The sequence below is a fragment of the Stenotrophomonas sp. GZD-301 genome (genome assembly GCF_049310345.1).
Lineage (GTDB): Bacteria > Pseudomonadota > Gammaproteobacteria > Xanthomonadales > Xanthomonadaceae > Stenotrophomonas.
In genome coordinates this window covers 1-56,345 of record NZ_JBMOWY010000023.1, presented here as the reverse complement: position 1 = coordinate 56,345, position 56,345 = coordinate 1, and the positions used below count along the sequence as shown (strand labels likewise).

At 66.1% G+C, this 56,345-nt stretch carries 53 protein-coding genes, 2 tRNA genes and 2 pseudogenes; 26 read left to right on the top strand and 31 right to left on the bottom strand.

Annotation, left to right across the window (positions count from 1 at the left end):
- Window positions 1-51 precede the first annotated feature (51 nt).
- Window positions 52-1,293, top strand: a complete 1,242-nt coding sequence (locus ACO6VK_RS06290; protein WP_422506049.1) for an alpha/beta fold hydrolase — start codon at window positions 52-54, stop codon at window positions 1,291-1,293.
- A 150-nt stretch (window positions 1,294-1,443) separates the two neighbouring features.
- Here ACO6VK_RS06290 and ACO6VK_RS06285 read toward each other — a convergent pair whose 3' ends face one another.
- On the bottom strand, window positions 1,444-2,025 hold the full coding sequence (locus ACO6VK_RS06285) for a TetR family transcriptional regulator (RefSeq protein WP_422506048.1): 582 nt from the start codon (window positions 2,023-2,025) through the stop codon (window positions 1,444-1,446).
- A 170-nt stretch (window positions 2,026-2,195) separates the two neighbouring features.
- Between ACO6VK_RS06285 and ACO6VK_RS06280 the strand changes: the two genes are divergently transcribed.
- The 3 genes from ACO6VK_RS06280 (at window position 2,196) to ACO6VK_RS06270 (ending at window position 5,233) form a co-directional block, all read left to right on the top strand.
- Window positions 2,196-3,293: an alkene reductase gene (locus ACO6VK_RS06280; RefSeq protein WP_422506047.1), complete on the top strand. Its 1,098-nt coding sequence runs from the start codon at window positions 2,196-2,198 to the stop codon at window positions 3,291-3,293.
- A 67-nt stretch (window positions 3,294-3,360) separates the two neighbouring features.
- Window positions 3,361-4,149 (top strand): SDR family NAD(P)-dependent oxidoreductase, encoded by a 789-nt coding sequence (locus tag ACO6VK_RS06275; RefSeq protein WP_422506046.1) that lies wholly within the window; start codon window positions 3,361-3,363, stop codon window positions 4,147-4,149.
- 76 nt (window positions 4,150-4,225) lie between these two features.
- Complete coding sequence (locus tag ACO6VK_RS06270) at window positions 4,226-5,233, top strand: NADP-dependent oxidoreductase (RefSeq protein ID WP_422506045.1); 1,008 nt, start codon at window positions 4,226-4,228, stop codon at window positions 5,231-5,233.
- Window positions 5,234-5,480: 247 nt separating this feature from the next.
- Here ACO6VK_RS06270 and ACO6VK_RS06265 read toward each other — a convergent pair whose 3' ends face one another.
- Window positions 5,481-6,542 (bottom strand): alkene reductase, encoded by a 1,062-nt coding sequence (locus ACO6VK_RS06265; protein ID WP_422506044.1) that lies wholly within the window; start codon window positions 6,540-6,542, stop codon window positions 5,481-5,483.
- 117 nt (window positions 6,543-6,659) lie between these two features.
- Here ACO6VK_RS06265 and ACO6VK_RS06260 point away from each other — a divergent pair, with 117 nt between their 5' ends.
- The 6 genes and pseudogenes from ACO6VK_RS06260 to ACO6VK_RS06235 all read left to right on the top strand — a co-directional run.
- Window positions 6,660-7,559: a LysR substrate-binding domain-containing protein gene (locus tag ACO6VK_RS06260; protein WP_422506043.1), complete on the top strand. Its 900-nt coding sequence runs from the start codon at window positions 6,660-6,662 to the stop codon at window positions 7,557-7,559.
- A 314-nt stretch (window positions 7,560-7,873) separates the two neighbouring features.
- Window positions 7,874-8,626 (top strand): pirin family protein, encoded by a 753-nt coding sequence (locus ACO6VK_RS06255; RefSeq protein ID WP_422506042.1) that lies wholly within the window; start codon window positions 7,874-7,876, stop codon window positions 8,624-8,626.
- 21 nt (window positions 8,627-8,647) lie between these two features.
- Window positions 8,648-9,253, top strand: a complete 606-nt coding sequence (locus tag ACO6VK_RS06250; protein ID WP_422506041.1) for an isochorismatase family protein — start codon at window positions 8,648-8,650, stop codon at window positions 9,251-9,253.
- A gap of 87 nt (window positions 9,254-9,340) precedes the next feature.
- On the top strand, window positions 9,341-10,462 hold the full coding sequence (locus tag ACO6VK_RS06245) for an FAD-dependent monooxygenase (protein ID WP_422506040.1): 1,122 nt from the start codon (window positions 9,341-9,343) through the stop codon (window positions 10,460-10,462).
- A 123-nt stretch (window positions 10,463-10,585) separates the two neighbouring features.
- Window positions 10,586-11,578, top strand: a complete 993-nt coding sequence (locus ACO6VK_RS06240; protein WP_422506039.1) for a GlxA family transcriptional regulator — start codon at window positions 10,586-10,588, stop codon at window positions 11,576-11,578.
- Window positions 11,579-11,704: 126 nt separating this feature from the next.
- Window positions 11,705-12,727 (top strand): annotated as a pseudogene (locus ACO6VK_RS06235) (M23 family metallopeptidase); the annotation flags it as partial.
- Between the two features lie 335 nt (window positions 12,728-13,062).
- Here ACO6VK_RS06235 and ACO6VK_RS06230 read toward each other — a convergent pair.
- Together ACO6VK_RS06230 and ACO6VK_RS06225 are read right to left on the bottom strand one after the other, a co-directional pair.
- The gene (locus ACO6VK_RS06230; RefSeq protein ID WP_422506038.1) at window positions 13,063-14,055 is read right to left on the bottom strand and encodes an aldo/keto reductase; all 993 of its coding nucleotides are present in this window, start codon (window positions 14,053-14,055) and stop codon (window positions 13,063-13,065) included.
- Window positions 14,056-14,068: 13 nt separating this feature from the next.
- Window positions 14,069-14,662, bottom strand: a complete 594-nt coding sequence (locus ACO6VK_RS06225; protein ID WP_422506037.1) for a flavodoxin — start codon at window positions 14,660-14,662, stop codon at window positions 14,069-14,071.
- Between the two features lie 74 nt (window positions 14,663-14,736).
- Between ACO6VK_RS06225 and ACO6VK_RS06220 the strand changes: the two genes are divergently transcribed.
- Window positions 14,737-15,630, top strand: coding sequence for a LysR family transcriptional regulator (locus tag ACO6VK_RS06220; protein WP_422506036.1), 894 nt, complete (start codon window positions 14,737-14,739; stop codon window positions 15,628-15,630).
- Window positions 15,631-15,633: 3 nt separating this feature from the next.
- Here the strand turns inward: ACO6VK_RS06220 and ACO6VK_RS06215 are convergent, their stop codons facing one another.
- From ACO6VK_RS06215 to ACO6VK_RS06175, 9 genes and pseudogenes are all read right to left on the bottom strand, one after another.
- Window positions 15,634-16,644 (bottom strand): aldo/keto reductase, encoded by a 1,011-nt coding sequence (locus tag ACO6VK_RS06215; RefSeq protein WP_422506055.1) that lies wholly within the window; start codon window positions 16,642-16,644, stop codon window positions 15,634-15,636.
- A 155-nt stretch (window positions 16,645-16,799) separates the two neighbouring features.
- A complete protein-coding gene (locus tag ACO6VK_RS06210) occupies window positions 16,800-17,489 on the bottom strand; it encodes a carboxymuconolactone decarboxylase family protein (protein WP_422506054.1) in 690 nt (229 codons plus the stop codon).
- Window positions 17,466-17,954, bottom strand: a pseudogene (locus tag ACO6VK_RS06205) ((R)-mandelonitrile lyase); the annotation flags it as partial. The gene ACO6VK_RS06210 and the pseudogene ACO6VK_RS06205, both read right to left, overlap by 24 nt.
- Complete coding sequence (locus tag ACO6VK_RS06200; RefSeq protein WP_422506035.1) at window positions 17,951-19,009, bottom strand: alpha/beta hydrolase; 1,059 nt, start codon at window positions 19,007-19,009, stop codon at window positions 17,951-17,953. The pseudogene ACO6VK_RS06205 and the gene ACO6VK_RS06200, both read right to left, overlap by 4 nt.
- 178 nt (window positions 19,010-19,187) lie before the next feature.
- A complete protein-coding gene (locus tag ACO6VK_RS06195; RefSeq protein WP_422506034.1) occupies window positions 19,188-19,517 on the bottom strand; it encodes a hypothetical protein in 330 nt (109 codons plus the stop codon).
- A gap of 14 nt (window positions 19,518-19,531) precedes the next feature.
- Window positions 19,532-20,800 carry a hypothetical protein gene (locus ACO6VK_RS06190; RefSeq protein WP_422506033.1) on the bottom strand — a complete coding sequence of 423 codons (1,269 nt, stop codon included), beginning with the start codon at window positions 20,798-20,800 and terminating at the stop codon, window positions 19,532-19,534.
- A 181-nt stretch (window positions 20,801-20,981) separates the two neighbouring features.
- A complete protein-coding gene (locus tag ACO6VK_RS06185) occupies window positions 20,982-21,623 on the bottom strand; it encodes a hypothetical protein (protein ID WP_422506032.1) in 642 nt (213 codons plus the stop codon).
- 131 nt (window positions 21,624-21,754) lie between these two features.
- The gene (locus ACO6VK_RS06180) at window positions 21,755-22,165 is read right to left on the bottom strand and encodes a hypothetical protein (protein WP_422506031.1); all 411 of its coding nucleotides are present in this window, start codon (window positions 22,163-22,165) and stop codon (window positions 21,755-21,757) included.
- A gap of 13 nt (window positions 22,166-22,178) precedes the next feature.
- On the bottom strand, window positions 22,179-22,568 hold the full coding sequence (locus tag ACO6VK_RS06175) for a hypothetical protein (RefSeq protein WP_422506030.1): 390 nt from the start codon (window positions 22,566-22,568) through the stop codon (window positions 22,179-22,181).
- A 637-nt stretch (window positions 22,569-23,205) separates the two neighbouring features.
- On the opposite strand from ACO6VK_RS06175, the gene ACO6VK_RS06170 reads away from it, so the two are divergent.
- On the top strand, window positions 23,206-24,915 hold the full coding sequence (locus ACO6VK_RS06170) for a hypothetical protein (protein ID WP_422506029.1): 1,710 nt from the start codon (window positions 23,206-23,208) through the stop codon (window positions 24,913-24,915).
- 39 nt (window positions 24,916-24,954) lie between these two features.
- On the opposite strand, the gene ACO6VK_RS06165 is transcribed toward ACO6VK_RS06170, so the two are convergent.
- Window positions 24,955-25,635 (bottom strand): hypothetical protein, encoded by a 681-nt coding sequence (locus tag ACO6VK_RS06165; RefSeq protein ID WP_422506028.1) that lies wholly within the window; start codon window positions 25,633-25,635, stop codon window positions 24,955-24,957.
- Between the two features lie 155 nt (window positions 25,636-25,790).
- Window positions 25,791-26,060 carry a hypothetical protein gene (locus tag ACO6VK_RS06160; protein WP_422506027.1) on the bottom strand — a complete coding sequence of 90 codons (270 nt, stop codon included), beginning with the start codon at window positions 26,058-26,060 and terminating at the stop codon, window positions 25,791-25,793.
- 288 nt (window positions 26,061-26,348) lie between these two features.
- On the opposite strand from ACO6VK_RS06160, the gene ACO6VK_RS06155 reads away from it, so the two are divergent.
- Both ACO6VK_RS06155 and ACO6VK_RS06150 read left to right on the top strand, forming a co-directional pair.
- Window positions 26,349-26,753: a hypothetical protein gene (locus ACO6VK_RS06155; RefSeq protein ID WP_422506026.1), complete on the top strand. Its 405-nt coding sequence runs from the start codon at window positions 26,349-26,351 to the stop codon at window positions 26,751-26,753.
- 15 nt (window positions 26,754-26,768) lie between these two features.
- Entirely contained in the window at window positions 26,769-27,125 is a 357-nt protein-coding gene (locus tag ACO6VK_RS06150; RefSeq protein ID WP_422506025.1) for a hypothetical protein, read from the top strand.
- A gap of 59 nt (window positions 27,126-27,184) precedes the next feature.
- Here ACO6VK_RS06150 and ACO6VK_RS06145 read toward each other — a convergent pair whose 3' ends face one another.
- The 3 genes from ACO6VK_RS06145 to cydD all read right to left on the bottom strand — a co-directional run bounded on the left by ACO6VK_RS06145 (window position 27,185) and on the right by cydD (window position 31,483).
- Entirely contained in the window at window positions 27,185-27,364 is a 180-nt protein-coding gene (locus tag ACO6VK_RS06145) for a hypothetical protein (RefSeq protein ID WP_422506056.1), read from the bottom strand.
- 724 nt (window positions 27,365-28,088) lie between these two features.
- A complete protein-coding gene (cydC, locus tag ACO6VK_RS06140) occupies window positions 28,089-29,759 on the bottom strand; it encodes a thiol reductant ABC exporter subunit CydC (protein ID WP_422506024.1) in 1,671 nt (556 codons plus the stop codon).
- Entirely contained in the window at window positions 29,756-31,483 is a 1,728-nt protein-coding gene (gene cydD, locus ACO6VK_RS06135; protein ID WP_422506023.1) for a thiol reductant ABC exporter subunit CydD, read from the bottom strand. The genes cydC and cydD overlap by 4 nt, the downstream gene beginning before the upstream one ends.
- 231 nt (window positions 31,484-31,714) lie before the next feature.
- Between cydD and ACO6VK_RS06130 the strand changes: the two genes are divergently transcribed.
- From ACO6VK_RS06130 to ACO6VK_RS06105, 6 genes are all read left to right on the top strand, one after another.
- A complete protein-coding gene (locus tag ACO6VK_RS06130) occupies window positions 31,715-33,304 on the top strand; it encodes a cytochrome ubiquinol oxidase subunit I (protein WP_422506022.1) in 1,590 nt (529 codons plus the stop codon).
- A 15-nt stretch (window positions 33,305-33,319) separates the two neighbouring features.
- Window positions 33,320-34,474 carry a cytochrome d ubiquinol oxidase subunit II gene (gene cydB, locus ACO6VK_RS06125; protein WP_422506021.1) on the top strand — a complete coding sequence of 385 codons (1,155 nt, stop codon included), beginning with the start codon at window positions 33,320-33,322 and terminating at the stop codon, window positions 34,472-34,474.
- A gap of 30 nt (window positions 34,475-34,504) precedes the next feature.
- Window positions 34,505-34,618, top strand: coding sequence for a cytochrome bd-I oxidase subunit CydX (cydX, locus tag ACO6VK_RS06120; RefSeq protein WP_019182852.1), 114 nt, complete (start codon window positions 34,505-34,507; stop codon window positions 34,616-34,618).
- Window positions 34,619-34,666: 48 nt separating this feature from the next.
- A tRNA-Pro gene (locus tag ACO6VK_RS06115) sits at window positions 34,667-34,743 on the top strand.
- Window positions 34,744-34,879: 136 nt separating this feature from the next.
- Window positions 34,880-34,956 (top strand) — tRNA-Pro (locus ACO6VK_RS06110).
- Between the two features lie 343 nt (window positions 34,957-35,299).
- Window positions 35,300-36,511 carry a CynX/NimT family MFS transporter gene (locus ACO6VK_RS06105; protein ID WP_411851541.1) on the top strand — a complete coding sequence of 404 codons (1,212 nt, stop codon included), beginning with the start codon at window positions 35,300-35,302 and terminating at the stop codon, window positions 36,509-36,511.
- A 24-nt stretch (window positions 36,512-36,535) separates the two neighbouring features.
- On the opposite strand, the gene ACO6VK_RS06100 is transcribed toward ACO6VK_RS06105, so the two are convergent.
- From ACO6VK_RS06100 to ACO6VK_RS06045, 12 genes are all read right to left on the bottom strand, one after another.
- Window positions 36,536-37,783: a glutamate-5-semialdehyde dehydrogenase gene (locus ACO6VK_RS06100; protein WP_422506020.1), complete on the bottom strand. Its 1,248-nt coding sequence runs from the start codon at window positions 37,781-37,783 to the stop codon at window positions 36,536-36,538.
- Window positions 37,784-37,806: 23 nt separating this feature from the next.
- Complete coding sequence (gene proB, locus ACO6VK_RS06095; protein ID WP_422506019.1) at window positions 37,807-38,958, bottom strand: glutamate 5-kinase; 1,152 nt, start codon at window positions 38,956-38,958, stop codon at window positions 37,807-37,809.
- Window positions 38,959-38,971: 13 nt separating this feature from the next.
- Window positions 38,972-39,232, bottom strand: a complete 261-nt coding sequence (locus ACO6VK_RS06090; protein ID WP_422506018.1) for a YciI family protein — start codon at window positions 39,230-39,232, stop codon at window positions 38,972-38,974.
- A 45-nt stretch (window positions 39,233-39,277) separates the two neighbouring features.
- Window positions 39,278-40,573, bottom strand: a complete 1,296-nt coding sequence (gene argH / locus ACO6VK_RS06085) for an argininosuccinate lyase (protein WP_422506017.1) — start codon at window positions 40,571-40,573, stop codon at window positions 39,278-39,280.
- Between the two features lie 12 nt (window positions 40,574-40,585).
- Complete coding sequence (gene argC / locus ACO6VK_RS06080) at window positions 40,586-41,542, bottom strand: N-acetyl-gamma-glutamyl-phosphate reductase (protein ID WP_422506016.1); 957 nt, start codon at window positions 41,540-41,542, stop codon at window positions 40,586-40,588.
- Complete coding sequence (locus ACO6VK_RS06075) at window positions 41,539-42,138, bottom strand: GNAT family N-acetyltransferase (protein WP_422506015.1); 600 nt, start codon at window positions 42,136-42,138, stop codon at window positions 41,539-41,541. Before ACO6VK_RS06075 ends, argC begins: the two co-directional genes overlap by 4 nt.
- A 4-nt stretch (window positions 42,139-42,142) precedes the next feature.
- Window positions 42,143-43,468: an acetylglutamate kinase gene (locus ACO6VK_RS06070; RefSeq protein ID WP_422506014.1), complete on the bottom strand. Its 1,326-nt coding sequence runs from the start codon at window positions 43,466-43,468 to the stop codon at window positions 42,143-42,145.
- Between the two features lie 73 nt (window positions 43,469-43,541).
- Complete coding sequence (locus ACO6VK_RS06065) at window positions 43,542-44,630, bottom strand: acetylornithine deacetylase (RefSeq protein WP_422506013.1); 1,089 nt, start codon at window positions 44,628-44,630, stop codon at window positions 43,542-43,544.
- A 6-nt stretch (window positions 44,631-44,636) separates the two neighbouring features.
- Window positions 44,637-45,086, bottom strand: coding sequence for a GNAT family N-acetyltransferase (locus ACO6VK_RS06060; protein ID WP_422506012.1), 450 nt, complete (start codon window positions 45,084-45,086; stop codon window positions 44,637-44,639).
- Between the two features lie 63 nt (window positions 45,087-45,149).
- Window positions 45,150-46,343: an argininosuccinate synthase gene (locus tag ACO6VK_RS06055; RefSeq protein ID WP_422506011.1), complete on the bottom strand. Its 1,194-nt coding sequence runs from the start codon at window positions 46,341-46,343 to the stop codon at window positions 45,150-45,152.
- 121 nt (window positions 46,344-46,464) lie between these two features.
- A complete protein-coding gene (locus ACO6VK_RS06050; RefSeq protein WP_422506010.1) occupies window positions 46,465-47,475 on the bottom strand; it encodes an N-acetylornithine carbamoyltransferase in 1,011 nt (336 codons plus the stop codon).
- Between the two features lie 319 nt (window positions 47,476-47,794).
- Entirely contained in the window at window positions 47,795-48,352 is a 558-nt protein-coding gene (locus tag ACO6VK_RS06045) for a hypothetical protein (protein ID WP_422506009.1), read from the bottom strand.
- 222 nt (window positions 48,353-48,574) lie between these two features.
- Between ACO6VK_RS06045 and cysS the strand changes: the two genes are divergently transcribed.
- The 3 genes from cysS (at window position 48,575) to ACO6VK_RS06030 (ending at window position 51,808) form a co-directional block, all read left to right on the top strand.
- Window positions 48,575-49,990 (top strand): cysteine--tRNA ligase, encoded by a 1,416-nt coding sequence (cysS, locus tag ACO6VK_RS06040; protein WP_422506008.1) that lies wholly within the window; start codon window positions 48,575-48,577, stop codon window positions 49,988-49,990.
- Between the two features lie 118 nt (window positions 49,991-50,108).
- A complete protein-coding gene (locus tag ACO6VK_RS06035) occupies window positions 50,109-50,558 on the top strand; it encodes a SufE family protein (RefSeq protein ID WP_422506007.1) in 450 nt (149 codons plus the stop codon).
- The gene (locus tag ACO6VK_RS06030) at window positions 50,555-51,808 is read left to right on the top strand and encodes an MFS transporter (RefSeq protein WP_422506006.1); all 1,254 of its coding nucleotides are present in this window, start codon (window positions 50,555-50,557) and stop codon (window positions 51,806-51,808) included. The genes ACO6VK_RS06035 and ACO6VK_RS06030 overlap by 4 nt, the downstream gene beginning before the upstream one ends.
- 405 nt (window positions 51,809-52,213) lie before the next feature.
- On the opposite strand, the gene dksA is transcribed toward ACO6VK_RS06030, so the two are convergent.
- Window positions 52,214-53,464, bottom strand: a complete 1,251-nt coding sequence (gene dksA / locus ACO6VK_RS06025) for an RNA polymerase-binding protein DksA (RefSeq protein ID WP_422506005.1) — start codon at window positions 53,462-53,464, stop codon at window positions 52,214-52,216.
- A gap of 272 nt (window positions 53,465-53,736) precedes the next feature.
- Here dksA and yidD point away from each other — a divergent pair, with 272 nt between their 5' ends.
- Genes yidD through ACO6VK_RS06010 form a run of 3 tightly spaced genes read left to right on the top strand, consistent with a single transcriptional unit; the run spans window position 53,737 to window position 56,184 of the window.
- Window positions 53,737-53,991 (top strand): membrane protein insertion efficiency factor YidD, encoded by a 255-nt coding sequence (yidD, locus tag ACO6VK_RS06020; RefSeq protein WP_411851558.1) that lies wholly within the window; start codon window positions 53,737-53,739, stop codon window positions 53,989-53,991.
- A gap of 1 nt (window position 53,992) precedes the next feature.
- The gene (locus ACO6VK_RS06015) at window positions 53,993-55,339 is read left to right on the top strand and encodes a dihydroorotase (RefSeq protein WP_422506004.1); all 1,347 of its coding nucleotides are present in this window, start codon (window positions 53,993-53,995) and stop codon (window positions 55,337-55,339) included.
- The gene (locus ACO6VK_RS06010; RefSeq protein ID WP_422506003.1) at window positions 55,339-56,184 is read left to right on the top strand and encodes a M23 family metallopeptidase; all 846 of its coding nucleotides are present in this window, start codon (window positions 55,339-55,341) and stop codon (window positions 56,182-56,184) included. Before ACO6VK_RS06015 ends, ACO6VK_RS06010 begins: the two co-directional genes overlap by 1 nt.
- Window positions 56,185-56,345 lie beyond the last annotated feature (161 nt).

The window sequence follows — 56,345 nt, the reverse complement described above, 5'->3', positions numbered from 1 at the left end:
TGCAGTGACGCCGATTCTTCACCCGCGCTGAGTGGCTCGCTGTGCACTACCGTGGACGTACCGCTGCGCCATGCCGATCCCTCCGGCGAGTCCCTGTCCTTGTTCATCCGTCGCATCCCCGCGAGTGCTGCCGTAGCCAGGCGCGGCGAGGTCTGGCTGCTGTCTGGCGGTCCTGGCGAGTCAGGGGCATCGCTGTATCCCATGATCCGAACCTATCAACGTGCGTTTCCGGGATTCGATCTCGTGATTCCCGATCACCGCGGCACGGGGCGGTCATCGCGCATCTGCCCCGTACAGGAAGCACCCGACAGTGCGGATGGCACCGGACTCGCAGGAGCGGAATGGGGCCCGTGCATCGGCGCGATGTATGCCAATCTCCCACGCACGTCGGCGTTTTCCGTCACCGAGGCCGCGCAGGACCTCGGCCTTCTGATGGCGCATGCCGACAAGCGCGGCACAGTTCTCCTGTACGGCGTCTCGTACGGCACCCAGCTGGCGCTACGTGCACTCCAGGTCAGCGATCTTCCGTTGGACGGCCTTGTCCTCGATGGCCTGGTGCCGCCTGAAACCACGGAAACATGGGATCTCAGCCGGCGCACCGCACTGGTCGACATGGTCGGGCAGCAAAGCATGGATGAAGGCACGCTCGAGCGTTATCGAGCGCTCCTGATGGACAATCAGGCGACCTGGCAGCAGGACGTTCCCGGCGGCGATCTGCGCCGGTTCTTTGGTGCATTGCTGAGCTTCCCAGCGCTGCGCGATCGCATCCCAGAGATCGTGCAGCACCTGTCCGATGGCGATACCCGTCCGCTGGTCGCGACGGCAGAAGACTGGAAAGTGGCGCTGGCGCAGCTCGGGCAGAGTGGGATCAATCAACCGGCATTGCCATTGGTCATGCTCATCGCCGCGTCGGAGAACAACGCACGCCCGGACCTCACCCTTTCCACGGTGAATGATGAAGCGAAGAACGCGCTCTTCGTCAGTCCCATTCCTGGCCTGCTCGCAGGCGGACATGTACCGCGCTACCCACGTGACAAGTGGTTCGGCAGGAGTCCGGACGCACTTCCCCGGACGCTGGTACTGCATGGAACGCTTGACCCGAATACCGCCTACGCCGGTGCAAAGGAACACGCCGCCACGCTCAGCACGTCAGGGCACATCACGTTCAGCACGGTCAACCGCGGTGCGCACCTGCTGGCGCTGGTGGCACCCCACTGCTTTGTTACGGCTGTCGGCAGCTTTGTTGACGGTCATGCCGTGGCCGACCACTGTACGGAGCCAGCGCCGGAGTGATTGTGCCGGCCCGGGGCGGACACCATCTGTTACCAACGAAACGCAGCCTGGTCACAGCAGTGAACCCGCCCCATCACTGCCTGCGTACGTCCGCGTCCGGCCACAAGCAGCCACGCGCCTGACTGGACGCCACCGACGGTTGAGCACGCGTCAGCCGTTGGGCACACCTGACAGCCGCGCCAGCACGTCTGCCCGGCACACATCCAGGATCTCGTCCGCCAGCGGCGAGTCGTCCGGGCAGGACCTGGACAACACCATCGCGCCAACTGCCTGGGCCATCAAGGCGATACGCCGCGCACGCGCCTGTTCGGACGTGGCGCCGTCGGCCTGACCTTCCGTGCAGGGACATACGGCCAGCTGCGCCTCGATACCTGCTGCGAAGGCTGCCTTGACCGGATCCGGCTGACGCGCCGCGTCGGTGGCCAGCGCTGACATGGTGCAGCCCTGGCCTGGCGCGTCACGATGCTGCCTGGACAGGTAGTAGCTCATGAAGCTCGCCCGGTCCATGTCGGCCGCGGCATCCGCCGATTTCGCCAGACCGCAGCTCGCCGCCTCGGCCATCAAGTCGGCCTTGGACCGGAAGTGCTTGTAGAAGCCGCCGTGGGTAAAGCCCGCGGCCGCCATCAGGTCTGCCACACCCACACCGTCGTAGCCCCGCTCCCTGAAGAGCGTGGAAGCGGTGTCGACGATGTGCGCCCGGTTGGCCTGCGCCTGTGCCTTGGTGACCTTCATGACGGCGTGTCTCTTGACGCTCTGCTTCGATGGGTTCGTACTTTAGCACGCATAGATGACCATCATCATCAAAACGTTGACATTTAAGATTACGGTCATCATCATTGCAGCACAGCCGAGCGGCGCCACTGCCCGCGCGCCCCCTCAACGATCACTACTCCGCCCCCACCATGACGACCTCGACGCTCTTTCAGCCCTACCCCCTTGGCCCCCTGACCCTGGCCAACCGCATCGTGATGGCACCGCTGACGCGCAACCGCGCCGCGGCCGGTCTGGTGCCCAATCCGCTGGCCGCCACCTACTACGCCCAGCGCGCCTCGGCCGGCCTGATCATCACCGAGGCTACCCAGATCTCGGCGCAGGCCCAGGGCTACCAGGACACGCCAGGGCTTTACACGAAGGACCAGATCGATGGCTGGCGCACGGTCACCGATGCCGTGCACGCACGCGGCGGACGCATCTTCGTGCAGCTGTGGCACGTGGGCCGCATTTCGCACGTGGATCTGCAGCCCGGCAACGCCGCGCCGGTATCCGCCTCGGCCATCCGGGCGCAGACCAAGACCTTCGTCCACAACGCTTTTGTGGATGTGTCCGAGCCGCGTGCATTGGAGATCGACGAGCTGCCGGCCATCGTCAACGACTTCCGCCGAGCTGCCGCCAATGCGATTGCCGCCGGGTTCGACGGTGTCGAAATCCACGGTGCCAACGGCTACCTGCTCGAACAGTTCATCAAGGATGGCGCCAACCAGCGCACCGACGCCTACGGCGGCTCGATCGAAAACCGAGCGCGCCTGCTGCTGGAGGTCACTGCGGCCGTGGCCGCCGAGATCGGCGCCGATCGCACCGGCGTGCGCATCTCGCCGGTCTCCCCGGCCAACGCCATCGCAACCATCAGCGATCCGCAGCCGCAGTACGACTACATCGTCGATCAGCTCAGCGCGCTGGGCATCGTCTACCTGCATGTGGTCGAAGGTGCGACGGGCGGCCCACGCGATGTCGCTCCGTTCGACTTTGACGGCCTGCGCCGCCGTTTCACCGGCACCTACCTGGCCAACAACGGCTATGACCTGGAGCTGGCCAACGCGCATCTCTCCGGAGGCAAGGCCGACCTGTTCGCCTTTGGCCGTGCCTTCATCAGCAATCCGGATCTGGTCGAACGCCTGAGGACCGGCGCGCCATTGAACGCCCTGAACCCGGCCACGTTGTATGGCGGCGGCGCGGAAGGCTACACCGACTACCCCGTCCTGACCGACACGCTGCCGCAGTAACGCCGTCGCGATCGCCATCGCCATCGCGCTGCCCTCCGATTACCCACTGCATTTCAAGAGACATACCATGAGCCTGCTTCCTGCTGTCCTCATCACCGGCGCCTCCAGCGGCATCGGTAGCGTATACGCCGAACGTTTTGCTCGCCGCGGTCACGATCTGGTGCTCGTCGCGCGCGACAAGGCGCGGCTGGACGCACTGGCCGAGCGCCTGCGCCACGAGACCGGCGTTGCCATCGACGTACTTCCGGCCGACCTCACCCAGCGCAGTGACCTGGCCACCATTGAAACCCGCCTGCGTGACGATGCCCGCATCGGCATCCTGATCAACAACGCCGGCATTGCCCAATCCGGCGGCTTTACCGAGCAATCGGCCGACAGCATCGAACAGCTGGTCACGCTGAACACCATTGCCCTGACCCGCCTGGCCGCTGCGGTTGCACCGCGCCTGGCCAACGCCGGCGAAGGCGCGATCATCAACATCGGTTCGGTGGTTGGGCTGGCGCCGGAATTCGGGATGTCCGTCTACGGTGCGTCCAAAGCCTTCGTGCTGTTCCTGTCGCAGGGACTGAGCCTGGAGCTGACGCCCAGGGGCGTCTATGTGCAGGCTGTGTTGCCCGCCGCTACGCGTACCGAGATCTGGGAGCGTGCCGGCATCGACATCAACACGTTGACGGAAGTGATGGATGTCGGCGAGCTGGTCGATGCCGCCCTGGTCGGCTTCGATCGTCGCGAGACCGTCACCATTCCACCGCTGCATGTGGCCGAACGCTGGAACACGCTGGACGCCTCCCGCCAGGGCCTTCTCTCGGACATCCGGCAGGCGCAGGCGGCGGAACGCTATCGCCCCGCCGAGTGAAGCCCAGGCCCCACAGGTACGCCACGACCCCTGCCCCGCAGCCCGACGGCATTCCTCAACCAGAGACACACCGCCCATGAAAGCCTTCCTCATCGACCGCTATGGCAAGAAGGTGACTGGCCGCATCGGTGACGCCCCGCAGCCTACGCTGCGGGATGACGATGTCCTCATCCGCGTGCACGCGGCCAGCGTCAATGCGCTGGACACCAAGATCCGCACCGGCGAGTTCAAGCTGATCCTGCCCTATCGCCTGCCGCTGGTGCTGGGCAACGACCTGGCCGGCACGGTGGTGAAGGTCGGCGCCGGGGTGCACCACTTCAAGCCGGGCGATGAGGTGTACGCGCGTCCCGATGATGATCGCATCGGCACCTTCGCCGAGTTCATCGCGGTCAACGCATCCTCTGTTGCCCTCAAGCCCGGCAACCTGACCATGATGGAGGCCGCCTCGCTGCCGCTGGTCGCGCTGACCGCATGGCAGGCGCTGGTCGAATCGGCCCAGCTCAAACCCGGTCAGAAGGTCTTCATCCAGGCCGGCTCCGGGGGCGTCGGGACCGTAGCGATCCAGCTGGCCAAATATCTGGGCTCCTTCGTTGCCACCACCACCAGTACGGCCAATGTCGGGTGGGTGAAGGCATTGGGCGCAGATGTCGTCATCGATTACAAACAGCAGGATTTCGCGACGGAACTGCGTGACTACGACGTGGTGCTCAACAGCCTGGGCAAGAATGAACTGACCCGTTCGCTGCAGATCCTCAAGCCGGGCGGGCATCTCATCTCCATCTCCGGGCCGCCCACTCCCGCCTTTGCGGCCGCGCGCAGGCTTGCCTGGCCGCTGAAGCAGGTGCTGCGCCTGCTCAGCCGTGGCATCCGCAGCAAGGCCAAGCAGAAGGGAGTGACGTACACGTTCGTGTTCATGCAGGCCAGCGGACAGCAGTTGGCCGAGATCACCTCGCTGGTGGAGTCCGGGGCCATCCGCCCGGTTATCGACCGGGTCTTCCCTTTCCAGGAGATCCCAGGCGCGCTGGCCCATGTGGAGAGCGGGCGGGCCAAGGGCAAGGTGGTGGTGGAGATACTGGAGCGTTGATGCCTTCGCTTGATCGCCCTGATTGACACCCGTGATCACCTGCGCCAGCCGCGCGTCGGCTACGGGCCAGAAGCGGACACAGTAACGACAGCCGACTACAGTTGCTCCCTGCTGAGCGAGCAGACGCTGTGCCACCGCCCCTGCCCACCGCTGGTTCCGGTGATGAGAACACGCTTGCCTTCAAGGCGGCCTGGATGGTTGCTTTGCATGATGCACCCAGCATGGCGCTGGATCGAATCAAAGCCAGTCAAGCTGTTTCCAGTGCGGGGTAGTCGACGAGTCCGGCGGCGCCACCAGAGTAGAACGTGCTCTTGTCCGGCGCGTTGAGCGGCGCGTCAGCGAGCAGGCGAGCCGGCAGATCCGGGTTTGCGATGAAGCTGCTTCCAAACACCGCAGCGTCTGCCCGACCCTCCTGCAACACACTTTCCGCGGTCGCCTTGTCCAGCCCGCTGCCGAGCAGATATGCACCGGTGAAGCGCGGGCGCAGCAGAGCGTGGTAGTCCGTGACGCTGCCGAACAACGCTACGTGCAGGTACGCCAACTTGAGCGGCTTCAACACGTCGACCAGATAGCTGTAGGTTTCAACCGGGTCTGCGTCGCTGATGTCGTTGAAGTTCATCTCGGGCGAGATCTTCAGACCCACACGATCAGAGCCTGCTTCTTCGGCCATCGCCTGCAGCACCTCGAGTACGAACCGTGCGCGATTGGCCAGACTACCGCCGTACTCGTCCGTGCGCTGGTTGGTGGACGAAGAAAGGAACTGTTCCGGCAGGTACCCGCTGGCGCCGTGCAGTTCGACGCCATCGAATCCGGCTTCCAGCGCCCGCCGGGTGGCAAGGCGGTAGCTTTCAATGACTTCTTTCACCTCGGCAGTGCTCAGTTCATGGGGCACCACAAAATCTCTCTGGCCTTCCTGGGTCCAGGTCTGGCCGCTGGCTTTGATGGCCGACGGAGCCACCGGCTGTGCGCCTTCAGGGAGGAGCAGCGGGTGGGAAACACGGCCGGTATGCATGATCTGCATGAAGATGCGACCGCCCCGTACGTGCACGGCGGATGTCACGCGTTTCCACGCGGCGACCTGCGCAGCGGTTTCGATACCGGGGGTACGGACGTAGCCCTTACCCAACGCGGAGGGAAAGACGCCTTCACTGATGATGAGGCCCGCGCTGGCACGCTGCTCGTAATAGGTGGCCACCACGTCTTCGGGTACGCCGGCATCATTCGCCCGAGAACGAGTCATGGGGGCCATGACCATGCGGTTGGGAAGGGTGTAGCGACCCACTTGGACTTCGGTAAACAAGGCGCTCATGTGCAATTCCTGGCCGCGGAGCGGCACGCATCTGGGAGAAGGTCACCATCCTGAAGAATTCCGCTCACGGGATAAAGCTGGTAATCTGGAAAATATTGCTCCATAGGTGACGCAATCATGGAACTGTTGAACGACATGGCGCTGTTTGTCGAGGTCGTAAAGGTGATGAGCTTTCGCCGCGCGGCGGAGATCACGGGCATCCCCAACTCAACCATTTCGCGCCGGATCAGTGGACTGGAAAAGGCGATTGGCCTGCGGCTGATGCACCGGACCACGCGCAAGCTGGAACTGACTGAAGCCGGCCATCTGTACTACGAGCGTTGCAAACACATCGTCGAAGAGGCAAGGCTGGCGCACGAGCAGCTTGGCAACATGCTTGCCCAACCCGCTGGAGTCCTGCGTGTGTCGATGCCGGTAGACTTCGCAGCGATGTACCTGGCTGAGCACATCGCAGATTTTGCCCGCGCCTATCCCGGCATCAGCTTTGAGTTTGACTTGACGCCGCGCCGGGTCGATCTGTTCACCGAACCGTTCGACGTGGCCATTCGCATCGGAGAGTCGGAGAACTCGAGCCTCATAGCGCGCGCGATCGCCAGCTTCTCGGCGGAACTGTACGCCGCACCCGGGTATTTGTCCGAAGCAGGCGAACCCAAGCATCCCCAGGATCTGACCGCGCACCAGTGCTTCCATATGCAGCGCGATGGTGAGTGGACGCTTCAAAATGGCAAGGAGAAGCGGAAAGTACCGGTTGGGGGCCGCTTCACCGTCAACAGCATCGGCATGATGCGTCGACTGGGTGGACTGGGGTTGGGGATCATCCTGATGCCTCCCAAAGCGGTCGAAGAGGATGTGGCATCGGGCAGGTTGCAACGTGTTCTGCCGAACTGGAAAGGCGTCCCGCTTACGGCATACGCAATGACCGAGACACGACTGCTGCCCGCGAAAACCCAGCGATTCATCGAGTTCCTTCGTGACCGGCTTTCCGCCACAACGACTCAGGCCACCGCCGGCATGTGATGCAGCAATCGGCTAGACCTGCACGCTGCGCTGTTGAATGCTTGCCGGCAGGTGTAGTACCAGATGGTCGATCAGACTTCGCACCGAAGGCAGCATGCCGCGCGGTGGCGGGTAAAGCAGCACGCGCGTGAAGCGGCGGGTCCCGCGCGCGGCTTCGGCGCGCTGACAGGGCTGGCAGCCCTATCAGCTCGGTCACACTCTCCGTAGCCGCCACCCGATTGCCCCACGGGCGCAGCAATCTTATCCAATTAGCCATCTTTATCCCGCGTGCGGAGACGAGGAAGATTCCTCCATCGCAACGACGGAGCACCTCGATGGCTCACCCTTCCAACCTTGGTTTTTCCCACGCCCCGGTTCACCGTGCCGGCAACGGCGCCCACTTCCGCGCCGACGGCCTGCGTGGCCAGGCAGTTTCAATCTCCCCGTTTCTCGGCGTGGACCACTATTGGATGAGCGGGCCGACCTTCCCGCCCCACTCTCATGCTGCCATGTCAGCAGTCTCTTACCTGCTGCAGGATTCGGAGACCGGCATGTCCAACCGCGATTCGATCGGCACCACGAATCTGATTCGCCCGGGCGGCCTGCACTGGACAACGGCCGGTAGTGGCGTGGTCCATGAAGAAGTCCCAGCCGAACCGGGCAAGTCGGTGCATGGCCTGCAGATCTTCGTGGCACTGCCTGAGTCCAAGCGGCACATCTCTCCCTTCCCGCTAACAATTGAACCCGATGCGGTACCGGTGATCCATCATCCAGGGGTGCAGGTCCGTGTTCCGGTGGGCCGCTACGGAAGCCAACAGTCTCCATTGATTCCGCCCACCGATGTGACCCTGCTGGACATAACCCTGGAATCGGGTTCCAGCATCGAAATCCCCTTGGCGGCAGGTGTCGCCATGTTCGCGATGCCCATCCAGGGTGCCGTCAGTATCCAGGGCCACAGGTTTGCCCCGGATGATCTCAGCGTCCCTGTTTTTGCCGAGCACGACGCACCGCGCTCGCTTGTTCTCTCCGCCCACGAGGGCGCTGCCCAGGTGGTGCTTTTCAGCGGCCATCCCTTCCCACTGCATTAATCCACCCCGAGGAGCATCACCATGAAACAGCAACGCTTTACTGCCGAGAACACCGCCCTGCTGCTGATCGACCACCAGGTTGGCACCATGCAGCTGATCAAGAACATCGACACCACATTGGCCGCCAAGCAGTCGATTGCGCTGGCCAAGATGGCGAAAATTCTCAACCTGCCCACCGTCATCACCTCAAGCCAGGAAGACAACGCACAGGGCCCGATCCTGCCGGAGATTGCCGAGATCCTTCCCGAAGCGCACGACGCCCGCGTAAAGCGTCCGGGCGTGGTCAACGCCTGGGCTTATCCGGAGTTCCGCGATGCAGTGATCGCAACCGGTCGCAAGAACCTCATCATGGCCGGCGTCACCACCGATGTGTGCCTGATCTTCCCGTCCATTGATGCTGCGCTGGAAGGCTTTGCTGTGCAGGCTGTGATGGATGCGTCCGGCTCGCCGAGCGACCTGTCCGAAGAACTCTCCCGCCAGCGCATGCACGATGCAGGCGTCGTGCTGACCACTACCAACACCCTGATGGCCGAGATTGCCCAGGACTGGTCCACGCCCAATGGCCAGCAGTTGATCGGCTTGCTGTTCAGCGATGTGTTCCCGGCGATGGGTGCCGGCATTGCCTGATTCATGGCAGATGGCGGTCGGGGTGCCATGCGCCCCGACCCGTTGTCCGCAAACTTATGACTATCGCCCGCGGTGGATTCAAGCAGCATGCAAACCGAGCAGTCTGAGATCCTGGTCATCGGCGGTTCGTTGGCAGGTCTGACCTTCGCCTTGGCATGCGCCACGCGTGGCATGCGCGTACGCATCATCGAACGTTCCACCGGGCACGTGCAGGGTGGCGACAGTCTGAGCGTTGACCTCAACGCAGTGAGGGCAGTGACCGGCTTCGATCCACGCCATGCGCCCGCCTTGCCGGTGGTACCGGCCTACCGCGACCTGACCACATGGAATGCTCTTTACCGCTGGCTGCATGATCGAGCTTCACGCACCTCAGGTATCAGCATTGAGGAAGGTATGAGCGTGTCGGCGGTGAACGACGAGCAGAGTCGCCCGTTTGTCACACTGGAGGACGGCAGCACCCGTGCTGGCCGCGCGATCATCGGCGCTGACGGTTACCGGAGCTTGATACGCAGAGCTGTCTCGCCAGAGGCCCCCTACGCACAGTACGCTGGCTACCTGGTATGGCGCGGACTTGTTGATGAGCGCCTGCTTTCGCAGCCGGTCGCGTGGCCCTCCAACGGTGGACTCTGGATTGAGTTCGTTGCCGGCTATCGGCTTGTGGCGGCGGTACTACCGGGACGCGATGGGTCGCTAGAGCCAGGGAGCAGGCAGATCACCTTCGCGTGGTTCGATGCACACCAGGAGGTACTGCTGCGGAGCACGGGCTGCCTGACTGGAAGCGGAAGCATCGTGGGAACCCTACCGCGGGGAATGATTGACGCGTCCGTCCGAAAAACACTGCTTGAAGCGATTCCATCGGTATGGCCCGCGATCTGGGCAGAAGCTGTCGAGGCAGGTATAGCAGGTGAGAACCTGCTGAGCGGAGCACCCATCGCGGAGTACCGGCCAGAGCGCTTGGCTCGCGGCAGGATCGCCCTCATCGGCGACGCCGCACATACGGTCTCACCTATGACAGGGCGAGGCTACCTGACCGGTGTGGAAGACGCTGGGGCGTTGGCACAGGCGCTGGCTGACCTGGGGGATGAGGAGAATGCCGTAGTCAGAGCGCTGTCGATCTACGAATCATCGCGCCTGCCGTATGTGAAAGGGCTTGTATCCCTCTCCTGCCGAATCAGTGACGACTACCGGAAGTACGCTTCAGAGAACTGAGGAGATTCTCTGTGTCCGCCTTGTCCTTTTTCCGCTACCGGCCAGAAGCAGACCTTCCTGACTCTTCTGCTTGGACTGGGGATATGCTGCTTGCCGTACTGCAACTCTGAAGGACAGCCAGCCATGGTGAAGGCCCCTACTCGCACCATCTGCATGCTGACCTACCCTGGCGCCCAGTCGCTGGATATCAGTGGACCTGTGGAGGTGTTCGCACTGGCCAGCCGCCAGGCCGATGAAGACCGCAACGGCAGTAGGCCGCTGTACGCGGTAAAGCTGCTCGCTGTGGACACGAGCCCTGTGGTGATGTCTTCGGGCATTCGCCTGCTACCTGATCTGCCGTGTGCAGACATGCCGGACGACACCGACACGCTGCTGGTGTGCGGCGGGATGGGAAACTCGCTGGATCTTGCCAGGGCTGACCGGACGCTGGTCGCCTGGCTGGGCAAGGCCGGAGCGCGTGTGCGGCGGGTAGCCTCGGTGTGTAGCGGCGCACTCCTACTGGCCGAAGCCGGGTTGCTGGATGGCCGCGAGGCCACGACCCACTGGAGCGATGTACGCGAACTGCGCGAACGCTATCCCAAAGTGCGCGTGCAGGCCGACGCCATCTATACCCACGACGGCCACGTGTGGGCCTCTGCTGGAATCACCGCAGGAATGGACATGGCCCTGGCCATGGTCGCAGAGGATCATGGGGCGTCGCTCGCGCTCAAAGTGGCGAAGCGGATGGTAATGGCCAACAAGCGCTCTGGCGGGCAAAGCCAGTTCAGTCGCCAACTGCAGTCGCTGGATCTGCCTGACCAGTTCCAGCAACTGGAGCAATGGATGCGGGACAACCTGCATCTGCGCTTGAGTGTGGACGAGCTCTCGGAACGCCTCCACATGAGCCCCAGGCAATTCAACCGCCGTTTCGTCAAAGCGTTCCTGCTCACGCCCCAGAAGTACGTCGAGCAACTGCGGATCGAAGCAGCTAAGCCACTACTGGAAAGCACGCGCAAAGACATTCAGTGGGTGGCCGGTGAGTGTGGGTTCGGATCTGTCGACGCACTGCGGCGCGCCTTTGTCCGCCACCTCAGCGTGACGCCAGGCGAGTACCGGGCACGGTTCGGCTCCCTCTAACCTGTCTCGATCCGCCGCGTTGATGTCCGCATCTGCCGGTGAGCCTCAGCTACGTTATCGTCCCCGGATCAGGGAGGCCTTCAGGCGTCCCGCCCCCCTTCAGGACACCTCGTGGTCATACCCACTATGCGTCGCCTCCGTCTGCTTGCCGGTCTCAGTGCCGCCATGCCATTGTTTGCATCGGCCGTTGAGGAACTTCCACTTCCAACCGGTTGCCAGGCAACCCAACACGCTGTGGAGGTGGCACGCGCACCAGACACCGACGAGGGCGCGTTTCCCCCGGTCCAGCTTGAGGTCCGTACGCCGTTCGAACCCAGCGTCTTCAGTGCAGGCGGCTACCAGTACCTTGTGTACGAGCTGCAGCTGCGAAATCACGCCGAAACTGCATTGCACGTCAACGCAGTGGACATTCTAGCGCCCAGTGTCGAAGGCACTGACGTGTTGCTCCGCATTTCCGGAGACGCCCTGCGTGACCAGATGCGCCTTGTCGGGGGCGGCTCGATCGACTCCACGCATGCATTGGAGGCGGGCCGCTCAATCGCGGTATTCCTCTGCGTTGCCTTCAAAGAAGGGCTGAACGTGCCAGACCGATTGCTGCATGCGATCGTGCTGGATGGCGCAGTGGCCCAAGGTCCCGTGATGGGCACACGACATGATGTAGTGAAGACGCTGTCCGGTCCCGTGCGTGGCACTCACTGGCTGGCCGACAACGGCTTGGCCCTTGATCGTCACCACCGGCCGGGGGTGTTGGTAGCAGGGGGAAGCGCACAGATCTCACGCCGGTATTCCATGGACTGGAAACGCCGCATCGATGGCGAATTTCTTAAGGGCGACCCGTTGGACGTCCGCAGCTATCACGCCTACGGGCAACCCGTGTTCGCCGTTGCGGATGCCACGGTCATTCAGGCCAGGGACGGGTTCCCGGACAACATCCCCAAAACCCCCGCCGGGTTCACCCCTGCAGTGCCATTGAGCATGGCCTCATTGGCAGGTAACACCGTGGTGCTGGACGTGGGTGGTGGTCAGTTTGCGCACTACGCACACTTGCAACCTGGAAGTGTCACGGTCAAAGCTGGTCAGCGCGTCCGGCGCGGCGAGCCGCTCGCAAGGATCGGCAACTCAGGCGATGCGCGGTGGCCCCACCTGCACTTCCAGGTGACCACGGGACCCGGGATCATGAGCAGCGAAGGGTTGCCGTTTGTGCTTGATCAGTTCCGTGCCAGAGGGCCTTCGGGCGCTTGGAGCGTCAGGCACAACGAGTTTCCGTTGGCGGAGGGTGATTTGGAGCTTTCATACTGGCGATGGACGGTGGCAGCGCGGTTAAGGCCGCTGCCACACGTGGTCGTATGGTCACCAGATAAGGTCCGCTTCCGGCCAATAGCGGACATCGAACAGCTGATCCAATCCAAACCAAAAGGCGGCGGAGTTGTCGGCTCTCGGGTGGAAGCGCAGACCCGCCGAGCCGCCACCCGCCCTGCAACCGCCTACTTGCCGGTCATCTTCAAGGCGGCCTCCGGCAAGCGTGCGCCGCTGACACGGATCTGGGCCACTTCTTCATTGATGCGGGCCAGGTCGCCCTCATCCAGCACCAGATCCACCGCGCCCAGATTCTCATCCAACCGATGACGCTTGGTCGTACCCGGAATCGGTGAGATCCACGGCTTCTGCGCCAGCAGCCAGGCCAGCGCAACCTGGGCCGGCGTGGCGCCCTTCTCTGCGGCCATTGCCTTTACCACGTCCACCAATGCCATGTTGGCCCGGCGCGATTCAACAGAGAAGCGAGGCACCGCATTGCGGAAATCCGTTGCATCGAACTGCGTGTGCTCGTCGATCTTCCCAGTCAGGAATCCCGCGCCCAGTGGACTGAAGGGTACGAAGCCAATGCTCAGCTCTTCCAGCAACGGAAGAAGCGCGTTCTCCGGCTCGCGCCAGAACAGCGAGTACTCGCTCTGCACAGCCGTCAGCGGCTGCACGGCATGCGCCCTGCGGATCGTCTGCACACCGGCTTCGGACAAGCCGAAGTGCGCAACTTTGCCTTCTGCAATGAGTGCCTTCACTGTGCCGGCAACCTCTTCAATTGGCACTGCCGGGTCCACGCGATGCTGGTACAGCAGGTCAATGCGTTCGGTACGCAGCCGCTTCAGGCTGGCGTCGACGGCTGCCCTGATGTGTGCAGGTTGGCTGTTGGTGCCCGGGCCGCGGGCGCCGGTCACCGGGTCGATGTCAAAACCGAACTTGGTGGCGATCACGACCTGGTCGCGCACGGGTGCCAACGCCTCCCCCACCAGCGCTTCGTTGGCAAAGGGACCATAGGCTTCGGCTGTATCGAAGTGAGTGATCCCACGCTCCACCGCCGCGCGGATCAGCGCGATCATCGCCTGCTTGTCTGCCGCCGGACCGTAGGCCGAGCTCATGCCCATGCAGCCCAGGCCGAGGGCGGAAACGTCAAGGCCTTGTCCCAGGGTACGTGTCTTCATGATCGAATTCTCATCAGGGAGTGGGCGGCGGGGCCAACCAGGCTTTGACGCGCTCCATGATTCTGCGTTCCTGGTCGGCCTCCATCACGAAAGCATCCAGGATGCGTGCGTTGGGTGCGTGGCTGGCGAGCACGCTCAGGCTGCTGCCCACGCCGTAGCCGCCGTGGGTGATGAACGGCACAATGGCCTTGCCACGCATGTCGTGCTGCGACAACAGCGATCGGATGATCGGCGGCGTGGTCTCTCCCCAGATGGGAAATCCCAGATACACGGTGTCATACCGGTCAATACCGGTGATGGACGTGCGCAACGCAGGCTCAACGCCCCCGTCCCGCTCCTGCCGCGCCCGGGCCACCGTTTCCAGGTAGTCCGCCGGGTAGTCAACGGCAGGCTGTATCTCGAACAGGTCGCTGGGCATGCTGCGGTGAATGAGCCCGGCGACGACCCGGGTGTTGCCCGAACGCGAGAACCAGGCCACCAACGTGCGCGTGTTCGATGGACCGGCAGACGTGCCTTCGTGCGGACCCGACGCGGAACATCCCAGCGGCAGCGAGGCCAGGGCGGCAACAACGGCCCGGCGACCGTGATTGGGGGTTGGGATCGTCATGGCGCCAATCTACGCCCCCACAACACATTCTTGCAGAGGCATAATCGAATATCGCTTATATCCGGTGCGCATCAATGAGCGTTGAGAACTACGACCAACTGGCCATGTTCGCCCTGGTGGCGCGTGAGCGTAGTTTTACCCGTGCCGCCGCTCAGTTGGGCATCTCCCAGCCTGCCCTCAGCCGATCCATGCGCCAGCTGGAAGAGCGCCTGGGCGTGCGCCTGCTTGCCCGGACCACCCGCAGCGTTTCGCCCACCGAGGCCGGAGAGCAGCTGCTGCGGGTGATCGCGCCGCGCTTCGAGGAAATCGACGCGGAGCTGGCCCAGCTCAACGCATACCGCGACACGCCCGCCGGGCGCCTTCGCATCACGGCAGGCGAGCATGCCGCGCTCACCGTGATGCAGCCGGTACTGGGCAGGCTGCTGCCCGCCCACCCCGACCTGAACATCGAGGTGATCGTCGATTACGGGTTGACCGACATCGTGGCCGAGGGCTTCGACGCCGGTATCCGCATGGGTGAGCAGGTCGCCAAGGATATGATCGCCGTGCGCGTCGGGCCGGACCTGCGCATGGCGGTCGTCGGATCGCCTGCGTATTTCAGGCAGCATCCGAAGCCGAAGTCCCCGCACGATCTCACCCGGCACAACTGCATCACCATCCGCCTGCCGACTCACGGTGGCATCTTCGCGTGGGAGTTCGAGAAGAAGGGCCAGGAGCTGAAGGTGCGGGTGGAAGGCCAACTGGTGTTCAACAACATCGCCCTGCGCCTGGGCGCAGCGCTGGTGGGGCTGGGGCTGGCGTACATGCCCGAAGACCTGGTGCGCCCCCATGTACAGGCAGGCACACTGGTTCATGTGCTGCAGGACTGGTGCCCCTCCTTCCCTGGCTATCACCTGTATTACCCCAGCCGTCGGCAGTCGTCGCCAGCCTTCATCGTGTTGCGCGATGCGCTGCGCTATCGCGGGTGAGCGCTAACGCAGAGGCGCCTCGACGCCGCTGTAGACCTGCACCGCCGGCGGAAGGCGCTCGCCCTGCACCGCTACTGCCGCAACTGCCGCGTTGAGCTCCTGGAGGTCATCGGGGCTGAAGATCACGTCGCGCGCGCCCAGGTTGTCCAGCAGATGTGCCATCTGGGTTGTGCCGGGAATCGGCACGATCCAGGGCCGCTGCGCCATCAGCCATGCCAAGGCGATCCGTGCGGGTGTGGCCTGCTTCCGCGTGGCCCAGGCGGTGAGCAGCTTCACCAGGGCCAGGTTGTGTTCGATGTTCTGCGGGGTGAAGCGCGTTTCGATGGCGCGGATGTCGCCCTCGGCAAACCGCGTCCGGCCATCGATCGCACCGGTCAGGAAGCCCACGCCCAGCGGGCTCCACGGCACGAAACCGATGCCCAGCTGCGCGCACAAGGGGAGCACCTCCTGCTCTGGTCCGCGCCAGAGCATTGAGTACTCGCTCTGCACGGCCGTCACCGGTAGCGCTGCATGCGCACGACGAAGCGTCTTCAGGCCCATCTCGCACAGCCCCCAATGCAGCACCTTGCCCTCGGCCATCAGATCCTGGATCGCGCCAGCCACATCCTCGATCGGCACCTGCGGGTCCACGCGGTGCTGGTACAGCAGGTCGATGCGATCGGTGCGCAGGCGCTTGAGCATGCCTTCCACCGCCAGTTTGAGGTGCGCCGGCCTGCTGATCAGCCCCGGCCCACGCGCACCCGTTTCAAGGTCGATGTTCCAGCCGAACTTGGTGGCGATCACGACCTCGTTGCGGAACGGGGCAACGCCTTCCCCCAGAATCCGCTCCACCTCATGCGGGCCATAGGCCTCGGCTGCGTCGTAGAAGGTCATGCCGCGATCAAAGGCGGTACGGATGATGCGGTGCATCTCGGTGCGCGTGGGGATCGTGGTCTGGTAGGTGCGGCTCATGTTCTGCACGCCCAGCCCCACGCTGGACACCTGCAGTTTTCCGAGCAGGCGGCGGTCATCCATCTTCGGCGCTGCAGCGGCGGGCGAAGCGTTTGCCGTGGACGTGGCCAGCGCGCCGGCCAGCGGCAGCGCCGCCAGGGTGGCCGCGCCCTTCAGAAGAGAGCGGCGTTGGGAACTGGTGGGCAGGTTGCTCATTGCGGTCTCCGTGAGGCTTGCGGTCATGGCGAGGCTGGTGGTGTCTGTTCCAGTGCCTGCACCGCGCGGGCTGATGCGGCCGCGTTGCCGCTGTGAGCCAGCAGCTGGGCCAGGTGCTGCAACTGTGCGCGGCTGAGGCCCACGCGCTGGCTGGCTGCCATGTGCGAGCGCAGCTGGGACTCCACCCCGGGCATGGCTGCCAGCGCACCCACCGTAGCCAGTTCACGGCTCTGCCAGTCCAGGTTGTCGCGCTCGAATATGTCGCCAAACAGGTGCGTCTGCAGGTACTGGTTGATGATGGGGGCAAAGTCCATGACAGGTCCGGTTACCGGGCCGCCGGAGATCCGCGTCTGGTTGGCTGTGCCCACGGCACGCAGCGCGTCGCCCACGGGAGCCTGCCCCGTGGGAGACCGCCCCGGTGCAGTGGCGATACCCTGCGCCTCACGCGCCCGTACCACGTCCATCAGCTCGCCCAGTGCATTGAGGCTCTTCGGAAAGCCGGCATAGGCATACAGCTGCACGAGCACTTCCTTGGTCTCACTCAGCGTCAGGCCCGCATCCAGTCCCCGATGCAACGCGGCGCTGAGCTGGGGCATGTCGCTGCTGGCGGCGGCGGCCGCAATCAGCGGGATCGCCTGCTGCCTCGCCGAAAGCGGCCCGGCAACAGGGACGTCGATGCCTGCTGACGCCTCGCGATACTGGACATCACTCACCTGCTCCAGCCACGCCACCGATCTGCCGTCTGCCACGCCGGTCACGGCAAGGTGGGTCATTGCGCTGTGGGGCGCGGCGCCGTGCCAATGTTTGACCCCGGCAGGACACACCACCACATCCCCGGCATGTATCCGCTGCACCGGCTTACCCCACTCCTGGGTCAGCCCAACGCCGGAGACAACCACCAGTCGCTGACCGGCCGGGTGCGTGTGCCAGGCCGAGCGCGCACCCGGCTCGAAGCTGACGTATGCCGAAGAGGCGTGCACCTCCTCGTCCGCCGGGAACAGCGGATCTACCCGCACGGTACCGACGAAGGTCGCTGCCGGACCGGTAATGGACGACTGCGTTCCCGCTCGGGTGATCTGCTGCGTGGGTGTTTCGACCGCGCCAGCGAACGGTGACGCCACGCTCAATGCCGCGCCCAGCAGCGCAGTCTGCGCGGTTGATCCACGAGGCGCGCTCATTGCGCAAGCGTCCGGCCGTAGAACGTGGTCAGCGAGGCGACGGCGGCATCCACGTACTTCGGCATCCAGTAGGTCTGGATATGTGTAGCGCCGTCCAGCAGCACCAGCTGCTTGTCGGTGGTGCCGGTCGCCTTGGCGAAAGCGTCCTGGGTCATGTACAGGCTGTCAGCCTTGCTGCCGGCAATCATCAGCAGCGGCTGGTTGATGAGCGCCATCTGGTCGGTGGCGTCCCAACGCATCAGGTCCAGCAGACTGCTGGTGGTGTAGCGGAACGTTGAGTTGGGGTGGGCATGCGTCTTCCAGTAATACGCATAGCCCTGCCGATACAGATCGAAGGGAAGCCTGGCGATCTGCTCGTCGGTGAGGTTGGCGTCGCCGGAGTACAGCACGTCCCCACCGGCGGCTTCCTGCGCCCGCGCGTGCGATGCCTGCTGCAGGCGCTGTTGGAGGGTGTCCACTTGAGAGTCGGCATAGCCGTTGCGGCGTGCACGTCCCGAGTTGAACATGCTGATTGTGGCCACGGCCTTGAACCGCTTGTCGGTCTGCGCCGCCGCCAGTGAGTAGCCACCGCCGCCACAGAGGCCCAGCACGCCCAGGCGCGCGGTGTCCACGCCCGGGTAGCCGGCGATGAAGTCGGCCATGCCGTGGATGTCGTCGATCCGGTGCGCCGGCTTGTCCACGCTGCGCGGTTCGCCGCCGCTGGCGCCCTGATAGGCCGCATCGGCGGTGATGGTGATATAGCCCTGTTCCGCCAGCCGCTGCGCGTACAGTCCCGCAACCTGCTCCTTCACCCCGCCGTTGGGATGAGCCACCACGACGGCCGGGTACGCCCGGGCGGGATCGTAGTTGGCCGGCGTGTAGACATTGGCTGCGATCCGGAGGCCATCCAGCAGGTAGGAAACCGGGTGGATGTTGACCTCGCCCGCAACGTTGCGGGTAAGCGCGCCCTCGTAGACGAGCGTGTAGGGGTTGAGCCTGTAGTCCGCTGCGGACGCGCTACCTGCAGCCAGGCCGAGTGCCATTGCCAGCAAGGTGGCCTGTACGACGTTCTTCATCTGGTAGCTCCCTGGTCCAGAGGTGCCCTGGGACGGATGCGCGGTGCGCATGGGCGGGTGGATTCGGGTCCACGCTACCGGGGAGACACGCGTGGAAACAGAGCATTCGCTGGATATCAGCAATACCCTTGGGGTATGAATCGTGGCGACGTGGGCGCTCGCGACGTCTGGCCGGCCCCTACCTGAACATGGTCAACAAGTCCTTGTCTTCATGATGCTGCTCCCACGTGGAGAGAAAGCAGAAGCTCACCCCGCTGCGCAGGGCGACCGTCTGGAACGCCGTGATTTCTTCCTTCGTGATCGGGTACTCGACCGGATCAAAGTGCAGAAGCGCCCACGGCTTGAGGAATGAAAACCCGGATTTCAGTTTCGAGAAAATTGCCTTGAGCTGAGACCGTATGGGGGAGAAATCTCTGACCGGACCCGCGCCATTGCCAAGAGCGTGGCACTGGCGACGAATCGTTCTGTCTCCACCGACGGCGCGGGCAATGAAGTGGTCCGAGTGCACTTGCCACCCGCTGCTTACGGAGCGTCATGCCCCCCGAGCTTGGTGGACGGAGACAGCTCCGGCGCTACAACGGCGAAGTCGTAGCCGAGGATGAGCTCGCGCCATTCAGGCGTCAGGTCTTTCATATCCCTGCTGCGCAGACGGCGCAGATCCACCAGGATCCAGTCGTCCGGTGCCGCGCCCGAGGGGCGGGCCAACATCACCTCCTTGCGCCAGTCGCTGTCCTTGCCCGTGGTCGCATCGAAGTCGTACACCTTCATCGGACGTCCAACCCCGTTGTAGCCAGCGCCCGTGCCTCTCGCGCCGCCGACGATCAGGTTCAGGGACGTCACGTTCTGTCCGTCCGCGAGCTCGGCGACGAAATTACCCACGTCGCGCTGACCAAGTGGGTTGTAGCCCTTGTAGAGGTGATAGGCGCCGAACTTCATCAGCACGCGCGCCTGCGGCACTTCGGCGAGATGGGCCGCGAGCGTCCGCTTCATCAGCCGCGCCCTGCGTCCGTTGGCATCGCCACGACCGGACTGCGACGCCTGATAGATGGCGCGTGTTTCGCGCAGGGCAGCGAACAACGCCTTTGCCCGGTCGCCGCCGTCCTGGTCGATGGCGGCCCCCGCCGGATCCAGCGCCGCATCGGTCGCCTTCAGCAGGAACAGGTCTGTGGGCGAGCCGGAGGCGAGCGCGGCCTGCACGGCGGTCCGCTCCTGTTGGGCCAAGGCCTCGATCTGGGCACGGGCGAGCGGCCCGGGGCCGGATGCCAGCATCTGTTCGAACAGGTAGCCGCTGACCCCCAGGAACTCCTGGTCCAGCCCCCACAACTTGAACGCCGGTCCGGCGGCAGCGGCGCAGTCGGCCACTGTCTGGCCTTCGGCGCGGCTGTTGAGGAACGCCATCACGTCAGGATAGGCGGTCAGGAAGTCAGCGATCTGCCGTTCCCGGTCCGGCGCTCTCATCCGTGCGTTGACTGCCTTGGCAGCCTCCGGGCCGGTCTCAACTGCCATAGCGGTCAGGCCGCCAGGCGCCATCAATCGGCAGACGTTTGTGGTGAACGCGGGGATCTCGCGGGAAAAGTGGCTCTCGCCGATGAGGACGTACCGGCTGGCGTCCACAGCGTCCGACAGAATGGCGGCGCCCGGACCCGAGAAGCCTTCCGGCCCCACGGTGAGCGGCGACCCTGCCTGCGCCAGGCGATCCGCGAAGGTGAGCGGTGCAACGGTCTCCGCATGCGCGGATGCCGCGCACAGGCATGCGAGCGACAATGCCGCCCCAATCGACTTCAGACGCATATGGTTTTTCCCCTTGGATGAATCGGCGTTACAGATACCCCTGAGAAACCGCAATTCAAATCGCGGTCACAGCTCCCCTCGCCGCGGGCCAGTGTAGAGCACGCGCTTGCCGCCATTGCAACGCCAACTCCTGAAGAACGTCAGTGCTCATGGTCATGGTGAATCCACCAACAGCGATGAACTACGGCGCTGCCGAAATGACCTTCAAGGCCGTGACGTTCCGGTTCCGGCACCCCTGCCACCCCTGCGACTTCGCCGACGGGAACGTGATCGAGCCCACTTGCCGCGCCTGCACGAGCGGCGCGCTGACCTTCGGATACGCCGTCAGGACCGTTGCGCCCTGATCCAGTGCCACCGCAGGATCGGTGCCCCTGTTGTTGAGCACATCTCCGAGCGAAATGACGTTGGTCTTGCCCGCAACGATGCGGAACACGCCCGCGCCCTCGGCGTAGCAGTGCTCCGTCTGAAGATTGCCTTGCAGATCCCGCCTTGCCGCATAGGCGTAGTCGCCTGGCACCACCGAACGCGCACCGAAACGCAGCGTCGTGTCGAGGCCCTCTGGCTTCTTCAATTCGTCGACGACGAACGTGCCCGCTCCGCCGTCGAAGGTAATGGAGAACCATTCCGGCAGGAAGGTCGACGACTGCAGGTCAACCCTGCTGAAGACGAAGGTGTGGCTGCGCACTCCCTGATCAGGCACGTTGTCTGCGGCAACCAGGACGAATGCGTTGCCATCGCTGCCATCGAACGTGGTGTTCTGGTCGACGGTGGCGCATCCGCTTAGAAATGCACTTGTGATCACTGCAAGAACCACGCGCTTCATGACGCCCCCTGATGGGTTCCTGTGGACCGGATCGGCCCGGATGGATGGTAATCCAGACCGCTGATGTCACCCGGAAGCAGACCGCTGTGCGCCCGGGTTCACGCCGGGGCGCCATCCTGCCCGGGCCCGTCTCAGCTAGTCGGCACCCGCGAATGCCAGCGGTGCACTTCATGCAGCTTGCCGGTGTACCGGCATTCGTCGGTGGAAATCACCGAACGCACGGAGACGTCAAACGAGACGATCCGTTTGCGGTTGGTAGCGAGGCGATCGGTGCGGATATCGGCCGACACCTGTGCCGACGACAGCGCCTGAACGGGAATCTGGATGACGTTCAGGCGATGGTGGAGCCATGCCTGCAACTCGCCTGCGATACGGAGGTGGACGGCTCCCGCCGCACTGTGGTCGGCGGTGCCGGCGAGGACATCAACGAAGAGCGTGCCATCCGGAAGCGCTGCAAGGACGTCAACATCATCGCCCATGCGCCAGCCGACCAGCATGTGGCAAAGCGTGTTGGCAACATCCTGGAAAATCTTTCGACGCATTGGTTGACAGCACTCAGGCCCGGAAACGTGACGCAACAAGCGGGTGATAGGACAGGGCGACACCGCACAGCCACGCTGACGCAGCGGCAGCAAACAGCGCGATGCCAAGGCCACTCACCTGCCCCATCAGTGGCGATTGTGCCAGCAGCCCTGCCGCCAGGACGATCAGGGCAGAGGCAACGATGGCGAGCAGTCGACCCCACCGCCTGAACCGCACGAGCCCTGTCCATGCTGCGGCGCCAGTTACCACGCCCACCAGCAGCACGAACGCACCGAAGACCCACATGGGAGGGGGTTGATCCAATGAAAACTCCACGTGCACGGGGCGTTCCAGGGGCAGAAGCAACGCGCCCGACAGAAGAGCAACGGAGAGGACCATCAAAACGCGGATGACAGCAGCCATGAGCGAAACCCTTCCAATGGATAGACCCAGAAGCCACTTGTACGACGTGCCAAGACAGCCGCGTAGACAGGCGCTTACCTGACGCGGCTCGATCATAGGGGGGCCGGGGCCGTCCAACAAGCAGGGGGATGAGGGGCTACCGGAACCGTACTTCCGACCCGTACACCGTTTCACCCGCGTTGACCCGCACCTCGACGTCCGTGAGGCGCTGCTGGATTCTGCGCCAGTGCAGAATCCAGCGCACCAGGAGAGGCAGGCCGAACAGCAGGTAGCTCACAACAGCGAGAACGACAGCCACAGACACCCCGCCCGGGTGCAGCCAAAGCCATGCCGTGGCCAGGAGCGCACTGAAGATGGGTCCACCCGCAGCGGCTGCAAGAATTGATCGTGAACGCATGACCGATACGGCCTTGCGAACATCTGACAGATCATCAAGCGTTATGCGATCAGCACTTTCCATATGGGGTTAGGGCCCGACAGGCCTCCTCCTGCGTCAGAGTGGAAACGACAGGTTCGATCCTGGGGCTGCCGGGCCCCGCTGGCAAGCCGACGCACTATCGGCCCTGCGACGCCCGCCGGCACCCCGCAGTGCGTTGCTATCATCCGTACCTGCCCGTTCAAGGATGAATCCACCCGAATGCGCCCGTTGCCGCCGTCCCGCAGAATCGCCGCGCTTGCCTTGATCGCCTTCGCCGCGTGCGCGCCCACGGTGCTGCACGCCGCGGATGTGCCCGGCTCCACGGCATTCTTCACCCATCCCATCGATACTGCCGCAGACGCGCCGCTGATCGCGCCAGGCAGCGATGGCCGGTTGCGCTACGGCATGTACCGCGAGCGCGGCGGCCCGCAGGCCCGGCATATCGTTCCGGACTTCTCGCGCGCCGGCTACCGCGGCGGTGGCGTGGCGCTGCCCGCGCCCGCCTCGCTCCCCGTCCGCGTGGTGCTTGCCCCCTCCCCTGGCGGTGACGACCACGCGCGCATCCAGCAGGCCATCGACACGGTGAGCACGCGCACGCCCGATGCGCACGGCGTGCGCGGCGTCGTGCTGCTTACGCGCGGGCACTACACCGTCTCGAACGGGCTGGTCATTCGCAGCGGCGGCGTTGTGCTGCGCGGTGAAGGGCGCGGCAGCAACGGCACGGTCATCCGTTCGACCTACACCGGCCGGCAGGGTCGGATCATCGAGGTGGGCAACCGCGAGCCCTCCCGGTTGATGGACACCGCCGGCCTGCCGTCGTCCCGCATCAGCGCCGCGTACGTGCCGGTGGGGGCGATGCGGGTGCCGCTGGCCTCCACCGCCGGGTATCGCGTGGGCGACACCCTCATTCTGCGTCGTACGCCCAATGCCGCCTGGCTGGGTGCCGACGGGATCGATACCGCCCGCTATGGCTGGACGCCCGACGGCTTCGCGATGGACTACGCGCGCGTGGTCGCCGCCGTGGACCGCGACGCGCTGGTGCTGGACGCACCGGTGGTGGATGCGATCGAGCGCCGCTTCGGTGGCGGTACGGTGTACCGCGTCGCCGTGCCGCGCATCGGCGAGGTCGGCGTCGAGGACCTGCGCCTGGAAGGCAACCCCGACACCGGCACGGCTGTGGGTACGCCCGACAATGGGCCGTACACGGCCATCCGTTTCAACGGGGTGCGCGATTCATGGGTGCGCAATGTCACGCTGCGCCATGTCTCTCACGGCATCACCGCGCACGACGGCGCCCACTTCAACACGTTCCAGGATCTGGCTTATCTGGACCCGCGCTATGGGCAGACCGAGGGCATGCGCCGCTACGCGTACAACTACGAAGGCAACGCATCCTTCAACCTGACCCAACGCTGCTATGCCGAGCACGCCCGGCACAGCGTCGTCACCGGCGCGCTCACGCCCGGGCCAAACGTTTTCCTGGACTGCCTCGCCGTCGACGCCAACAACGACAGCGGCCCGCACCATCGCTGGGCCACCGGCACGTTGTACGACAACACCCGCGACACTCAGCTTCGGGTACAGAACCGGCGTCGCAGCGGGTCCGGCCACGGCTGGGCCGGCGCGCAGCAGATGTTCTGGAACACCGGCAGCGCGCACTACGTGCTGCAGGCGCCGCCGCATGCGATGAACTGGAGCGTGGGTCAGATCGGGGATGCGGTACCGGGCAAGTTCCCGCCGGAAGAGCCTGCGGGCATCGTGGAGCGCCCGGCACAACTGGTGATCCCGCGCAGCCTGTATCTGCAGCAGTTGCAGGACCGCCTTGGTGCGGGAGCGGTAGAAGCGGTGACAACCCCGGCGCAGCGGCGCGGCCGGGTGTGGGAGGCGCTGGCCTGCCAACCCGACGCATGCCCTGGAGATCACAAGTAGCCCTCGCCACCCCGCCTGCTTCAGCGGTGGCGCGTCTTTTTACCTGCCAGCGGAACGCGTGCGCTTTCCGTCTTCGTCCTGTGATGCCGCGCGACTCTTCGCGAATGCGGGGAAGGTCTTTTCGATCGGATCGGCATCCGGGAGGATGTAGAACACCCCACCGCGCTGGAACGTAGCGCTGATGATCTGTTCGTAGAACCCGGGCGAGACGTTGATGCAGCCATGCGTAACGCGGTTGTCGTCCGGCGAGGCGGACGCAAGGCGTTCCACCCGCTTCTCGGCCGGGACGCCGGTCGCGGTGGGATGGATGGAAACGGCGGACTCGTAATCCACCCACAGGACGCGGCCGGCGTCGATCGACGGGCCGTAACCGCCTACGAAGCGGCCTGCCGGCGTGGTGCGGTCCCGACCCGGAATTTCGCGCAGCGCGAGCCCGGCGACACCGGGGGCGGTATGGTCCCCGGTCGCCGAGCCGAACAGCCCCGGCGCCGCGCCGCGCAGCCGGCCCTCGCCGTCGAACACCAGGATCTGTGCTGCGGCCTTGTCCATGATGGCGAACGGATAGCCCTGGCTGTCCTTGGTGGCGACCACCCACCCCGCGAGCTCGATCACGGTGTCGGAGACGTCCTGGCCTTTCGGCAGTTCATCGACGGCGGCGACCGGTTGCGGGGCGGCATCCTTGGCACTGGCAACGCCGGCACCTGCCAATGCCAGCGCCACAACGAGCGCGCTACAGAGTGCACGTCGTGCTGCGTATGAGTAGGTAACGATGGGACAGTTCCTCAAAATGACATCAACGGGGTTAAACGAAACCGGTGGCCAACATCGGCCACCGGTTCCACTTCATACCCTGCACACGACGTGTGCGGGCGCGATCAGCCGCGTGGCGTGCGACGGGGCGCCTTTTCGAGCTGCTGGACGCGGCCTTCGATCTGATCCAGACGTTGGTTGGCCTGCTGCGCGGACTGGTTGGCGGACTCGGCGCTCTGGGCAGCGCCCTGCACCTTCACATCAAGCTGGTCGAGGCGTGAGTTGATCGAGGCGAATTCGTCTTTGTAGGTGGCACAGCCGCCAAGGCCGACAGTGGCGATGATCGCCACGCCGAGCGTACGGGCGAGCGTCAGGTGGTGCTTGGTCATGGTCATTGCAGTCCCTCCTTTGTCTGGGGAGACTGGAATATAGCTGCCTTTTTGTTGGCGCCACGAGAGGCTTTCAGTTCTGGTTGGAAGACGTGGAGAGGGCGTGAAGAGGTCGTAAAACGCATGCTCACACGGCGTTTTTTTCTTCAGCACCGATCGCCACACCTGCCGCGCCGGCACGGTGTCCCCGCGCTTGCCGACCAGGGCCAACCGTCGTCCGACACCCGCGTGCTAGGCTGAAACCGCAAGGACGCCGCACCCTTCCGCCATCGTGTTCCGTTCCGGGCAGACCTCATGAAGACGCAACGCCAATCCGCCGCCACTACGAACAGCACCGCAGCGGAAACGCAGCCCGATCTGTTCGCTGCGCTGCGGAGTCTGCTGATTCCCTACCAGAGCAGGCTTGACGTCGTGCACGATGAAGACGGCCACTTCTACGCAAACTGCCAACACCTCGACGCCAAGGGCAAGGCGCAGTTCTTCGGGGCGGTGAAGGCCTCTGGCCGCAAGCATGTCGTTCACTTCATGCCGGTCTACGATTTCCCCGAGCTGCTGAGCGATATCAGCCCCGCACTGAAGAAGCGCATGCAGGGAAAGTCCTGCTTCAATTTCGATGCTCTGGATCTGGCTCTGCTGCAGGAATTACGCCATCTTGTGGAACACGGTGTGGCCCGCTACGAGAGCGCAGGCAAGCTCTGATGAACTGAATCATCATTGCGCCTGTATCAGGCATCGGCCAACAACCCCATCGGGCAGCATCCCCGCTGTTGCATCTCACACCTGCTTTCGTCGAATCAATCGAACAAGGGCGATGCTCCAATAGCTTTTTGGCTATCCCTCAAAACTACCCAACGCGATCAGCAGAAGAACTGCCGCAAAGATCGCCATAGCAGCCAGACCCAAGAGGCGAACAATATTGATCTCAGCCTTGTGCCGCGTGGCTATCTCTTCGGGAAAGAATCTTGGAAGAAACACCCTCTTCAGTATTGCTGCCTGCCCATTCGGATCCCACAGGCTCGGATTTCCGACTGGCTTGTCAATCGCCGCGGGCTTATCTGGCAAAAAAGTTGACCACTGAAGGATATTTCCACACGCCCGCAGCCCATCGCCAGGTCAGCAAACCTTCCGCCCTACTCCAACCCACTCTCACGCAGCCGATAACTCCGGTGCACGATTCCTTCCGGCAGTTCGTCGTGGGTGATCATCAGCAGGCTGCGCTGCCCCAGCGCGGCCACCATGTCGTCCTGCCCCTCAGGGCCAGCCAGCGACCAGCACCCGCGTGCCAGGCTGAAACCGCAAGGACGCCGCACCCTTCCGCCATCGCGTTCCGTTCCAGGCAGACCCCCAAGAAGCGCATGCAGGGAACGTCCTGCTTCAATTTCGATGCTTTGGACCCGGCTCTGCTGCAGGAGCTGCAGCGTCTTGTGGAAAAGGGCATGGCTCGCTACGAGAACGCACAATCAAAAAGCCCCAACCAAGGCGGGGCTTTCTGCTGTGTCTGGCACCGGAAATCGTAGTTGAACCTGCGGCTTACATCCGGCCCAAATTCATCTCAAACACCTCACCATCTTCAATGTAGAGTTGCACTGTGCTATCGGATGAGAGCCGAATGTCCAGCACCCACACTTGCGGAGCACCCGCAAGTGCATTGCACAAATCGGCCGAGGACACTTTTACGGGTCCGTTCACCACTCTTTCTCGAATGTCATCCAGAATTGTGAAGTCGCCAATTCCCGAGGGTATATCCATATAAGATATTACCCATACTTCATTCGCACTGAATTTGCTCAGCATTTCCTCTGCCACTCTGTTCCCTGTGATGGGGAACCCCCAGTCTATTTTTGACATACCTATCAACCTCCATCGAGTGGTCGCGGAGGCTTGCGCTGAGGTGTGCCTCCTGTAGCACTGAGTCCATAAGGATGTTCGTGCGGGTTTGTATGACCGCAGGCCAGCGACCTACGAAGACCACTCCACTCTTCCGGACCCTTCCACACGCCCGCAGCCCATCGCCTGGTCAGCAAACCTTCCGCCCTACTCCAACCCACCCTCACGCAGCCGATAACTCCGGTGCACGATTCCTTCCGGCAGTTCGTCGTGGGTGATCATCAACAGACTGCGCTGCCCCAGCGCGGCCACCATGTCGTGCAGCAGTGCCTGCGCGGTATCCACGTCCAGGCCTTCGGTGGGCTCGTCCAGCAGCAGAATCGGCGCCTCGCGCAGCAGCGCGCGGGCCAGCGCCAGACGGCGCGCCTGACCAGCCGACATCGTGGCCCCGTTCTCGCCGACCCAGGCAGACAATCCCCCCAACTGTTCGGCCCAGGTCTGCAGGCGCACGTCTGCCAGCACTTGCCACAGCCGCGCGTCACTGGCCTGGGGGTCGCCCAAGCGCAGATTGTCGGCGACGGTGCCGGCGAACACCGGTGCGTTCTGCGGCAGCCAGGCGATCTGGCGGTGCCACTGGTCCTGCGCGACGTGGCGGATGTCGATGCCGCCATAGCGCACGTAGCCGCCATCGGGATCCCACAGCCGCAGCAGCAGTGACGACAGGGTGGTCTTGCCGCTGCCGCTGTCGCCGCGGATGGCGATGCGCTCGCCGGGGCGAAGCTGCAGCTGCACCTCGTCGAGCAGTGCGCGCGACTGGCCCGGCCAGCGGAAGCTGACGCGCTCGAACACCAGGGTGGCCGGTTCGAGCGGAATCGCGACCGGGTCGGCCGGCTCGTCCACGCCCGGGGGCTGGTCGACGATGGCGTTCAGACGCACCGCTGCGACGCGGCCGGACAGCCAGGACTGCCAGGCCAGGCCGATGCCGGCCCATAGTTCGAGCAGCGCCACCGTGAGAAACACCAGCGCGGCTGCGAGTGCGGCGTCGATGGCGCCGGTCTCGAAGCCGTGCAAGGCCAGCCACAGCATGGCCACCAGGCCGCCGGCCGCGCACAGGCCGTGCAGCGCGGTGCCACTGAGCAGGCGCCAGCGGCGGCGGCGGTCGCGGGAGCGCAGCTGCTTGGCGGCGACCAGCACGCGCAGGTTCCAGTGCTCGCGTGCCTGCAGGGCGGTCAGGTCGGCCGCGCCTTCCAGGCCTTCAAACGCCTGGGTACGCAGCTGGGCCCGGTGCAGCGCGCGATCGCGCTCCTGCCCGGCGGCGCCACGCACGGTCAGCCACGGCACGCCGATGCCGACCAGCAGCGTCAGCACCGCGAGCAGCGCGGCCGCCGGCGGGTAGATGATGCCGGCTGAGAGCACGCCCACCAGCGAGATGCCGCCGAGTGCGAGCAGCGGCCCGATCGCGCGCACCAGCAGGCCGTCGACTTCGCCGATGTCCGACATCAGCCGCGCCAGCAGCTCACCGGTGCGGATGCCGGCCAGACGCGCCGGCGCCAGCGGCAGCGCGCGGCGGAAGAACCACACGCGCAGGTCGCGTGCGATGCGCAGGGTGACGTCGTGGCCGACCAGCTTTTCAAAGTAGCGCGAGACGATGCGCGCCATTGTCAGGCCGCGGATGCCGGCCGAGGGCGAGAAGAAGTTGAAGCCACTGCCCAGCCCGGCGGCACCGGCCAGCGCGGCGGCGGTGAGGAAACCACCGGACAGCCCCAGCAGGGCGGTGCCGGCCAGCATCGTGGTCCACAGCAGCAGGACGGTGAGCAGCAGGCGGGCGCGGTGGCGGGCGAACACGCCGCGCAGGGTGTCGATGCGGGGCGCGCTCATGCCGGCAGCTCCGAGGCGTGCCGGGCGCCACCGGCGGTCAGGGTCAGCCGCGTGTCGGCCCAGCGCATGGCGGCCTCGCTGTGGGTGGCGATGACCACGCTGCGGCCGCGTGCGAACGCGGCCAGGGTGCGCAGCAGGTCGGCCTCGGTCTCCGGATCGAGGAACGCGGTGGGTTCATCGAGCAGCAGCAGCTGCGGGTCGCGCAGCAGCAGGCGGGCCAGGCCGATACGCCGCGCCTCGCCACCGGACAGGCCAAAGCCACGCTCGCCGATCACGGTATCCAGGCCCTGCGGCAGGGCGGCGGCGAAGCGCATCACCTGCGCCGCCTCGGCGACCGCACGCAGATGCGCGTCGGTGGCACCGGGATCGGCCAGCCGCAGGTTGTCGGCGATGCTGCCGTGGAACAGGTACGGGCGCTGGCCGGCGTAGCCGATCTCCAGGCCCGGCCGCAGCACGATGCTGCCCGACTGCGGCGGCAGCCAGCCGGCCAGCGCTTCGAGCAGGGTGCTCTTGCCGCTGCCGCTGGGCCCGACCAGCGCCACGCGCTGGCCCGCCTCGATGTGGAAGGACAGGTGCTGCACCACGTCGTGCTGGGCGCCCAGCGGGCGCAGGCTGAGGTCGCGCACCACCACCGGCGGCGCGTTTGCTTCCAGCAGCTCCGGCGTGCGCGCGGTGGCGGCCGGCGCGTCGGCCGTGACGTCTTCCGGCAGCTCGCCGAGCAGGCGCTCCACCTCGGCGGCCGCCGCCAGTGCGTTGGCGCGGTCGTGGTAGTGCGCGGCCAGCCGCCGCAGCGGCGCGTAGAACTCCGGCGCCAGCAGCAGGCAGAACACGCCGATGCCCAGCGTGGGCACCTGCGCATGCAGCGACATCAGGCCCAGATAACTCAGACCGAGATACAGCGCGACCATCGCCACGCTGACCGACGCGAAGAACTCCAGCACGGTGGAGGACAGGAAGGCGATGCGCAGCACCTTCATGGTGCGCTCGCGCACGCCTTCGGCGGCGGCCTCGACCCCGGCCAGCTCGGCCTCGCCCCGGCCATACAGGCGCAGCAGGCCCAGGCCCTTGATGCGGTCGGCGAAGTGGCCGCTCATGCGCGCCAGCTCGCCCAGCTGCGCGCGGCCGGCGGCTTCGGCGCCCCACCCCACCAGCATCATGAAGAACGGCACCAGCGGCGCGGTGAACACCAGGATCAGCGCCACCACCCAGTCGGCCCAGGCCACGGCCAGGGCGATCAGCAGCGGCACCACCACCACCTCGATGCGGACCGGCTGATAGCCGGTGTAGTAACTCTCGATGGCATCGGCATGGGCCAGCATCAGCTCGCCCATCTCGCCGGTGCGCTGCTGCCGCAGCCACAACGGGCCCCGCCCGAGCAGCCGCCGGTAGACCCGCTCGCGCAGCGCCAGGCGCGCCGCGTCGGCCACATCGCCGGCGGCCGCCTGGGTGGCGGTGCCGAGCGCGGCCCGTACCGCCAGCAGCCCCAGCAGCCCAAGCAGGACCGGGGTGGCCTCGGCCAGCGGCCGGTGGTCGACCAGTACGGCCTGGATCAGCCAGGCGATGGCGGCGGCCTGGCCGATCAGCAGCGCCCCGGACAGGCAGATGCACAGGGCGGCCAGCCGCTGCTGGCGGCGGGCGGCCACGCCCAGCCCGCCCAGCCAGCGCAGGCGCTGCCGGCGCAGGGCCGCGGTCTCAACAACGGTGGCGTCAGGGGGTATGCTCAAAACGGTTCACTGGCGGCCACAAGGAGGTTTCCGTCGATTGTAGAGGGTGCTGGCACGTCGCTCGTGCGGCAAGCGGTCGCAGGCTCGGCCAGGGTGCATACGATTCCTTCGCCAGATCGTTTGTACATTGATCTAAATCAAGGCTAATTGAAGTTGTCGGTCACAGAATTCACCCCGTAGACCCCCCTTCCCGCCACCTGTAACGGCAAAACCCAACGAGGTAGCCAGGCCATGATTGATCAGACAGTCGTAGAACTGTCGCGGCTGCAATTCGCTCTGACCGCGATGTACCACTTCCTTTTCGTACCGCTCACGCTTGGCCTGTCCTTCATGGTGGCCATCATGGAGAGCGTGTACGTCATGACCCGCAAGCAGGTCTGGCGCCAGATGACCCTGTTCTGGGGCACGCTGTTCGGCATCAACTTCGCCATCGGCGTCGCCACCGGCATCGTGATGGAATTCCAGTTCGGCATGAACTGGTCGTACTACAGCCACTACGTCGGCGATATCTTCGGCGCCCCGCTGGCGATCGAAGGCCTGATGGCGTTCTTCCTGGAAGCAACCTTCATCGGTCTGTTCTTCTTCGGCTGGAAGCGCCTGACCCCGGTCAAGCACCTCACCGTGACCTGGCTGATGGCCCTGGGCACCAACCTGTCGGCGGTGTGGATCCTGATCGCCAACGGCTGGATGCAGAACCCGACTGGCGCGATCTTCAATCCGGAAACCATGCGCATGGAGGTGGTGGACTTTGCCGCCGTGCTGTTCAACCCGGTGGCGCAGGCCAAGTTCGTGCATACGGTCAGCGCCGGCTACGTGACCGGTGCGGTGTTCGTGATGTCGATCAGCGCGCTGTACCTGCTGCGCAACAAGCACAAGGACATGGCGCGCCGCTCCTTCGCGGTGGCCGCGGCCTTCGGCCTGCTGTCCTCGCTGTCGGTGGTGGTGCTCGGTGACGAGAGCGGTTACGCCGCCAGCGAACACCAGAAGATGAAGCTGGCCGCGATCGAAGCGATGTGGGAAACCGAGCGTGCGCCGGCCGACTTCACCGCCTTCGGCATCCCCAACCAGCAGACCCACCAGAACGACTACGCGGTGAAGATCCCGTACCTGATGGGCCTGATTGCCACGCGGTCGCTGAACCAGCCGATCCCGGGCATCCTGGAACTGGTTGACCGTGCCGAGCATCGCGTCCGCGGTGGTCAGCTGGCCTACGGTGCGCTGGAACGCGTGCGCAAGGACAAGAACGACGTCGAAGCGCGCGAAATGTTCGACCGCCATTGGCAGGACCTGGGCCACGGCCTGCTGCTCAAGCGCTATCGCGAGGACATCCTCAACGCCACGCCGGAAGAAATCTCCAAGGCCGCGATGGATACCGTGCCGCGGGTCGCCCCGCTGTTCTGGACCTTCCGCATCATGGCCGGGCTGGGCTTCTACCTGATCGCCTTCTTCGCGGTGGCCTTCTACTTCTCGTGCCGCCACAACTTCCAGGACAAGCGCTGGTTCCTCAAGCTCGCCCTGTGGTCGCTGCCGGCACCGTGGATCGCCATTGAATGCGGTTGGTTCGTGGCCGAGTACGGCCGCCAGCCGTGGGCGGTGGACGGCGTGCTGCCGACCTTCTACGCCGCCTCGGGCCTGGCCCTGCATGAAATCCTGACCACGCTGGCGGTGTTCACCGCGCTGTACACGGTGCTGCTGGTCATCGAAGTGAAGCTGATGCTGAAGGCGATCCGCAAGGGCCCGGACGACATCCTGCCGTCGCTGCAGGCTGCAGCCACGTCCCTATCCCCCAATGCCGCTGCGCCGACCCACGGTCAGGCGTAAGGCAGGAGAACCCAGATGGAATTCATTGGACTCGATTACACCACGCTCCGCGTGATCTGGTGGCTGCTGCTCGGCATCCTGCTGATCGCCTGGGCGGTAATGGACGGTTTCGACCTTGGCGTTGGCACGCTGCTGCCGTTCGTGGCCAGGACCGACGACGAACGCCGGCTGGTGATCAACACCGTCGGCCCGGTGTGGGAAGGCAACCAGGTATGGCTGGTGCTCGGTGGCGGCGCGATCTTCGCCGCCTGGCCGCCGCTGTACGCGGTCAGCTTCTCCGGCTTCTACCTGGCGGTGTTCCTGATGCTGTTCGGGCTGATCCTGCGCCCGGTGGCCTTCAAGTACCGCAGCAAGATGCCCAGCAAGCGCTGGCGCGACAACTGGGACCGTGCACTGTTCGTCGGCGGCCTGCTGCCGGCACTGATCGCCGGCGTGGCGGTGGGCAACGTGCTGGTCGGCGTGCCGTTCCACTTCGATGACAGCATGCGCATCTTCTACACCGGCACCCTGATCGGCCTGCTCAACCCGTTCGCGCTGCTGGCCGGTCTGGTCAGCGTGGCGATGGTGGTCGCGCACGGTGCCGCCATGCTGGTGCTCAAGACCGACGGCCCGGTGGCCGAGCGCTCTGCCCGCTACGGCAGCGTCGCGGCGGTGCTGACCTTCGTGCTGTTTGCACTGGCCGGTGTGTGGGTGGCCTTCGGTCTGCCGGGCTACCAGATCACCTCGCAGGTGGTCACCGATGGCCCGACCAACCCGCTGCTCAAGACCGCTGAACTGGGCAGCCTGGCCGGTGGCTGGATGCGCAATTACAGCAGCATGCCCGCCACCGTGGTGTTCCCGATCCTCGGCCTGCTCGGTGCGCTGGCCAGCGCGGTCCTGCTGCGGGCCCGCCGTGGCGGCCTGGCCTTCCTGGCCTCGGGCGCCTCGATCGCCGGCATCATCCTGACCGTCGGCTTTGCGATCTTCCCGTTCCTGCTGCCGTCCTCCAGCCAGCCGGGCTCCAGCCTGACCGTCTGGGACAGCTCGTCCAGCCACCTGACCCTGGGGATCATGCTGATCGCCACGGCCATCTTCCTGCCGATCATCATCGCCTACACCTCCTGGGTCTACCGCGTGATGAAGGGCAAGACGACGGCCGAAGAAATGGGCGACAACCCCAACGCTTACTGATGCGCCCCGTGGCGCTCTAGGAGACCTACAATGTGGTACTTCGCTTGGATTCTTGGTGCAGGGCTGGCTTCGGTCGTGGCCATTCTCAACGGCATGTGGTTCGAAGCCCGCGAGCAGAGTCGTACGGATCACGAAGAAGGCTAAAAAAAGGTTGCCGGCGCGGTCTTCACACCGTATCCTTGTCGGCTCCTTCGGGGTGTAGCTCAGTCTGGTAGAGCGCTACGTTCGGGACGTAGAGGTCGCAGGTTCGAATCCTGTCTCCCCGACCACTTCGGTGGTCGCATTGAAGCCTGGAAATATCCATTCCAGGCTTTTCTGTAAGGGCCGTTGCAACACGGCACCGAAGGCGTTTCACGGTCCCCCTTGCCGCCGAAGGGTGGGATCGATACAATAGGCGGCTCCTTACGGGGTGTAGCTCAGTCTGGTAGAGCGCTACGTTCGGGACGTAGAGGTCGCAGGTTCGAATCCTGTCTCCCCGACCAGTTGATGGTCACATTGAAGCCTGGAAGACGACAGTCCTCCGGGCTTTTTTGTGTCCGTATGGTTTGCTTCAGTCCCGCACATCCAGCCCCGCCAGCCCTTCGATGATCCGCTGGTGGCTTTGGGAGAGCCGGGCGCCAGAGCAGCCGGCCAGCGGCCGGCACTACCGCCGGCGTGAAATCGTCCGGAGGAGGCCGCGCAGGTACAATGCCGGCCTCGGGATGCGCGCGCGCTCCGCCCCATCCCTGCCATTGAATCCCCGCAGCATCCGGCGACGCGCCGGATTCTGCGTTTCCGCACATCCGGCCCCCACCGTGATCGCGCCACCTGCAAGAGATCCACGCCATGCCCCATACCCCTTCCCATGACACGTCCCTGCTGCGCGGGCGCGTGCTCGCCTTCACCGCGATCCTGCTCGCTGCGCTGAACCTGCGCACCGCCGTCACCTCGGTCACGCCCCTGCTGGACGTGCTCGGCCAGACCTTCGGCTTTGGCACCACCATGACCGGCGTGCTCGGCATGCTGCCGACCGCCTCGTTCGCGCTGTTCGGCGTCACCACGCCGATGCTGGCGCGCCGCATCGGCCTGGAGCGCACCGCGCTGCTGGCAATGGTGCTGGCCGCGGTGGGCCTGCTGCTGCGCTCGATGGCCGGCGGCGTGGGCAGCCTGCTGTTCGGTTCGGTGGTCGCACTGGCCGGCATGGGCATCGGCAACGTGGTGGTGCCGCCGCTGGTGAAGCGCTACTTCGCCAACCGCGTCGGCACCGTCAGCACGCTGTACATCACCGTGCTGCAGATCGGCACCATGATGCCGGCGCTGCTCGCCGTGCCCCTGGCCGAACAGGCCGGCTGGCGCGTCTCGCTGGGCATCTGGGCACTGCTGGCGGTGGCCGCCGCCCTGCCCTGGCTGCTGCTGGCCCGCACCCGCCCGCACCCGGACCCGCTGGCGCCGGCCAACGACCCCGGCGCCCAGCCGCACGGCAAGGTCTGGAAGACGCCGCTGGGCTGGGGCATGACGCTGATGTTCGGCATGACCTCGCTGATGACCTACTCGATGTTCACCTGGCTGCCGCGCATCGTGGTGGAAGCCGGCGCCACGCCGCGTTTCGGCGGCATCATGGTGGCCATCTTCGCCGCCCTCGGCCTGCTGCCCTCGCTGACCATGCCGGCGCTGGCCGTGCGCCTGCGCAACCCCTTCCCGCTGGTCCTGATCGGCTTCACCGCCTTCCTGATCGCCTTTGCCGGGCTGCTGTTCGCGCCGATGAAGGCACCCTGGCTGTGGGCGGTGCTGCTGGGCATCGGCCCCTCCACCTTCCCGCTGGCGCTGACCCTGATCAACCTGCGCACCCGCACGCCGGCCGGCTCGGCCGCGCTGTCCGGGTTCATGCAGGGCGTCGGCTACGCGTTCAGCTGCCTCGGCCCGTTCCTGTTCGGCTGGCTGCATGCGGTCAGCGGCGGCTGGCACCTGCCCTTCGGCTTCCTGGCGCTGTGTGCGCTGGTCCTGCTCACGGCCTCGTGGATTGCCTGCAAGCCGCAGAAGCTCGAAGACCAGTGGTGAGGCACCGGGCGCGGTAACCGCGCCCTATACCCGCGTCTGGCCGTTGCCGCGCACCACGAAACGTTCGACCGTCAACGCCTCCAGCCCCATCGGGCCGTAGGCGTGCAGGCGCGTGGTGGAAATACCGATCTCCGCACCCAGGCCGAGTTCGCCGCCGTCGGAGAAGCGCGACGAGGCGTTGACCATCACCACCGCCGAGCGCAGCGCGTGCACGAAGCGTTCGGCCGCGGCGGTGTCGTCGGTGGCGATCACTTCGGTATGGTCCGAGCTGTACTGCTGGATATGCGCCAGCGCCTGGTCGAGGTCATCGACCACGCGTACGGCCAGGATCAGGTCCAGGTACTCGGCGGCGTAATCGTCATCGGTGGCCGGTTCGGCATCGGCCAGCCACTGACGCGCACGGTCATCCGCACGCAGCGCGACACCGCGCTCGCGCAGCGCAGCATCGGCCAACGGCAGGAACGCGCCGGCGACATCGGCATGCACCAGCAGCGTTTCCAGTGAATTGCAGGCCGACGGCCGGCTGCACTTGCCATCCACCAACAGCGCCACCGCGCGCTGCAGATCGGCGGCACGGTCCACGTACAGGTGGCAGACGCCCTTGTAGTGCTTGATCACCGGCACCCGCGCATGTTCGGCCACGAAGCGGATCAGCCCTTCGCCGCCGCGCGGGATCGCCAGGTCCACCAGGTCGTTGAGCTGCAGCAGCGCCAGCATGGTCTCGCGGCGCAGGTCCTCGACCAGGGTCAGGGCCGCGTCGGGCAGCCCCGCCTCGCGCAGCGCGCGCTTGAGCGCGGCGGCGATGGCGGTGTTGGAGTGGATCGCTTCGGAGCCGCCGCGCAGGATCACGCCATTGCCCGCCTTGATGCACAGCGCGGCCGCATCGGCGGTGACGTTCGGGCGTGCTTCGTAGATCATCGCGATCACCCCCAGCGGCACGCGCACCTTCTGCACGCGGATGCCATTGGGGCGCACGTCGTCGCGGGTGACCACGCCAACCGGGTCCGGCAGGGCCGCCACCTCACGCAGCGCGGCGGCGATGCCGGCCAGCCGACGCGGGTCCAGCGCCAGACGGTCCAGCATCGCACTGCCTACGCCCTTCGCCGTCGCCGCCGCGAGGTCGCGTGCATTGGCGGCCAGAATCGCCTCGGCGTCGGTTTCCAGCGCTGCCGCCATCGCCTCGAGCAACGCCGCCTTGGCGGCAGACGACAACTGCGCGAGGTGCTGCGCGGCATCCCGGCACTGCGTGGCCAGGGTTCGGATATCGGTCATGGGGATGGTCTCGGTCGAAGGCATCACAGCAGCACCAGGTCGTCGCGGTGGATCACGTTGCCACCGTAGTTGTAGCCGAGCACGCCCTCGATGTCGCGCGAATGGCGGCCGGCCACGCGGCGGATATCGCTGGCCGAGTACTGGCTGACCCCGCGCGCCAGGCACAGTTCACCGGCGTCGGTGCGCAGGCGTACCTCCACCATGTCGCCGCGGCGGAAGTCGCCCTCGGCACCGAGCACGCCCCCGGGCAGCAGCGAGGCGCCCTTATCGCGCAGCGCGGCGGCCGCGCCGTCGTCGATCAGGATCGCACCCGGTTCCAACGGCGCATGGCGCAGCCAGTATTTGCGCGCAGCAACCCGGGTCTGGCCGGCGTGGATGCGCGTGCCGAACAGCCGGCCCTGCGCCAGCGCGCGCACCACGTCGCTGTTGCGGCCGTTGAACAGGCAGGTCTCGATGCCGACGCGGCCGGTATGTGCTATTCCTCCCCTGTTTGTCCCGCTGCCACCAGTGCCGCCACGGCTGCCGTCGCCGCCGGCCATCGCCAGTACCTGCGGGGTCAGCTCGGGGACGTCGTGGATCGGCTGCGCCTGCGGATCGCGGCGCGGATCGGCGCTGTACAGCCCGTCGATGTCGGTGGCGATGAACAGCACATCGGCATCGATCAACGCCGCCACGGTGGCGGCGAGATTGTCGTTGTCGCCCAGCTTGAGCTCGTCCACCGACACGGTGTCGTTCTCGTTCACCACCGGCAGCGCGCCCAGCCGCAGCAGTTCGTTGAGGGTGGCGCGTGCATTGAGGTAGCGGCGGCGGTTGCGCAGGTCGTCATGGGTGAGCAGCACCTGCGCCACCGGACGCTCGAAGAAACGCTGCCACAGCCCGATCAACTGCGCCTGGCCCAGCGCGGCCAGCGCCTGACGTGCGGCCATTGCCGCACCGGCTTCCAGCGCGCGCGGCACGATGGCGCGCCCGGCCGCGACCGCGCCGGACGACACGATCACCACTTCGCGCCCGGCCAGCACATGGGCGGACACGAACTGGGCCAGGCCCAGCGCATGGCGCGGCGAGAGGCCGCCACCGTCGGCGGCCAGCAGGCTGCTGCCGACCTTGAGGACCGCGCGCTTCCACGCGGGCACGGGCTGCTCGGGGAACGGTGATTGCACGCTGCTCGAGGTCATCGCGTCGTCTGCCTCACCGGGTCGACCATTCGTGGACGGTGGCGGTGGCACTGCCCTGCACCATCAATGGGTCGGCGTCGACAATCGCCTGGGCTGCGGCGCGGTCAGCGATGTTGTGCAGCACGTAGGCACCGCCGGTCTTGTCGGTGAAGCCGCCGGTGAGCAGCAGCTGGTCGTTGGCGCGCAGCGTATCGAGGAAGTGCACGTGCGCCGCCCCGACCTCGTCGCGGAAGGCGGGCGTGCGGGTGACCAGTACCAGGTAGCAGATGTTCATGGGGGTTTCCAATGAGAAACGGCGGCCTCGCGGCCGCCGTTGTGATTACACCAGTGCGGCCCAGCGGGCGCGCAGTTCGTCCAGCCGCAGGTCGGCGGCCGCGCCGGGCGATACGCGCGCGGCCAGGCTGCCTTCGGGCGTGCGCCCCTGGCCGGCAGTATCCGACGCCGCCGCAGCCGCCTTGTAGGCCTCGCGGAACGGCACGCCGGCAACCGCGGCTTCGACGGCGACATCGGTGGCGTACATGCCCGAGTCGATCGCCGCGCGCAGCTTGTCCTCGCGCCACTCCAGGTTGGCCAGCAGCGCCGGCAGCAGGTCCAGCGCGGCCAGGCCACGGCCGAAACCGTGGAAGATGGCGCCCTTGCTGCTCTGCAGATCGCGGTGGTAGCCGGACGGCAGCGAGAGCAGCTGCTCGATCTCGGTGCGCGCGGCGGCCACGCTGGCGTGGGTGGCGCGCATCAGTTCGATCACGTCCGGGTTGCGCTTGTTGGGCATGATCGAACTGCCGGTGGTGTACTGCGCCGGCAGCGCGACGAAACCGAACTCGCCGCTGGTGAACAGCGACAGATCCCACGCGATGCGGCGCAGGTCCAGCGTGGCCCCGCCGAGCGCTTCCAGTGCGGCCAGTTCGAACTTGCCGCGCGAGAGCTGCGCGTAGATCGGCGACACCTGCATGCGCGCGAAGCCGAGCGCGGCGGTGGTGTGCGCGCGGTCCAGCGGCAGGTTGACGCCGTAGCCGGCGGCGGTGCCCAGCGGATTGGCGTCGATCAGGGCGAACGTGTCGTGGGCGCGGATCGCGTTGTCGATGAAGGCTTCGGCCCAGCCGGCCCACCACATGCCCGCCGAGGACACCACGGCGCGCTGGATGTGGGTGTAACCCGGCACCGGCAGGTCCTTCTCGGCCTCGGCGCGGTCCAGCGCGACCTTGGCCACTTCGCGGCTCACCGCCGCCACGTGCAGCAGCTTGTCCTTCAACCACAGGCGCGTGGCAACCAGGATCTGGTCGTTGCGGCTGCGCCCGGTATGGATCTTGCGGCCGGCATCGCCGAGGCGCTCGGTCAGGCGTGCTTCGATCGCCGAGTGGCAGTCCTCGAAGCGCTCGTCGAGCACGAAGGCGCCGCTGCGGAAATCCTCGGCCAGCACGTCCAGTTCGCGCTGCAGGCCGGTGCGCTCATCGGCAGACAGGATGCCGATGTTCTCCAGGCCCTGGGCGTGCGCCTTGCTCGCGGCCACGTCGTAGAGGAAGAACTCGCGATCCAGGATCACGTCGTCGCCGGCCAGGAAGGTCTGGATCCTGGCGTCTACCGCCACGCCGGGCTTCTGCCACAGAAGGTCTGCCATGTGTTGCTCCAATCAATGCGGAATTGCGCTGAGTTCGTCCAGGCCAAGCGCCAGGTTGAGGTTCTGCATGGCCTGGGTGGCCGCGCCCTTGAGCAGGTTGTCCAGGGTCGCCACCACCACCACGCGCTTGCCGCCGGGGGCGACGTCGAAGCCACCGATCTGCACGCCATGCCGGCCGGCAATGCGGCTCACCCACGGCGCTTCGTCGATCACCTCGATCAGCGGCTCGTTGGCGTAGTAGGCCTGGTAGGCGGCCACCACCTCCTCGCGGGTGTGGATGCGGTCCAGCCACAGGTTGACGGTCATGGTGATGCCACGGAAATGCGGCGCCACGTGCGGCATGAACTCCACCGGCACACGCAGGTGCGCGGAGACTTCGCGCTCGTGGATGTGGTTGGTAAGCGCGTACGGCATCAGGTTGTCCTGCAGCAGCGCCGGGTTGTTCTTGTCCGACGGCGTGGTGCCGGCGCCGGAGTAACCCGAGACACCGAAGCACTGCGGGGGGCCCGCCAGGTGCTTGAGCAGCGGGCTGATCGCCAGCTGCATCGCGGTGGCGTAGCACCCGGGGTTGCTGATGCGCTTCTGGCCCAGGTAGTCGCCCCGGGTGAGTTCGGGCAGGCCGTAGTACCAGTGCTCGTTGAAGCGGTAATCGGCCGACAGGTCCACGATCACCGTGTCCGGGCGCGCCGCGTCGAGGGCGGCCACGAACGGCGCGGACAGGCCGTTGGGCAGCGCCAGGATCACCGCGTCCATGCCCTTGGCGGCGACCGCGTCGGCGTCCAGGTTTTCATACAGGAGCGGCGCGCCGTCCTGCTGCGCCAGGTCGGGAACCGGCTGTCCGGCCAGCTCGCGCGAGGACACAAAGCCCAGCTGCAGGTTCGGGTGCGCGGCGATCAGCGTGATCAGCTCGGCGCCGGTGTGGCCACGGGCGCCGACGATGCCGACAGTGAAGGGGGTGGAGGTGCTCATGCGTGTGCGTCCAGGCGGTGCTGCAGATGGCGCTTCACGCCCTGCCATTCCGCGTCGATGATGGAGAAGATGACGGTGTCGCGCGGGGTGCCGTCGGGGTGGCGCTTGTGGTTGCGCAGCACGCCGTCCTGCTTGGCGCCCAGACGCGCGATGGCGGTGCGCGAGGCGAAGTTGAACCAGCTGGTTTCAAACACCACGCTCAGGCACTGCAGCCGCTCGAAGGCGTGGGTGAGCAGCATCAGCTTGGCCTCGGTGTTGACCCCCGTGCGCTGCGCGGCCTGCCCATACCAGGTGTAGCCGATGCTGAGCCGCGGCACCGCTTCTTCCATGTCGTAGTAGCGGGTGGTGCCGACGATCTCGTCGTCGGCATTGAACACCACGAACGGCAGCACCTTGCCCTCGGCCTGCGCCTGCAGCGCGGCCTGGACGTAGCCGGTCATGGTCCTGGCCGACGGCACCTGGGTGTACCAGAGCTGCGACAGGGTGCCGTCGCCGAGCGCGCCGCGCAGGCCATCGATGTGGGCCATCTGCAGCGGCTCCAGCCGCGCATGCGTGCCGGCCAGGGTGGGAACGCGGGTCCAATCGGCGTGATTCATCGGTTCAGCCCTCCAGGCTCGGTGTACGCACCGCGCAATGATCGACGTAGGTCTTGATGCGCTCGAAGCCGTCGGCGCCGAACCAGAACACCTTCCAGGCGCCCTGCTTGTAGCAGCCGTCGGATTCGGCGTAGTAGAAGTGGTTGATCGGGTTGCCGTGGCGCGAGCGCCAGAACAGCTGCGGGGTTTCATCCAGCATCACGTTCCACACCGCGCGCCCCAGGCCTTCGCCCTGGGCATCGTCGAGCACCGCGAACTTGTCCAGGTACACGCCTTCGGCCTCGTCGGTGAGGATCACCGCAGCGCGGTAGTTCTCGCTGACGTACGCGCGCAGCAGGCGGGTCTTGTCGAAGTAGTCCGGCACCAGGGTGCGGCCGAAGCTGGATTCGATCAGGCCCTTCAGCCGCGGCAGGTCCAGCTCGCTCCAGGCGGTGGCGCGCAGCACCTTCTCGCCCTTGCGCACCAGCGTGCCCGAGCCCTTGTGGGTGAACAGCTCCTTGGCCAGGTCCGACGGGCGGGTGATGGACACCGACGACTCCAGCGGCAGGCGGTCCAGCAGGTCCTTGATCTGTTCGATCTTCACCCGCATGCCGCCGTGGATCCACGGCTGCTGCATCAGCTGGTCGTACTCGGTGGACAGGTTGATCGAGTCGATCACCCTGCCCTCTTCATCCAGCAGGCCGCCGGTGCCGGTCAGGAAGATGATCTTGTACGGCTGCAGCTCCTGCACCAGCTCGTTGGCGGCGAAGTCGGCGTTGACGTTGAGGATCTGGCCGCAGCGGGTTTCACCCAGGCTGGTGATCACCGGGATCGAGCCGGCGCGCAGGCTCGCCTCGATCGGTGCCAGGTTGACCTTTTTCACTTCGCCGACCAAGCCGTAGGTGGCCTGGTCCAGGTACTCGGCCTCGAACACGCCACCGGTGATCGAGGTCGCGCGCGCGCCGTTCTGCTGCAGCGCTTCGACCAGCTGCAGGTTGGACGCCTGGAACACCCGGCGCACGATCGCCAGGCCTTCCGGCGAGGTCACGCGCAGGCCGTTGACCGTTTCCTTGACGATACCGGCGGCCGACAGCTCGGCATCCAGCTGCGGGCCGGCGCCGTGCAGCACGATCGGGGTCAGCCCGACTTCCTGCAGGAACGACAGCGAGGATGTCAGCGCCTCCAGGTCATCGCGCAGGACCGCGCCGCCGACCTTGACCACGGCAAAGCGTTTGGCGTCCAGCTGCGAAAAACGCTTGAGGTACTGGCTGATTTCCTTCGCGCTGGCCATGCTCGAGAGCAGGCGCACGATGGTCTGGCGGGTCTGGCGGTGGGGCTGGGAAGAAGGCATTTCGGTATCGTCACAGGCGGCCGCGGCCGCGATGGGGGGTCCGTCAGTGGCAGGCCACGACGGCATCATGGAATCAGGCGCCGTGCGCAATGATGCGCTGTACGGACTCGGCATAACGCTGCAGCTGCTCCAGCGTGACGAACTCGTCGGCGGTATGGGCCTGGGCGATATCGCCCGGGCCGTATACCAGGGTGGTGTAGCCGGCTGCCGAGAACAGCGAGGCTTCGGTCCAGAAGTCCACCGCGTTGCCAATCGGGATATCCAGCGCGTCGGCCACATCGCGCGCCAGCAGGCGGCGGTTTTCCGCCTCGGCGATGTCGCCGGCCGGGAAGCTGGGGCCGCGGAAGGTTTCGGTGAACACGGCGGCCTGCGGCTCGGCCAGACCGGCGAAGGTGGCCAGCAGCGCGTCGATGTCCATCGACGGCAGCGGGCGGAAGCCGAAGCGCACTTCGGCCGCCGGGGCGATCATATTGGCCTTGATCCCGCCTTCGACACGGCCGATGTTGAAGCGCAGGCCAGTCAGCCCGCCAAAACGCGCATGCGCCAGGGTATCCACATGGTCCAGCGCGCGGTTGCCCCAGCGCATCGCCTGGTGCAACGCACTGGCGGCCGCATCCTGCTTGCCCGACGCATGACCGGCCTGGCCCTTGAACTGCATCAGCACCGAGCTGATGCCACGGTGGGCCAGCACCGCTTCGCTCATGGTCGGTTCGGCCACGAGCACCGCTTCATACGGAATGCCCCGCGCCAGGAACGCAGCGATGCAGCGCGGGTCGTTGGCCTCCTCGTCGCTGGAGAACAGGAATGCGGCATCGCCATCACTGGCATTGGCCGCAGCCACCAAGGCTGCCGCAGCGCCCTTGATGTCGCACACGCCCAGGCCGATCACCCGGTCACCGGTACGCCGCATGACATGCGGGTCGGCGGTCCAGTGCGGCGAATCGGGCACGGTATCCAGATGCACGTTGAACAGGTACTTCGGCGTACCGCGCACCGCATACAGGCTGACCGCGCCGTCGCCATGATCGATCACCTCCACGGTGAACCCGGGCAGGTTCGCGCGCAGATAGTCGAAGATGCCGCCGGTGGTGATCGCACGCGGCGGATTGCGCGTGTCGAACGAAACCAGGGCCTGCAGGTGGGTAAGGGTGTTCTCGAGCATGCGGGGTCAGTCCTTCACTGCGGCAACGGCCGCATCCTGGTAGATCGTGGGTCGCGCTATTTCCATCAACAGCTCCGGGCGCGCCGGAGCAGCGAACCCGAAACGCGCGTACAGGCCATGCGCGTCGCGGGTGGCGAGCATGAAACGACGCAGGCCCTGCAGCGCCGGCTGCGCCATCAGCGCCTCGATCAGCGCCGTGCTGTAGCCGCGTCCACGGTGGTCGGGCAACACGAACACATCGGCCAGGTAGCCGAAGGTCGCACCGTCGGTGATCACCCGGGCAAAGGCCACCTGACTGCCATCGTCCAGATAGCCGCCGACGCACAACGAGCCGTCGATCGCCCGCTGCACCGTTTCCAGTGGAATCCCTTCGCTCCAATACGCCTGGGTCGACAGATACTGGTGAATCAGCGCGACATCGAGCCGCTGTTTATCGGTGCAGACGTGCAGGTTCATGGTCTCGGTCCGGTTCAACGCCCGGCGGATGGCGCGCACCCGCCGGACACGTCGATCAATCGATCAGCGGTTCACCTGCGCGTACAGCGTGGAGCTCATGCCGAACAGCTTGATGAAGCCTTCCGCCTCTTCCACGCCCCAGTCGGCGGACTGGGCGTACGTGGCGCCCTTGGTGTTGAGCAGGTGCGGCGAACGCACGGCCACCGCATCGACGCGGCCACCACGGGTTTCCAGCACCACTTCACCGTTGACCTTGCCCTGCGAGGACTTCAGGAAGGCTTCGATGTCGGTCTTCAGCGGGTCGTGGTAGAAGCCTTCGTACACCAGCTCCACCCACTTGCGCGCCACGTCCGGCTTGAAGCGGTTCTGCTGCTTGGTCAGCACGGCATCTTCCAGCGCGCGGTGCGCGGCCAGCAGCGAGACCAGGCCCGGGGCCTCGAACACGATGCGGCCCTTCAGGCCGATCACGGTGTCGCCGGTGTAGACACCACGGCCCACGCCATACGGGGCGAACAGCTTGTTGAGCTTGGCCAGGATCTGCTCGCCCGCCATTGCCTCGCCGTCCAGGGCGACAGCCTCACCTTCGACGAACTTCAGCGTCACGGTCAGCGCGTCGGCCGGCCACTCGCTGCGCGGTGCGCACCAACCGCGGGCGCCCTCGCCCGGGGCTTCCCAACGATCGATCTCGCCACCGGACATGGTCAGGCCGAGCAGGTTCTCGTTGATGGTGTACGCCTGCTGCTTGGCACGCACGCCGAAACCGCGCTCTTCCAGGTACTTCTGCTCGTAGGCGCGGGTCTGGGTGTGTTCCTTCTGGATCTCGCGAATCGGCGCGACGATCTGGTAGTCGCCCAGCGCCTTCACGGCCAGGTCGAAGCGGACCTGGTCATTGCCCATGCCGGTGCAGCCGTGGGCAATGATGTTGGTGCCCAGTTCGGCGGCGCGCTTGAGCGCGGCGTCCACGATCAGGTAACGGTCGGACACCAGCAGCGGGTACTGGCCCTGGTAGCCTTCGCCGGCCCAGACGAACGGCTTGACGAAGCCGTTCCAGATGGCCGGGCCGCCATCGACGGTGACGTGGCTGGTGACCCCCAGCTCGGCGGCGCGCTTCTCGATGAAATCGCGCTCTTCGTCATCCACGCCGCCGGTGTCGGCGAACACGGTGTGCACGTTGTAGCCGCGCTCCTGCAGGTAGGGCACGCAGAAGCTGGTGTCGAGTCCGCCGGAGAAGGCCAGGACGATGTCTTTGTTGCTCATGGGGGTCAGGTCCAATAGAGGGATAGAGATTCGGTGTAGAGCCGACCGTTGGTCGGCTGAATTGTTCAGTGCACGGGTCGAGGAGCAGCCGGCCAACGGTCGGCTCTACCCGTGGATGGCGTTATCGGCCGATCAGGGCCGACATGATCGCCTTCTGTACGTGCAGGCGGTTCTCGGCCTCGTTGATGGCGATGCACTGCGCCGAGTCCATCACCGCGTCGGTGGCCTTGACGTTGCGGCGCAGCGGCAGGCAGTGGCTGAACACGCCGTTGTTGGTCAGGGCCATCTTGGCTTCGTCGACGATGAAGTGCTTGTACTGGTCGCGGATCGGCTTTTCCGGTTCCCAGTTGCCGAAGAACGGCAGCGCGCCCCAGCTCTTGGCGTAGACCACGTCGGCACCGGTATAGGCGCTGGCGATGTCATGGCTGACCTGCAGCGAACCGCCGCTCTCGGCCACGTTCTGCTCGGCCCAGCCCATGTAGCGCTCGTCCAGGATGTAATCCGGGGTCGGGCACAGCAGGGTCACGTCCATGCCCATGCGGGTGGCGATGGTCAGCGCGGAGTTGGCCACCGCGGTGTTGAGCGGCTTGGGGTGGTAGGTCCAGGTCAGCACGAACTTCTTGCCGCGCAGGTCCTGGGTGCCGAAATGTTCCTGCAGCGCCATCACGTGGGCCAGCTCCTGGCACGGGTGGGTGATGGTCTCCATGTTGATCACCGGCACCGGCGAGTACTTGGCGAAGCTCCTGAGCACTTCGTCCTCGCGGTCCTTGCTCCAGTCGATGAACTTCGGGAACGCGCGCACGCCGATCAGGTCGACGTAGCGGCCCAGCACCTTGGCCACTTCGGCGATGTGCTCTTCAGTGTCGCCATCCATCACCGAGCCGAGGTTGAACTCGATCGGCCATGCATCCTTGCCCGGCTGCAGCACGATCGCGTGACCGCCCAGCTGGAAGGCGCCCAGCTCGAAGCTGGTGCGGGTGCGCATGGACGGATTGAAGAACACCAGGGCAATCGACTTGCCCTTGAGCTCGTCGCCCAGCTTGTTGCGCTTGAACAGCGCGGCCTGGGTCAGCAGGGCATCCAGGTCGGTGCGGCTCCAGTCCTGGGTGTTCAGGAAGTGCTTCAGGGACATCGATCGATCCTTTGCGGCGGGATTCAGGGGGTCGGAAAAACGTACAGATGAAACTTTTCAAATCGTAGAAACGAAAAAACCCAGCACGGGGGCTGGGTTTTCCGAACAGACAGCACGAAGCTCCGGTTACCCAGCGAAAATGTGGGGTTCCGGTCGGCGGGCACGCGACGTCATGCCCGTAGCCATACGGGCGGCGCTGGTGTCGTGCTGGAAGTCGGTGAGTTTCATGGCCGCCCATCTTTGCATGCACCCGGGGCGGGTGCAAGGCCTGAATGGAACATTCAGGTCAGAGTACTGACGCAACGGGCGTGCCGGCCCGTCACGGATTGGCCGGGCCGCCCTGCTCGGCCGCCACCCAGGGGGTGATGGACACGCGGATCTTCAGGCGGTTGCCGGGATCGTCGGGCAGACGGGAGCGGTACTTGGTGCCCTTGTAGACGTAATCCACGTCATAGGCGATGGGCCGGCGGAACTCGCGGCCGACCGGGATGATCCGGCAGTCGCGGGTCAGCAGCGGGCCGTTGTTGGCCGGCGGCGCCTCGACCACGGGCATCTCCTCCTCGCTGCCGTCTTCACGGCGGAAGATCGAGCGCACCGAATCCATGAACCGGCCGAAGCGGCCCTTGTCTTCCTGCGGCTCTTCGCCGGTCACGTTGACCGGGGCCAGGGTCCGGGTGGACACCGGCTCGCAGTGTTCTTCCGTGCGGGTGGCCCGCAGGGTCTGGAACACAGGCTCGACGTTGAGCACCTGCGCATAGTCGAACTTGACGTTCTCGACGATCACCACCCGGTTGCGGGCCTCACCGTCCTGGGCGCGCACCCCGAAGGCGGCACTTGCGAGCAGACAGGCCAGCGTCAACAACGAAGCGGATTTCATTGGCAACAGGTAAGAGGACAAGGGGGATAGTTTAGGCAGTGCCAGGCACAAGGGGCTGAACATTACCCTTCCGTAACGTTTCTGCCCATAGGCAGCCCGCCCCGCCCCCACCGGCCCGGGGTGTCGTGACGGCCCGGCGGGCCCGCCGGAGGGCCCGGCGCTGGGCGCCGTTGTGCTCTAAAATCGACCGCTTGCCCCCATCCATCCCCCACCACGGCCACCATGACCCTGCGACTGCACAACAACCTGACACGCCAGCTCGAAACGTTCCAACCGCTCGATCCGGCCTGTCCGACCCTGTATGTCTGCGGCCCCACGGTCTACAACTATGTCCACATCGGCAACGCCCGTGGCCCGGTGGTGTTCGGGGTGCTGGCCGATCTGCTGCGGCGCCGCTTCGGCGCCCTGCGCTACGCCCGCAACATCACCGACGTGGACGACAAGATCAACACGGCCGCGCGTGAACAGAATGTGCCGATTTCGGCAATCACCGACCGCTTCGCCGCCGCGTACCGCGAGGACATGGCCGCGCTTGGCGTGGTTCCGCCGGATATCGAACCGGAAGCCACCGCGCACATCCCGCAGATCATCGAGATGATCGAGCAGCTGATCGCCGCCGGCCATGCCTACGCTGCCGAAGGCCATGTGCTGTTCGCCGTGGGCACCTATGCCGATTACGGCAAGCTGTCGCGCCGTGACCCGGACGAGATGCTTGCCGGTGCCCGCGTGGACGTGGCCCCATACAAGCGCGACCCGGGCGACTTCGTGCTGTGGAAGCCGTCCTCCGAGGACCTGCCCGGCTGGGCATCGCCCTGGGGCCGCGGCCGCCCCGGCTGGCACATCGAGTGCTCGGCGATGGCCGCCGCGCACCTGGGCCCGACCATCGACATCCACGCCGGCGGCGTGGACCTGCAGTTCCCGCACCACGAGAACGAGATCGCGCAGAGCGAGTGCGCCCACGGCGGGCAGACCTTCGCCCGCTTCTGGCTGCACAACGGCATGCTCAACTTCGGCGGCGCCAAGATGAGCAAGTCGATCGGCAACATCGAGCGGGTGCACGACCTGGTGCGCGCGCACGCGCCCGAAGCGCTGCGCTATGCCCTGTTGTCGGCCCATTACCGGCAGCCGCTGGACTGGTCCGATGCGCTGATCGAGCAGTCCGCACGCACGCTGGATGGCCTGTACGGCGCACTGCGCGAGGTGGAAGCGGTAGAGGCCACGGCGCGCATTCCCGAGGCGATCGAGGCGGTGCTCGACGAAGATCTCAACACGCCGCGTGCCTTGGCGCTGCTGTCGGAACTGGCCAGGAAGGTGCGCCACGCCGCGGCCGGCGGCCCGGACCATCCGCGCATGGGCGCCCCGTGGGCCGAACTGGCCGAACTGGCCGACCTGAAGAGCCAGCTGCTCGGCGCCGGCAAGGCACTGGGGCTGCTGCAGCAGGCCCCGTCGGCGTGGTTCGGCAGCCAGGCCACCGACAGCGACGAAGGCGCGCGCATCCAGGCGCTGATCGATGCACGCACGGCAGCCAAGCAGGCACGCGATTTCGCCCGCGCCGATGCGATCCGCGACGCGCTGGCCGCCGAGGGCATCGCGCTGGAAGACACGGCGCAGGGCGTGCGCTGGGTGCGCAAGCGCTGACCATTCGCCCGACCGACGGTCGGGCGCCACGATACAGTCCCGGCCACGGATGGCCGGGTGCTTCCCCCGAACCATCACGGCCCGACCACGGAAGGCGAACACCGGCCCGGAGTCCCCCATGACCACCGTTTCCCCGTTCCCGCTCGAACCCACCGCCGCCGACGCACAGGCCGCCATCGCCGATGAGTTCGCCTTCTTCGGCGACTGGTCCGAGCGCTATCAGTATCTGATCGACCTGGGCCGCAAGCTGCCGGCCTTCCCGGACGACTGGAAGACCGAGCAGCACCGTCTGCTGGGGTGCCAGTCGATGGTGTGGATCGTGCCGGAAGGCAATGCGCAGTCGCTGCGCTTCCACGCCATCAGCGATTCGGCGATCGTGTCCGGGCTGATCTACCTGGCGCTGCGGGTGTACTCGGGCCGGTCGGCCGAGGAGATCCTGGCCACCGAGCCGACCTACATCCAGGACATCGGTCTGTCGCGCCATCTGTCGCCGACGCGCAGCAACGGTGTGGCCGCGATGCTGGCCTTCATCCGCGATACCGCGCAGTCGCAGCCGTCGCAGCCGTGAGTACCGACGCCCCGTCCGACACAGGCGACAGCGCGCTCAGCCTGTTGTCCCGCCCCGGCTTCTCGCTGCTGCTGGCCTATCGCATCTGCGCGATGCTGTCCTACCAGATCGTGGCGGTCACGGTCGGGTGGCACATCTATGAAGTGACCCGCAATCCGTTCTCACTGGGGTTGGTCGGGCTGGCCGAGGTGCTGCCCTTCTTCTGCGTGGCGCCGTTCGCCGGCTATCTGGTGGATCACCTGCCGCGCCGCCGGTTGGGCATGGTGGCGGCCACCGGGCTGGTGCTGACGGCGGTGGTGCTGACGGCGGTGGCGCAGGGCTGGCTGCCGTTCCACGGGGTGTGGCCGATTTACGCGGCGATCGCGATGACGGGGATGGTGCGTGCGTTCCTGTCGCCGATCTACAACGCGCTGTTCGCGCGGGTGCTTGAGCGCCAGCAGTACGCGCGCGGCGCGGGCCTGGGGGCGGTGGTGTTCCAGGCCGGGATGGTGGCCGGGCCGGCGCTGGGCGGGCTGCTGGTGGCCTGGGGCGGCAAGGGCGTGGCCTACGGGGTGGCCGTGGGCGTGGCGGTGGTCGCGGTGGGCTGCCTGGCGGTGCTGCGGGTGTCCGAGCCGGTGCACACCGGTCCGGCCGCGCCGATCTTCAAGAGCATCGCCGAGGGCGGCCGCTTCGTGCTGGGCAACCGGATCATGGTCGGGGCGATGGCGCTGGACATGTTCTCGGTGCTGCTCGGGGGCGTGGTGGCGATGCTGCCGGCGTTCCTGCACGAGATCCTGCACCACGGCCCGGAAGGCCTGGGCATTCTGCGCGCGGCGCCGGCACTGGGCTCGGTGTGCGTGGGCCTGTGGCTGGCCCGCCGGCCGCTGCAGCGCAACGCCGGCCGGGTGCTGCTGTTCGCGGTGGCCGGGTTCGGTCTGTGCGTGATCGGCTTCGGGCTGTCGCACAGCTTCTGGCTGTCGGCGGTGATCCTGCTGTTCTACGGGGCCTTCGACGGCGTGTCGGTGGTGATCCGTTCGACCATCCTGCAGTTGGCCACGCCGGAGGAAATGCGCGGGCGGGTGTCGTCGATCAACGGCATTTTCATCAGTTCGTCCAACGAGCTGGGGGCGTTCTACGCGGGCACGATGGCCAAGCTGCTCGGCCTGGTGCCGGCGGTGGTGCTCGGCGGGTTCGCAGTGCTGAGCGTGGCCGGCATCACCGCCTGGAAGAACCCGACGCTGCGCCGCCTGAATCTGCGCGACCTGCACTGACCGGAAGCGCCCCGCAGAGACGGTCGACCGCCGGCGGTGGCAGGTACCGACCGTTGGTCGGTACGCCTTGGCGCGACGTGCAAGGACGACGGGCAGCCTTGTCCGGGACACGCCGTGAACCCATCCCTGGGGGCTCGTAGAAAACATCCGTGTTTTCTACGGTCCCGGACAAGGCTGCCCGCCGTCCTTCAGATGGATATCCGCTGGCGGTCGGAAACAGCGGCAAGGCGCGAGTCGATGGCTAATGGATATCCGCTGGCGGTCGGAAACAGCGGCAAGGCACGAGCTCCCCGGGTAGAGCCGACCGTTGGTCGGCTGCCTGTGCACCGAGGCGCCGACATTCCGCGGATCAAAAAAAAACCCGGCCGAGGCCGGGTTTTTGATTGCGTCGCGACCGATCGGAGATCAGTCGCCCTGCTGCTTCTGCAGGTGCTCCCAACGCTCCTGGGCGTCGATGGTGCGCTCTGCGGTCAGGCGCGCTTCGAGACGGTCCAGACCGATCTCTTCGCCGGTATCCACGCAGTAGCCGTAGTCACCGTCTTCCAGGCGCTTCAAGGTGCTGTTGATCTTGCCGATCAACTTGCGGTACCGATCGCGGGTACGCAGTTCCAGCGAGTTCTCGGTCTCGCGGGTGGCGCGCTCGGCCTCATCGCCGATGTCACGCACTTCTTCCTGCAGATTCGCGATGGTCTGCTTGGATTCCTCGACCAGATCATTGCGCCAGTGCTGCAGGCGCTGGCGGAAATACTCCAGTTGCAGCGGGCTCATGTATTCCTCTTCCGCGCTCGGCTTGTAACCGTCGGGCAGGATCGGACGACCGGTGGCTTCGTCAGTCTTGTATTCCACCACCTTCACCTTGGTGCGCGGGGCCGGGGCGGCCGAACGCGCTGCCACGGCAACGGCGACCTTGCCGACCGGACGGGACACGGGCTTGGGGGCGGACTCGGACTTGGCGGGGGTTTTTGCAGGCGATTTCGAAACGGGCACGGGATTCTTGTTTTGCGGGGCTTTCGAGGCGGGCGTTGCCGCTACCGGCGCCGGCGCAGGCGCCGGAGGGGTGACGGGCTTGGCCGCGGACTTGGCCGGGACAGACTTGGCCGGCGCCGGCGATGCCGGCTTCGGTGCGGACTTCACTACAGGTGCTGCGGCCGGCTTGGCGGCCGGCTTGGTTGCCACGGGCTTGCTGGCGGTCTTGCTGGCCTTCACCGGCTTGGCCGGCGGCTGTTTGGCCGCGACCTTCTTCACCGGTGCAGGCTTGGCGGCCGGCTTGGCAGCCGCCGGCGTCGCCGTTTTCTTTGCCACGGTCTTGCTGGCGGCGGTCTTCTTTACTGGCGCCTTGGCGACCGGCTTGGCAACAGCGGTCTTCCGGGCGACAGCCTTCTTGGCCGCCGGCTTGGTGACCACTGCCTTCTTCGCCGCTGCCTTCTTGACCACGGGTGCCTTGGCGGCGGTCTTCTTGATCGCCTTGGCCGGGGCCTTGGCGGTCGATTTTTTCGCGGGTGCCGTCCTGGCCGCCGGTTGTTTGGATGCAGGCTTGCCGACCGGCTTGGCGGCCGGCTTCTTGGCAACGGACTTGGCCGCCAACTTCGTTACAACAGGCTTGGCGGTTTTCTTGGCGGCCTTGACGGCCTTCTTTGCAGTTTTTTTAGCAGCCACGAAACGCTCTTCCTTGGATTCCCCGGGGCCCGGGAAAGCGGGCCTTTATAGCCTACCCGACCAGCAGCAGCAACCACACCGCCTACTCCGTTCAGCCCCGGAGTCGCAAGGGGTGAAGCCGGCCTGCCCGCTGGGCGGACCGGCTCGCGCAGTTCGGAACCTGACCCGGTGATGCCACCGGGGCGGCCCGCCACGCGCGTGGGCGCGAGCGGGTCCAACGCCCCATCCTGCGACAAATGCGGCCTTCATGCCAACTGCTCTAAGATGGGCGGGTGATCTCGCGCCTGCTCATTGCCCTGCTGCGCTTCTACAAGCGCTTCATCAGCCCCCTGCTGGGGCCGCGCTGCCGCTTCGTGCCCAGTTGTTCTGAATACGCCATGCAAGCCATCGCCACGCATGGCCCCGCGCGCGGCAGCTGGCTCGCCGCACGCCGGCTCGGTCGCTGCCATCCCTTCCATCCCGGTGGCGTGGACGAGGTGCCGCCGCGCGCCCCGCACGCCGCTTGCCGCTGCACAGGAAAACACTGAAATGTCCTCCACGCTCATCGTCAACGCCCGCCTGGTCAACGAAGGTCGCATCACCGACGGCGACCTGCGCATCGAAAACGGCCGCATCGCGCAGATCGGCACCGGCCTGGAGGCGCGCCCGGGCGAAACCGTGGTCGATGCCGCCGGGCGCTGGCTGCTGCCGGGCATGATCGATGACCAGGTGCATTTCCGCGAACCGGGCCTGACCCACAAGGGTGATATCGCGACGGAATCGGCGGCAGCCGTGGCCGGTGGCCTGACCAGCTTCATGGACATGCCCAACACCAACCCGCCGACCCTCAACGCGGAGGCCCTGCAGGCCAAATACGACGCTGCCGCCGGCCGCGCGCGCGCCAACTACGGCTTCTACATGGGCGCCAGCAACGACAACCTGGCCGACATCAAGGTGGTGGACCCGAAGAAGTCGCCGGGCATCAAGGTGTTCATGGGCGCCTCCACCGGCAACATGCTGGTCGACAACCCGGAAACGCTGGACGCGATCTTCAAGTACGCCCCCACGCCGATCATCACGCACTGCGAAGACACGCCGATGATCGACGCCAAGGCGAAGGAATACGCCGAGAAGTACGGCGACGCGCTGAGCGCCGAACAGCACCCGGACATCCGCTCGCGCGAGGCCTGCCTGAAGTCGTCGGAGCTGGCGGTGGCGCTGGCGAAGAAGCACGGCACCCGCCTGCACGTGCTGCACATCTCCACGGCCGATGAGCTGAAGCTCTTCGAGAAGGGCCCGCTGATCCGCGCCGACGGCAGCCGCAAGCAGATCACCGCCGAAACCTGCATCCACTTCCTGCGTTTCGACCGCAGCGATTACGCGCGCCTGGGCAACCTGATCAAGTGCAACCCGGCGATCAAGGAAGCCAGCGACCGCGAGGCCCTGACCCGCGCGGTGGCCGAGGACGTGATCGACGTGCTGGCCACCGACCATGCCCCGCACACCTGGGAAGAGAAGCAGAAGCCGTACGCGCAGGCGCCGTCCGGCCTGCCGCTGGTGCAGTACGCGCTGGTGGCCGCGCTGGAGCTGGTGCACGAAGGCAAGCTGGAGATCACCCAGGTGGTGCAGAAGTTCGCGCACGCCCCGGCGCAGCTGTTCGACGTGAGCCAGCGCGGTTTCCTGCGCGAGGGCTACTTCGCCGATCTGGTGCTGGTTGAAGACGTGCCGTTCACGGTCAAGCGCGAGGACGTGCTGTCCAAGTGCGGCTGGTCGCCGTTCGAAGGCATGACCTTCCGCTCGCGCATCGCCTCGACCTGGGTCAATGGCCAGCTGGCGTGGGACGGCGAGACGCTGGTGGGGTCGCCGAATGGCCAGCGCATGAGCTTCGACCGCTGATGCGGGCGCGTCTGTTGGGCTGGGGCCTGCTTCTGGCAGGCGGCGCGACGCTGGGCGGCACGCTGGTGCCCGTTGCCGCGCAGGCGCAGGCCGACACCCGCGTGGTGTTCCCGGCCAGCGCCTCGCAGGGCGCGATGGTGATCGGCAAGGTGCCCGCCGGCAGCAGTGTGCAGTACGGCGGCCGCACCCTGCGGGTGAGTGGCTATGGCAGTGTCGTGTTTGGCATCGGCCGCGACGAGAAGGGCCCGCTGCAGGTCCAGGTGCGACGCCCGGACGGTGCCACCGAGACGGTCAGCATCGCGGTGACCCCGCGTGACTGGCCGGTGGAGCGCGTCAATGGCGTGCCGCCCAAGACGGTCAATCCGCCGCCGGCGATCGCCGAGCGGATCAAGCGCGAGCAGGCCCAGGTCACTGCGGCCCGCGCTCGCGACGACGACCGCGCCGATTTTGCCCAGGCCTTCATCTGGCCGGTGCAGGGCCGCATCAGCGGCCGCTTCGGCAATGCACGGGTCTACAACGGCCAGCCCGGCGCCGGGCATTCGGGCATGGATATCGCGGTGCCGACGGGGACCCCGGTGAAGGCGCCTGCCGCCGGCGTGGTCACGTTCGCCGGGCCGGACCTGTACCTGACCGGTGGCACCCTGCTGCTGGACCACGGCTATGGGGTGAGTTCCAATTTCCTGCACCTGTCGCGCATCGACGTGAAGGTCGGCGACCGGGTCGAACAGGGCCAGGTGATCGCGGCGGTCGGCGCCACCGGCCGCGCGACCGGACCGCACCTGCACTGGGGCATGAACTGGTTCGATACCCGCATCGATCCGCTGCTGGTGCTGGAGCGGCGCTAGGCAAGGCGTACCGACCAACGGTCGGTACCTACCCGCGGGCGGCCCACCAGGTGCGCAGCAGGGTGCGCAGCGGCGTTGCCTTGAGTTCGCGCCCGTGCGCCCAGGCCTGGTTGTGGGTGTGGGCACGGAAAGAGGAAAGGCGGCGCAGGGGGGGGGCAGGA

Coding starts and splice junctions, on each gene's coding strand:
- cydC (WP_422506024.1), bottom strand. CDS start 29,759: ATGAGCGCGCCCCGCATCGACACCCTGCGCGGCGTGTTCGCCCGCCAC.
- ACO6VK_RS06090 (WP_422506018.1), bottom strand. CDS start 39,232: ATGAACATCTGCTACCTGGTACTGGTCACCCGCACGCCCGCCTTCCGC.
- ACO6VK_RS06160 (WP_422506027.1), bottom strand. CDS start 26,060: ATGACCATGACCAAGCACCACCTGACGCTCGCCCGTACGCTCGGCGTG.
- ACO6VK_RS06225 (WP_422506037.1), bottom strand. CDS start 14,662: ATGACGATCCCAACCCCCAATCACGGTCGCCGGGCCGTTGTTGCCGCC.
- ACO6VK_RS06200 (WP_422506035.1), bottom strand. CDS start 19,009: ATGAAGAACGTCGTACAGGCCACCTTGCTGGCAATGGCACTCGGCCTG.
- cydX (WP_019182852.1), top strand. CDS start 34,505: ATGTGGTACTTCGCTTGGATTCTTGGTGCAGGGCTGGCTTCGGTCGTG.
- ACO6VK_RS06035 (WP_422506007.1), top strand. CDS start 50,109: ATGACCACCGTTTCCCCGTTCCCGCTCGAACCCACCGCCGCCGACGCA.
- ACO6VK_RS06260 (WP_422506043.1), top strand. CDS start 6,660: ATGGAACTGTTGAACGACATGGCGCTGTTTGTCGAGGTCGTAAAGGTG.
- ACO6VK_RS06180 (WP_422506031.1), bottom strand. CDS start 22,165: ATGCGTCGAAAGATTTTCCAGGATGTTGCCAACACGCTTTGCCACATG.
- ACO6VK_RS06055 (WP_422506011.1), bottom strand. CDS start 46,343: ATGAGCAACAAAGACATCGTCCTGGCCTTCTCCGGCGGACTCGACACC.
- ACO6VK_RS06050 (WP_422506010.1), bottom strand. CDS start 47,475: ATGTCCCTGAAGCACTTCCTGAACACCCAGGACTGGAGCCGCACCGAC.
- ACO6VK_RS06070 (WP_422506014.1), bottom strand. CDS start 43,468: ATGCCTTCTTCCCAGCCCCACCGCCAGACCCGCCAGACCATCGTGCGC.
- ACO6VK_RS06155 (WP_422506026.1), top strand. CDS start 26,349: ATGAAGACGCAACGCCAATCCGCCGCCACTACGAACAGCACCGCAGCG.
- ACO6VK_RS06105 (WP_411851541.1), top strand. CDS start 35,300: ATGCCCCATACCCCTTCCCATGACACGTCCCTGCTGCGCGGGCGCGTG.
- ACO6VK_RS06255 (WP_422506042.1), top strand. CDS start 7,874: ATGGCTCACCCTTCCAACCTTGGTTTTTCCCACGCCCCGGTTCACCGT.
- ACO6VK_RS06275 (WP_422506046.1), top strand. CDS start 3,361: ATGAGCCTGCTTCCTGCTGTCCTCATCACCGGCGCCTCCAGCGGCATC.
- ACO6VK_RS06285 (WP_422506048.1), bottom strand. CDS start 2,025: ATGAAGGTCACCAAGGCACAGGCGCAGGCCAACCGGGCGCACATCGTC.
- ACO6VK_RS06130 (WP_422506022.1), top strand. CDS start 31,715: ATGATTGATCAGACAGTCGTAGAACTGTCGCGGCTGCAATTCGCTCTG.
- ACO6VK_RS06250 (WP_422506041.1), top strand. CDS start 8,648: ATGAAACAGCAACGCTTTACTGCCGAGAACACCGCCCTGCTGCTGATC.
- ACO6VK_RS06060 (WP_422506012.1), bottom strand. CDS start 45,086: ATGAACCTGCACGTCTGCACCGATAAACAGCGGCTCGATGTCGCGCTG.
- ACO6VK_RS06270 (WP_422506045.1), top strand. CDS start 4,226: ATGAAAGCCTTCCTCATCGACCGCTATGGCAAGAAGGTGACTGGCCGC.
- ACO6VK_RS06075 (WP_422506015.1), bottom strand. CDS start 42,138: ATGAATCACGCCGATTGGACCCGCGTTCCCACCCTGGCCGGCACGCAT.
- ACO6VK_RS06190 (WP_422506033.1), bottom strand. CDS start 20,800: ATGCGTCTGAAGTCGATTGGGGCGGCATTGTCGCTCGCATGCCTGTGC.
- ACO6VK_RS06245 (WP_422506040.1), top strand. CDS start 9,341: ATGCAAACCGAGCAGTCTGAGATCCTGGTCATCGGCGGTTCGTTGGCA.
- ACO6VK_RS06015 (WP_422506004.1), top strand. CDS start 53,993: ATGTCCTCCACGCTCATCGTCAACGCCCGCCTGGTCAACGAAGGTCGC.
- ACO6VK_RS06010 (WP_422506003.1), top strand. CDS start 55,339: ATGCGGGCGCGTCTGTTGGGCTGGGGCCTGCTTCTGGCAGGCGGCGCG.
- ACO6VK_RS06185 (WP_422506032.1), bottom strand. CDS start 21,623: ATGAAGCGCGTGGTTCTTGCAGTGATCACAAGTGCATTTCTAAGCGGA.
- cysS (WP_422506008.1), top strand. CDS start 48,575: ATGACCCTGCGACTGCACAACAACCTGACACGCCAGCTCGAAACGTTC.
- ACO6VK_RS06265 (WP_422506044.1), bottom strand. CDS start 6,542: ATGAGCGCCTTGTTTACCGAAGTCCAAGTGGGTCGCTACACCCTTCCC.
- ACO6VK_RS06230 (WP_422506038.1), bottom strand. CDS start 14,055: ATGAAGACACGTACCCTGGGACAAGGCCTTGACGTTTCCGCCCTCGGC.
- argH (WP_422506017.1), bottom strand. CDS start 40,573: ATGGCAGACCTTCTGTGGCAGAAGCCCGGCGTGGCGGTAGACGCCAGG.
- ACO6VK_RS06065 (WP_422506013.1), bottom strand. CDS start 44,630: ATGCTCGAGAACACCCTTACCCACCTGCAGGCCCTGGTTTCGTTCGAC.
- cydB (WP_422506021.1), top strand. CDS start 33,320: ATGGAATTCATTGGACTCGATTACACCACGCTCCGCGTGATCTGGTGG.
- ACO6VK_RS06215 (WP_422506055.1), bottom strand. CDS start 16,644: ATGGATGACCGCCGCCTGCTCGGAAAACTGCAGGTGTCCAGCGTGGGG.
- ACO6VK_RS06280 (WP_422506047.1), top strand. CDS start 2,196: ATGACGACCTCGACGCTCTTTCAGCCCTACCCCCTTGGCCCCCTGACC.
- ACO6VK_RS06240 (WP_422506039.1), top strand. CDS start 10,586: ATGGTGAAGGCCCCTACTCGCACCATCTGCATGCTGACCTACCCTGGC.
- ACO6VK_RS06170 (WP_422506029.1), top strand. CDS start 23,206: ATGCGCCCGTTGCCGCCGTCCCGCAGAATCGCCGCGCTTGCCTTGATC.
- proB (WP_422506019.1), bottom strand. CDS start 38,958: ATGACCTCGAGCAGCGTGCAATCACCGTTCCCCGAGCAGCCCGTGCCC.
- ACO6VK_RS06220 (WP_422506036.1), top strand. CDS start 14,737: ATGAGCGTTGAGAACTACGACCAACTGGCCATGTTCGCCCTGGTGGCG.
- ACO6VK_RS06175 (WP_422506030.1), bottom strand. CDS start 22,568: ATGGCTGCTGTCATCCGCGTTTTGATGGTCCTCTCCGTTGCTCTTCTG.
- ACO6VK_RS06100 (WP_422506020.1), bottom strand. CDS start 37,783: ATGACCGATATCCGAACCCTGGCCACGCAGTGCCGGGATGCCGCGCAG.
- ACO6VK_RS06045 (WP_422506009.1), bottom strand. CDS start 48,352: ATGAAATCCGCTTCGTTGTTGACGCTGGCCTGTCTGCTCGCAAGTGCC.
- argC (WP_422506016.1), bottom strand. CDS start 41,542: ATGAGCACCTCCACCCCCTTCACTGTCGGCATCGTCGGCGCCCGTGGC.